A 57,671-nucleotide genomic window follows, 5' to 3' on the forward strand; every position below is an offset into this window, starting at 1 on the left:
CATCCGCTGGGCCGCCATCGACCAGATGAGCCGCCGCATCGCCCGCGGCCGCCCCGCCACCCGCACCGGACCAAGGCCCCTGGAATACACCCGGTAGACCTCAACGATCAGCTCTAAAACACGCACTCAGGGGCTGACACGCCAGAGGTGGAAGCGCCGGGCCGTCGGGGACTTGGCGGTGCCGTAGGCGAAGACCCGGCCCACTCGTGTACTCGGTGGCGCGAGCTCAGATGCGGAGCAGGGCGATGGTGCGGCCGGACGGGCTGGTGGTCTCGGTGAGGGACGGGGGTTCGGATCGCTGGTCGAAGACGACGAGGGTGCCTTGGCTCAGGGCCAGGCGGTCGAGGTAGCCGTCGAGTTGGGTGAGGCCCTGGGCGGTGGGGTCGGGGCGGCCGGGGCGGTGGACTTTGAGTTCGACGGCCTCCCATTGCCAGGTGCGGTCGGGCAGGGGCCAGCGCACCAGGAGGTCGATGCGGCCGCGGCCGAGGGCGTATTCGCGGTCGATGAGGCCTCCGCCGTTGACGACGCGGTGCAGCCAGCCCATGAACACCAGCTGGCAGGCGGCTTCGGAATAGGTCTGCTGGCGGGCGAGGATCTCGCCGTTGAGCCGCCAGAAGCCGAGGAACTCCCTCAGGAGCTTGCGGAAGTCCAGGCGGCCCTGGGCGGTGATGAACGAGCGGGGGTCGACGTCGATGCGGTCCTCGACGTGTTCGGTGAGGACTCTGGCGATGACCTCCTGGTAGATCGGGTTGGCGATCTGCAGCGGGCGGCCCGTCTTGACCAGGCCGAGATCCCGAACATAGGAGGCGTCGTCGTTGTAAGCGACATCAGTGATGTCGTCCGTGCCGGCGAGCATCGGTTCGATGACGCGTTTGACCCGCGGCTCGTGCAGCCGGGCGGCCAGGGAGTCCAGATGCGTCGCGCGCGAGACGATGAGGCGTTCCACCGCCTGGTCCATGTGCTCGTCGCAGATCGGCTCGGACACCGGAACTCGCATCTTCTCGATGACTTCGCGGGCCAGGGCGTTGACGAGCCACGGCTGTCCCTGGCTGGCTTCGAAGGCGCGCTGGACGGATTCGGGGGAGAACTTCTGGCCGGTGGCCTCGGTGTGCTGCTCGTAGAGCTCCGCGACCTGAGCATGGGTGAAGTCGCCCAGGCGAAGAGACTCCACCTTGATGTTGAACGGGCTCGACGTCCCCAGCCGGTTCGGATCGCCGCCCGAGGCGGCCTTGTAGTCGCGGACGTCGCGCATCCCGCACAGCACCACCGAGTGCGGGAACTCCTCCCGTTCACCGCTCTGGTAGCCGTCGCGCAGCTGGCTGAGCACGCTGACCAGGACGTCGTCCTGCAGGGAGTCCATCTCGTCGAAGAACAGCACCAGCGGGAGCGGAGAGTGGATCGCCCAGGCTCGGAGCGCTTCGTACAGCCGGTTGCCGGGCCTGGCGTCCGGCCACGGACGAGGCGGGTGGCACTCCGGCGCGATCTGCCTCTCGGCGGCCCTGGCGATGATCTCCAGAAGCTGGTCTTCCGCGGCCTCGATGGTCTGCGCGGTGCGCACACGCTCGCAGGAGAACCAGACGGCGGCGTACCTGCCCTCGGCGTTGAACGCGCGGGCCAGGGTCTCCAGCACCGTGGTCTTCCCCGACTGCCGCGGCGCGTGAAGAACGAAGTAGAAGCCCCGCTCGATGTACTCCCTCGCCTCGGGCAGCCGGGGTTCCGGGGGAAGCATGTAGTGCAGCTCCTCCCGGCAGCGGCCGGCCGTGTTGAAATGCTTCACGCTCCGTACACTACAGACCGACAGAGCGTGGCGTGTCGCGTCTGTGGAAGAGGCGGCGCGCTCCCTCCCACCCGGTATCACCTCCGACCGGATTGGTGCCGCATTCGCAAGGAAAGGGGCGAGTGCGGCCGGGACCGCCTCCTCATCTTCCAGAAGGAGGGCCGCCAGAGCGGAGAGATCCCCCTCCAGGGACTGGAAGATGTGATCGAGCTCGAATCCTCCGAAGTCCCGGCCGACTTCGACCGGCACGCTTTCCGGTGGCACCTCTACCTGTGGAGCCCCTGGTTCTTCGTCTGGGGGACCCTGCTCGGCCCGGCGGCCCGGCGGCTCGGCGCTACCGGTCCAGCACCACGGCCGGGCGGCCCGCACCCGAGGAGTGATCTTCAGTGACCTGGTCGGCTCTCCTCATCGAGCCGTCTCGACGCGAGTCAGGACCTCGGCCAGGAGGCTGTCCATGTCTTCGTGGACGGTCAGGCGGGGAGCGTTGATACGGCACAGCATCCGCACGTCATCGGCCCGAACGTAGCCTGGGTCGACGCCCACCACCGGGTCGCGGTGCTCCCCCAGCGCCTGACCGAGTTCGAACAGCGCGATGGGCTGGACGACCGCGCCGGAATCGGGGAACCAGAACAGCGTGATGACCCCGGGAAGGCGCAGGTGATGCTGCTCCCAGCAGACCTGTTCCCACCTCGCGTCCGGGTCGTCGAAGGGGAAGTCGGCGCGAGCGGGGTCGAGGACGGCGACGTCGGCGCCGCCGAGGAGTTCGATGGCGTGTTCACGCCACGGCGGGCACCCGCTGATGCCGCCGGCCAGGAACACCGCAGGCGCATCATCGGGCATCGGCCGGTAATAGGCCGGAGCCTGGAAATAACCGCTCGCCATCGTCGGACCTCCTTGCGAAGCGCTCCCCACCCATGACCGCTCACCATCTTCCCCGGCGCGGACGACCGGAACTTCCCGACCCACCTGGCGGCGACCGCCCAGGCGCGCGTCGCTCGAGGCGGGAGCCGTTGATCGTCGGTGGACGTGCCTGTTCCGGCCACGGTTCTCGCATCGCCGCCAAACGTCAGTCGGCGACGGGTTCGAGTACGCCCCAGGCGCGGACCGTCCCCGGGCCGTAGCGGGAATCGAGGTCGTTCCGCAGTTCGTCCGTGACGACGAACACGGTCACGCTCACCCGGTTTTTGATCGTGTCCACGCTGCTGCCCTGAATTCCCGGGATCTCCTTCTGCACCTTCATCTGGATGCCTCGGAGTTCCGCTTCGGTGTGCTTCGCGGGGGAGACGCAGAGCGCGCCGCCCCAGACCTCCCGCACGCGCCGCTCATGACCGTCGAGATCACCGGTGAACCTGACGTTGAGCACGAGCTTCGCGGGGTCGTTGCCCTCGAACTCCCGAATGGGGCCGGGGCCGAGGTAGCTCTGGTCGACCCAGGCCCCCGCGTACTGAGGGGACTTTCGGGCGACGCGCATCGCGGCCTGCAACGACTTCTCGGTCGCCTGAGCCGGATCGACCGGTTTCCAGCCGCCGGCAGGCGTCGGGCACGGTGAGGCGAACGAGTCCTCGTCGTCGGGATCGGGCCGCCGCGGAGCCTTCGGAGGCTCGGTCAGCGTGAGCCGCGCGCCGTCCCACGTCCCGACCACCGTGTACTCGCCCCACTTCACGCCGTCGCGTGACTCGTGCCGTACCGCCTTCCAGTTCCAGCCCACGATGTCGGCACCACCGCACTGCGGCGGCAGAGAGTCGGCCACGGACAGGCAGAACTGGGGCCCGTGGCGCTCGTTCTCGAGCACCGTCCCGGTCCCCGTGTACCGAGGCGCGGACCCGGTCATGGGAGCCGCCTCCGACCCGCAAGCAGTGACCAGAAACAGAAGGAGAGCGACCGCAGTGAATCTCATGCTTCTCAGACGTTCACACCCGGCGTCGGCGTTGCTCCGGCCCAGCAGACTCGGGTAGCCGCCGGTGAGCCGGGCGCGACACCGCACAGCCGCCGCCCGCCCGGGTCAGGTCCGGGCGTCGAACGTCGCCCAGACCCACTTGCCGCCCCGCTCGTCGTGCTGGACCCCGCATGCCGTGGCCAGGGCCCTGATGAGGGGGAGCCCCCAGCCGCCGCCGTGGTCGAAGGTCTCGTCGGTCGCGTCGAGGTCCTCGCCGGTGAGGAAGAGGACGGGCTTGGCGTAGGGGCGGAGCGGCGAGGAGTCCCACACGCCGAGGAAGACGCCCTTCGCGTTGCGGCCGAGGCGAAGGCGGATCTGCTCGCCGGGGGTGGCCTCGGCGGCGTTGGTGAGCAGTTCGCTCGCCACGAGCAGAACGTCGTCGAGGAGCGCGGAGTGGCCCCACTTGCGCAGCCTCTGGCAGAGGAGCGTACGGGCCAGGCCCGCGGCCGCGGGCGAGCCGAGCAGGTCCAGGCGCAGGTCGTCCATCGTCATCACGGACACCGAGTCCTCCCAGGTCAACGGGCTTCTTGATTTCTCCCACGAGAATCGCACCGGAGGATTACTCTCGGTTGTCTCCCTGTCAGATGAATACAGGAGGCCGAAGAGGATGCCCGTTCACGTACGCGACCAGGTCGACCCGAAGCTCTCCCACTGGCATTTCCTCGCCTACGCCATAAGGCTGCTGCGCGAGCGGCACGGGCTCTCGCTCACCCAGGTCGGCAAGCTTCTGGACGTGACGCGTGGGACTGTTTCCAACTTCGAGGCGGGGCGGCGCAAGCTGGGCGACGACTACGCCCGGGTGCTCGACGAGCGTTACGGGACCGGCGAGCTCATCCAGACCATCGTCTTCTACGCGCGCATGGGCCATAACCCTGATTGGGCCAAGACTCTGGCCGAGTACGAAGCCGTTGCGCAGGTGCTGAAGATCTACCACGGCCAGGTGATCCCCGGTCCTTTCCAGACTGAGGACACCATCCGTGCGCAGCTGTCAGCGTCTCGGACGATCACCGACATCGAAGCCGCGGTGAAGGCCCGTCTGCTCAGGCAGGAGGCGATCCTCAACCGTGAACGGCCTCCCTACATCTGGGCGCTTCTCGAAGAGTCCGTGCTCGAGCAACAGGCAGGTGGTCCTGAGGTGCTTCGTGAGCAGCTGATTCATCTCCGCGAACTCAGCGAATGCCCTCATATCGGTGTCCGGGTCATTCCGAAGACTGCGGGTTCGCATCTGGGTACAGATGGCCCCATGCGTTTTCTTGGTCTCGCCGACCGCGATGTCGCGTATGTGGGTGCGTGGCGCGGAGGTCGCATGATCGAGTCTCCGGCAGAAGTCCGCGAAGTGGCCGTAGATTGGGATTTCATCAGTCAGAAGGCCCTGTCCGATGAGGACACGAGGGTTCTGATCGACAGGAAGATGGAGGCCCTCGCATGAGCATTCAGTGGCGTAAGAGCTCCTATAGCACAGGTGTTCAAGATGAGGCGTGCGTCGAGTTGTCCCGCCTCCCGTCGGCCGTCGGCGTCCGGGACTCCAAGAACCCCGAGGCCGGGCACCTCACGTTGACCCCCGCCCAGTTCACGTCGCTGAGCCGTCGGCTCAAAGAACGCGGCTGACACCGGAGGAGCCCGCTCCGCGGTGCGTCGGTCGTGCGTGTCGGCTCCCGTGGTCGCGTGCGATCACCGGCCGCGAGTCTCCGTCTGCGTTGAGCGGACCCAGGCGGTGAAGGCCTCCACGGCGTTGACGACGGTCTCGAAACGCGGGGAGGAGAACAGGTCGAACGCGTGCTGTGCTCCCGGAAGCTCCGCGTAGACCGTCGGGGCGGACGAGGTGAGCGCCAGCCTCTCGGCGAAGCGGCGGACGTCCTCGACGGGGACCAGCGTGTCGCTGTCGCCGTGGGCGATGAAGACCGGCGGGGCGTCCCGGCGGATGCAGGCCTCGGGCGACGACGGCACCTCCTTTCCGTCGTCGAGGGGGCCGTAGTAGGCGTTGAGGCAGATGACGGCGGAGACGGACGTGTCGACGTGCTCGAAGCCGGGCTGGAACCTCGGGTCGCCGGGCGTCAGGCCGGCCATCGCGGCCATGTGCCCGCCGGCCGAGGTGCCCGCCGCGAAGATCTGGGAGGGGTCGGCGCCGTATTCGCGGCCGTGCTCCCGCACCCAGGCGATCACCTTCTTGTAGTCGACGAGGTGGTCGGGAAAGCCGGCCTCGGGGCGCAGGCGGTAGTTCGCGCTGACGCACACCCAGCCCTGGCCGGCCAGCCGGTACAGGAGCGGGAGCGCCTGGTGGTCCTTCCTGCCGCCGGTGAAACCGCCGCCGTGCAGGTGGATCAGGGTGGGGCCGGTCGGGGCGCCGGAGCGCGGGCGGTAGAGATCCAGAAGGTTGCGTTCGCCCGCGGGGCCGTAGGCGATGTCCGCGGTCTTCTCCACGTCGTGTCGCCGGACGGAGAACGGGGCGAGCAGGGCGCGGCCGAGCGGGATCCCGTCGCGCAGCCCGGCCGCCAGGCGGGGGTCGATCGCGTCGCGCCAGCCGGGGCCCAGCCCCCGGTCCAGGGCGCGGTCGACCGCGGCACCCGTCCGGGCGCCGCGCCAGGCGATGACCGCGAGCCCGCAGGCCGTCAGTACGGCCAGGCCGAAGACCGACCAGCCGCCCGCCGTGGCGATGTCGCCCTGCGCGAAGGCCAGGAGGGTCGACGCCAGGAGCCAGACGAAGGCGACGGCCGGTAGTTCGTTGATCGCGAGGCCGAGGCGGAAGCCCGCGACGGCCAGGAGGCGCGGCCTGCGTGGAGGGATCAGCGCGCTGAGCGTGCAGACCGCGATGAGGGTCACGGTCACGAGATAGCCGATGGGCATGCTGCGCTCCAGAAGGGTTTCGTGGGAAGTGTGCTTCGACGGTCACAGCGTCGCCGTACCGGTGCGGCGGCCGCATCGGGCGTCGGACGGGGACAGCCCGCTACCTCGGTGCAGGCGGCCACCTACTTTGGTCGGTGTCGGCGATGCCGGTTCCCCGGTTAGCCTCGGGCCGTGAGCATCCAGGGGTCATGCGGTGCGGAGCCCGCACCGGAGCGCTTTTCCGGCAAGGTCCTCGCAGCGGGCGCGACCACCGGGGTGTGCGCACTCGTCGCCGTCACCGTCTGGGGCGTCCACGCCGCCGACCCGGCGGCCGGGCCGCCGGTCCTGGACCTCCTCGCCGGTCTGCTGGGCTGCGCCCTGCTGCCCGTTCTGATGAGACGGCCGGTTCCCGGGGCGCTGATGCTGACGGTCCTGGCGGCGCTGTCGCCCGCGGCCACCCCGCCGGCCACGCTGGGCGCGCTGCTGGTCGCGCAGCGGCGCCCGTTCCCGGTCGCGGTCGCGGTCGCCGCGGCGGGCGTCGCCGCCCATGCGGCGCAAGGCCTCTGGCGGCCCAGCGGCGGCATCTCCTTCGCCTGGTGGCTGCTCCTGATCGCGGTCGGGTACGGAGCTCTGGTCGGGTGGGGCGCCCTGACCCGGGTGCGGCGCGCGCTCATCGACTCGCTGCGCGAACGCGCCCTGCGCGCCGAGGCCGAACAGGGCAGGCGGGTGGCCGAGGCCCGGATGGCCGAACGCACCCGCATCGCGCGGGAGATGCACGACGTCCTGGCGCACAGGCTGTCGCTCCTGGCCACCTACGCGGGGGCGTTGGAGTACCGCCCCGACGCCCCGCCCGAGCAGCTTTCCCGCGCCGCCGGCGTGGTCCGCGAGAGCGTCCACCAGGCGCTCGATGAACTCCGGGACGTGATCGGGCTGCTGCGGGACGAGGAAGGCGACGCCCAGCGGCCCCAGCCCGTCCTGACCGACCTGCCCCGCCTCCTCGACGAGGCGCGTGACGCCGGAGAGCCGGTCCGGCTGCGCAACGAGGTGGCCGACCCCTCCGCCCTCCCGCCTTCCGCGGGACGGACCGCTTACCGTGTCGTCCAGGAGGGCCTGACCAACGCCCGCAAACACGCCGCCGGGCTGCCGGTCCAGGTGGTGGTGGCCGGAGGGCCCGGCGACAGGCTCGACATCGACATCCGCAACCCGCTCCCGGAGGACGGGGCCGCCGGGCCGTCCGTCCCCGGCACGGGCACCGGGCTGGTCGGCCTGACCGAACGCGTGCGCCTGGCCGGAGGGAGCCTCGACCACCATGCGACAGGCGGCGAGTTCCGGCTGCACGCATGGCTACCATGGCCCGCGTGAGCGATCAGCTGCGCGTGCTCATCGTGGACGACGACGCCCTCGTCCGTGCCGGCCTCACCATGATGCTCGACGGGATCCACGGCATCACGGTCGTCGGCGAGGCGGACGACGGGGACCAGGTGCCGGCCGCCGTCGAGGCGCACGACCCCCACGTCGTCCTGATGGACCTGCGGATGCCGCGGGTCGACGGCATCACCGCCACCCGCGAGCTGCGCCGCCGCCGCGACCCGCCCGAGGTGATCGTGCTGACCACCTTCGACTCCGACGAGGACATCCTGTTCGCCCTGCGCGCGGGCGCCGGCGGCTTCCTGCTCAAGGACACCCCGCCCGCGCGGATCGTCGAGGCCGTCCGCCGGGTCGCCGCCGGAGACCCGATGTTGTCCCCCCGCGTCACCCGCCGCCTCATGGAGCGCTCCGCCGCGCAGGCCGGCGCCTACCAGCGCTCCCGCGCCGCCCTGGCCGCCCTCAGCCCCCGCGAGAACGAGGTGGTCCTGGCCATCGCCCGGGGACGCACCAACGCCGAGATCGCCGAGGACCTCTTCATGACCGTCTCGACGGTCAAGGCCCACGTCTCCCACATCCTCACCAAGCTCGGCCTCGACAACCGCACCCAGATCGCCCTCCTGGCCCACGACGCCGACCTGTCCTGACCCGCCCGTCCTCGCATGCCATGGCGGCTCCCGCAGACCTGGCCACGATCGCCGATCGTGCGGCCGAAGCCATCGGCAGGTTTGCGGAAAGTGTGGCCGGGCTCTCCGCCACTTAGCGCGGTCAGCGACTGGCGTACGGCGGATCAAGACGGGAATGCGTGGCACACGGCGACCGTCGATCCCTGGAACCTGTGACATGGCCATGAGGCCGGGGCTCTTGATTCAGGTTTCTCACCACGAGCGGCCGGTCTTCGATGAAGATTGATGACATGGGTTTCCAGACGCCTCTGTACGAACTGGCCGAGTACCTGAAGTGGACCACCAGCGGCCACATACAGCTTCCCGATTTCCAAAGGGGCTACAAGTGGGACGACGAGCGCATCCGCCAGTTGCTCGTCACGATCCTCCGGGGCCATCCCTTGGGAGTGGTCATGATGCTGAAGACGGGCAACGACCAGATCCGCTTCAAACCGCGTCCCGTCGAAGGGGTCGTCCTCCCCGAGGAGACGGAGCCCGAGCTGCTGCTCCTCGACGGCCAGCAGCGGCTCACCTCGCTCACCCAGGCCCTGACCGGCGACGGCGTCGTCCACACCAAGGACAGCCGGGGCAAGCTCATGGACCGCCGCTACTACGTGCGGATGGACACCGCGCTGCTCGGCGAGGACCGGATCGAGGAATCCGTCATCTCGGTTCCCGGCGACGGCGTCCTGCGCAGCAACTTCGGCAAGGACGTCGAACTCGACCTGTCCACCGCGGATCTCGAGCGCAAGCACGGATACTTCCCGGTACGCCTTCTCTTCGGCGGGGCGGACACCGTCAACTGGCTCTTCGCCTGCGAGGACAAGGAGCAGGCCAGCACTTTCCACGCCAAGGTCATCCAGCCCTGCTCGACCTACAACATCCCCGCCATCGAGCTGGACAAGACGACCAGCAAGGCGGCCGTCGCCACCGTTTTCGAGAAGGTGAACACGGGAGGCCTCCCGCTCAACGTCTTCGAGCTCCTGACCGCGACCTTCGCCGGCGACAAGAAGTACTTCGACACCCACGGCACGGACTTCCGGCTCAACGACGACTGGCAGGCGACCCAGAAGGGCTTCGCCGCGCACCCGGTTCTGTCCGCCGTCGAGAACACCGACTTCCTCCAGGCGGTGAGCCTGCTCGCCTCGTTCAAACGGGCCAAGGAGGACACATCCGGCCGGCCGCCCGCCGTGTCCGCCAGGAAAGAGGATCTGCTCAAGCTGTCCCTGGACGAATACCTGGAATGGGTGAAGCCGCTCCGCGGCGCCTTCGCCTGGTCGGCCACCTTCCTCGCCGACCACCACATCTTCGACGTGAAGTTCCTGCCCTATCCCAAGCAGCTCGTCCCGCTCGCGGCGGTGAAGGTCATCCTGGGGGACGCCGCCGACCTCCACGGGGTGCGCGCGAAGCTCGCGCAGTGGTTCTGGTGCGGCATCCTCGGTGAGCTCTACGGCAGCGCCATCGAGACCCGGTTCGCGCGTGACGTCGAGTCCGTTCCCGACTGGGCGCTGGGGAACGAAAGGGCGATGCCGCGGACCGTCGCGGACTGCACGTTCGCCGCCTCCCGCCTGCTGTCCCTGCGGACCCGGAACGCGGCGGCCTACAAGGGGATCTACGCTCTCATCCTGTCCCAGGGGGCCAAGGACTGGATGTACGACAAGTCGCTGGACAAGGTCCAGTACGCGGAGCTCGCCGTCGACATCCACCACATCTTCCCCAGCAAGTGGTGCCTCGACCAAGGCATCGATCCGATGAAGCGGGAGAGCATCGTCAACAAGACGCCGCTTTCCGCCAAGACGAACCAGGCCATCGGCGGTGCGGCGCCCTCCGCGTACCTGGCGAAGATCGAGAAGAAGGCGGGGATCGGCGTCGCGCAGTTGGAGGCCCTGGTGGGCAGCCACCTGGTGGACGCCTCGAAGTTGAGGTCCGACGACTTCGAGGGGTTCTTCGCGAAGCGTCTGGAGGAACTCGTCCGTTTGATCGAGGTCGCCACCGGCAAACCCGTGCAGAAGGACATCAGCGACGGCGGCGGCGCGGAGGGCCTGCAGATGTTCGACCCGGAGGACGTGGCCGTCATCCCAGACCGGGACGACACGGAGGCCTGACCCCCGGCGACCGCGAGCGTTTCGCACGGGATCTCGTTCCGCGCCCGGCTCCTCTGCTGAACCGGGCACGGGGCTCGGGTGGGGTCAGGGGCGCAGGACCGTGCAGTGGGTCGTGCCGTGGGCGAGGAGCTTGCCGGAGGCGTCGGTGATGTAGGCCTCGGCGGTGGCGGCGGTCCGGCCGCAGTGCAGGACGCGGCCCTCGGCGAAGACCTCACCGGCGCCGATGCGCAGCGGGCGGACGTAGTGGAGGTTCAGCTGCAGCGTGGAGCAGAACGCTCCGGCCGACATCTCGGTGTGCTTCGGGGTGAACCGAAAAACCGGCCCGGCCGAGGCCGGTCAGTGCGGGGGGCGCAGCGGGTTCAGGGCGCTTCCGAGGAAGCAGCCGCCTTCGCCCGGCATGCGCTGGATGCGAGGCGGGGACCACACTGACGTGCTGCCGGGCGCGACGCGGGCCAGAGTGCAGTCGAACGCGTCGCTCAGATAGGGCTTGACCCGCAGCAGGACTCCGACCACGCCGTCCTTCGAACCGATCTCGACGTGGACCGCCGGGTCGAGGCCGAGGGAGGCGACGGCCTCGCGGACCTCCCGCTCGTCGACCTCGCCGCCGCTCGGCATGTGGGGGAGTGCCTTGTCGAGCTTCTCGTCCGGGATCTCGGGGGTCTTCGGCCAGGGCTCGAAGGTGAGGGGCCTGCCGGGCGGGCAGTCCGCGTCCAGCGGCTCCTCGTCCCAGTCGTTCTTCACCGAGAAGCGCAGTTCGAAGCAGCGGACCGCGGTGGCGGGCCACACCCGATGGCCGTGCAGCCGCCGCATGATCTCGCGCGCCTCGTCACGCGCCTTGTCGGCCGCCTGCTCCTCGATCGGCGCGGCGCAACCCCCGAGCAGCAAAAGGGCCACTGGAAACCACAGAAACCGGCGCATACAACCACGATCGCAGCCCGCTGGGAACGTCGGTATCCGCTCTCATGCTCATATCGCGCGGGACAGCCGCCGGACGGGGACGCGCGGACCGGGGACGGTGAGGGCCGGGACGAGCCGCCCCGGAGGAGGGCCGCTCCGGGAGACGAGGTGCCGGAACAGGGTGGCCGTGGCGAGGGTGTCGGCCAGGGCCGCGTGCGCGCCGGACAGGGGGATGCCGAGCTCGTCGCAGCAGTCGGGGAGCTTGAACGACGGACCGCGTAGGCTGCGGCGGGCCAGGCGGAGGGTGCAGACGCCCGACGAGATCTGCGGGGTGGGCAGACCGGAGTCCTCGAGCTGGGCGGTGAGGAAACGCGCGTCGAAGGGCAGGTTGTGCGCCACGACCACGCGGCCGGCCAGGAGGGCGCGGACCTCGTGGGCGACCTCCTCGAACGTCGGGGCCGAGCGCACCATGGCCGCGGTGATGCGGTGCACTCTCGTCCCGGCCATCGGGCCGCGCGGGCGGACCAGGGTGTCCCACGTGCCGGTGACGTTCCCCTTCTCGTCCGTGTGCACGACGGCGATCTCCGCGATCTCGCCGCGGGTGGGGGTGAAGCCGGTCGTTTCCACGTCGACCACGGCGTAACCGCGCAACAGCGTCCCTCTTTCGGCCGGGGGAAGGGTGAGGGTGTGACGAGTCCATAGCAAAGCAGTCCTTGTTAATCAAGTCAACAAGGACAAAACGCCATTAATGGGTTAACCTTCGCGCCAGTCCGGGGAGGTGAGCGCTCCGGCGGCCTGCGGCCCCATGAGGCCGAGGGCGCCGTCGACGAACAGGGAGGCGCCGGTGATGTAGGAGGCGGCAGGGGAGGCCAGGAAGGCGATGGCGGAGGCGACCTCACGCGCGTCACCGGGGCGGTCCAGCGGGTAGCCGGGACGGGTGCCGGGCCGCGGCGGCCGGTCGTGCTGTCCGGTCATGGGAGTGGCGATCTCGCCCGGCGCGACGGTGTTCACCGTGATGCCGTGCGACGACAGTTCCAGGGCCAGGACGCGGGAGAGCAGACGCAGACCGCCCTTCGCCGCGCAGTAGGGGCCCGCGCCGACTCGCGGGTACTCCTCGTGCACGCTCGTCACGTTGACGATCCTGCCGCCCGCGCCGCGCTCCACCATGCGACGGGCCGCACGCTGGGAACACAGGAAAGCGCCGTCCAGGTCGACGGACAGCACGGAGCGCCATTCGGAGAAATCCATCTCCAGCAGAGGAGTGCTGCTGCCGGTGCCCGCGTTGTTCACCAGGATGCCGAGGCCGCCCAGTTCGTCCGCCAGCTCGTCGACGGCCTCCGACGCGGTGACGGGGTCGGTCAGGTCGTGGCGGCGGACGGCGGCGCGGCGGCCGTGCGCCAGGATCTCATGGACCGTCTGCTGGGCGCCGACGTCGTCGCAGTGGAACGTGATGCCGACGTCGAAGCCCTGCTCGGCGAGCGTCACCGCGGTCGCCTTCCCGATCCCCGAATCCGCACCCGTGATGATCGCCACCCGGTCGTAATGGGCTTCGGAGACGGGCGCGCGGCCGGGCTGCATGGGTGGACCTCCTGTTCGGGTACCGGCTGGCCCGGGTCACGGCCAGGACGGCTCGTTGCGCGGGACGATGACCAGCTCGCCGACGACGCTCCCGACAGGGACGGACAATGCGTACATGACGGTGTCTGCGACGATGGCGGGGTCCTGGAGCTTGGAGGTGTCGGCGTCGGGGAAACGCTCGAGGATGAACCGCGTCTCCATGCCTCCGGCGATGATGCCGGTCACGCCGATGCCGATGCAGTCGCGCCGGGCCTCCTGGAAAAGGGTGTGGGTGAACGCGCGCAGCCCCGTCTCACTGGCGGCGTAGGGCCCGGCTTCGGTCCAGGTGCGGTTGGCGGCGGTGGACAGGACGTTGATGATGTGGCCGCCGCCCTGCTTGATCATCCGCCGGTAGTTCTCCAGGCACAGGTGGACCGGCCCGAGCAGGTTCGTGCTGATGACCAGGTCGGCCTCCTCGGCCGACAGATGCTCGATCGGCTTGCTCACGTCCACCGCGGCGTTGTTCACCAGGATGTGCAGGCTCCCGGAGGAGTCCCAGATGTCGGCCACCGCGGAGGCCACCTGACCGCTGTCACGGATGTCGAACACCAGCGGTTGGACCGTCCGGCCGTCCTCGCCCAGCTCCCGCGCCAGCTCCTTGAGCTCCTTCTCCCTGACGTCCGCGGCCCACACCATGGCTCCGGCCTCGGTGAGCCGCCGCACGATGGAGGCCCCCAGCCCCCTGGCCGCGCCGGTCACCAGCGCGCTCCTGCCGCGAAGATCGACCTGTATCCCCGGCCCCCTGTCTCCGTCTGGTCCGCAAGAGACATCCCCGAACGCGACTCTACGAAACCGGTCGGGCACCCTGTGTGGCATCGTGGGGACGCATGGACGTGAATGAGGTGCTCCTGCCGGGGGTGGGGCTGCGGTATGAGTTCACCAACCGGGACGGGGACCGGATCGGGGTGATCGCTCTGCGGTCGGGGGACTTCGAGGTGGTCCTCTACGACGAGAACGACCCCGACGAGTCACGGCCGGTGTTCCGGCTGACCGACGAGGAGGCCGAGACCCTGGCGCAGATCCTGGGGGCGCCGCGGATCGCCGAGCGGTTCGCCGACCTGACCCGCGAGGTGCCGGGGCTGAACGCGGGCCAGGTGGAGGTACTGGCGGGCAGCCCCTACGCGGGGCGGCCTCTGGGCACCAGCCGGGCCCGGACCCTGACGGGCGCGTCGATCGTGGCGATCGTGCGAGGCGAGGAGGTGATCGCCTCCCCGGGACCGGACGAGACACTGCGCACGGGCGACGTCCTGGTGGTCATCGGCACCGCCGAGGGCATCCTCGGGGTGGAACGGCTCTTCGGGGGCTGAGCGGCTTGGACGTCTCGGCCGCGTTTCTCCTGGAGTTCGGCCTGATCCTGATCGTGCTCAGCCTGGTGGGGGCGCTGGCGCGGCGCTGGACGCTGTCGCCGGTCCCGCTCTACCTCCTCACCGGCCTGGCCCTGGGGGAGGACGGGATCGTGCGGGTCCCCGAGGCCGGGGAGTTCGTGGGGATCGGCGCCGCGATCGGGGTGGTCCTCCTGCTGCTGGCGCTGGGGCTGGAGTTCTCCATCGCGGAGTTCACCACCAGCATGCGCCGGCACGTCCCGTCGGCGGTCGCCGACGTCGCGCTGAACGCGGTGCCGGGGGCCCTGGCCGGGTGGCTGCTGGGCCTGAACGGGGTCGGGATCCTGGCGTTGGCGGGCGCCACCTACATCTCCTCGTCGGGGATCATCGCCCGGCTGCTGGGCGACCTGCGCAGGCTGGGCAACCGGGAGACCCCGGCGGTGCTGGCGGTGCTGGTGCTGGAGGACTTCGCGATGGCCGCCTACCTGCCGCTGCTGTCCGTGGTGGCCGTCGGAGGAGCCTGGTGGCAGGCGGTGTTGTGGACGGCCATCGCCGTCGGCGCACTGGTCGCCGCGTTCGCGGGCTCCTACAGGTGGGGCCACCACGTCGGACGGGTGGTGGCGCACCCCGAGGCCGAGCAGTTGATGCTCCGGCTGCTGGGAGTCACGCTGGTGGTGGCGGCGCTGGCGGAATCCGTGCACGCCTCGGCGGCGGTCGGGGCGTTCCTGGTCGGCCTCACCCTCACCGGAGAGGCCGCCGACCGCGCCCGAGCCGTGATGGAACCGCTGCGGGACCTGTTCGCCGCAGTGTTCTTCGTGGCGATCGGCCTGTCCGTCAGCCTCTCCGCCATGGCCCCTCTGCTCCCCGCCGCCATGGCCCTGGCCGCCCTCACCGCCGTCACGAAGGTGGCGACCGGCTGGTACGCGGCCTCCCGAGACGGCGTGGCCGTGCGAGGCCGCGTCCGAGCCGGAACCGCCCTGATCGCCCGCGGCGAGTTCTCGATCATCATCGTCGGCCTGATCGGCCCCCGGGAGGAACGCCTCATCCCCCTCGTCTCGGCCTACGTCCTCATCCTGGCCGTGGTAGGCCCCCTCCTCACCCGCTTCACCGCGCTCCCCGTCGCCCGCAAGCGCGCCCCCCGAGACGACCGGCCCTCGTCCTCCTGACCGGCAGCGGCTCTGGCACGGGTTCTTGTCGGGTGGGAGGTCTGAGGCTTAGCGTCGGGATGGTGAAGATTCGGATCGGGTATGCGCCGGGGGTTCGGGAGCCGCAGAGGGAGGACTTCGCCGCGCTGGTGACGGGGTTGGAGCGGCTCGGGTTCGACTCGTTGTGGGTGACGGAGAGGGCCACCGGGGTCGGCGGGGATCCGGTGGCGTTGCTGGCGTACGCGGGGGCGTTGACGTCGCGGATCAAGATGGGGACGGCGGTGATGACGCTGCCGGGGCGGCAGCCCGCGCTGCTGGCGCAGCAGCTCGCCACGGTCGACCGGCTGACGGGCGGGAGGCTGCTGCCGGCGTTCGGGCTCGGGCAGCGGCGGGAGGAGGAGCACCAGGCGTTCGGGGTGCGGCGCAACGAGCGGGTGGCGCTGTTCGAGGAGCTTCTGCCGTTGTTGCGGAGGTTCTGGGCGGAGGACGCCGTCACGCATCACGGGGCGCGGTTCCACTTCGAGGGAGTGAGCGTGTTGCCCAAGCCGGTCAGAGGAGGATTCGACGTCTGGATGGGCGGGAGTTCGCAGGCCGAGCTGAAACGGACGGGCCGACTGGCCGACGGGTGGCTCGCCGCTTTCGTGACCCCGGCCGAGGCGGCCGCGGGGCGGGAGACCATCGTCCGGGCGGCCGCCGAGGCGGGACGGGAGATCGACCCCGAGCATTTCGGTGCGACGATCCCCTACCGGAAGGGGGCGGACGTTCCCGAAGAACGCCTCGCCCGAGCCCGTGCCGTCCACGGTCCCGCGCCGCTGGACGAGCTCGTCCCCTCGCTGGACGGGTTGGAGGCTCACCTGCGGCGGTTCGTCGATGCCGGTATCTCCAAGTTCGTCCTGGCGCCCGTGCACAGCCCCGCCGACTGGGAGGCCGAGCTCAGCGAGGTCCGCGACGCGGCGCTCAGCCTCCAGACGTGAGGCGCCTCTGGGCGCGGTAGTGGTCGAGGACGTCCTGGCGGAGCAGATGGCCGAATCCGGCGGATTCGATGCGGCCGACGAGGGCGGGCATGCTCAGGTCGAGGGCCGCCGCGGTGTCGGCGAGGTTCCAGTCCGAGGCGGCCAGGCTGCTCAGGAGATGGCCCCGGCGGACCTGGTTCTCCGACAGGCGGAAGGTCTTCAGGTAGGCGAGGGTGCCGGAGGCGTCGGTGATGGTCTCGGCCAGGTGGTTCTCCCGGCGGCGCTCGAAGGACGGGAGGAGGCGGGACAGGCGGTAGGGGCCGAGGTCGCGGACGGCCTGACCGGTGTAGCGGCCGGAGAGGAGGGCGCCGGCCATGAGGTCGTCGTGGAAGCGGGCCCAGGCGTCCTGCTGGACGCGGACCTGGGCGCGGAGGTCGGCGAAGGAACGGATCCGGGTGTCGTCGAGTGAGGGACGGAAGTCCTGGACGGGGCCGCTGAGAATCGCGTAGTGGTAGATGAGCTCGCCGTACAGGTCGTGGACGAGGGTGGTGTGCAGGGCGCGGTAGTCGGCGGGATGAGGGACGACGAACGCGGCGGCCAGGGCGTCCGCCACATAGACGAGGATGCCGCACTGGCCGTGGTGGATCTCGAAGACGCGCAGGGCGTCCTCCAGGCCGGTGACGGCGGCGCCCGTGTACGCCTCTTCCACGCGCGGGGAGAGGCCTCGGGTCACGGCGCGGCGTGACCATTCCTCCCACATGATCTCTGGGCCGCCGAAGTGCAGCGCCAGGTAGCCCTCGAGGGAGAGGTGGAGCGGAAGGAAACGCAGGCGGTTGCGGTCCGTGCGGCGGGCCATGCGGCGGTGGAAGTGCAGCGGCATGCAGGCCGGCGGATGCTCGGGCCCGTCAGGGGCTCGTAGCTGGGTGCCGTACGCGGCGGCGGGAGTGCCGTCGGACGTCCAGGAGGCGACGAACCCGTGCGGGATGTAGGAGAAGTACGAGGTGCGGTCGTCGAGTTCCACGAGGCCGTACCCGCCGTGAACGCGGGCGTCCAGACGGAGGTCCGTGATGGGCTCGTCACGGACCAGCGGGACGAGCCGGACGCCACCCCACGCCTGCGCGGGAAGGGTGGAAAGGCCCTTCAACGAGAGGCCGGTCATGTCCTGTCCTCCAGGAAGTCCGAGACGCGGCGGGCCAGGTGGGCGCGCAGTTCGGGCAGCCCCGTGCGTCCTTCGGCGAAACCCGCCAGCTCCACCAGCGCGACGAGGTTCTCGGCGTCGCGGATCCCCGCCGTCGGGATGGAGGGGGACAGGCGGCGCACGTCGAAGTCGGCCGCGTCGTACACCGGGTTGAGATGGACGACGGCGCAGGCACGGGCCGGATCGAGCCGTGTGCGCCACACCCGCAGTACTTCTCCGGCGAGTCCGGGCGGCGAGTTGTCCCATCCGTCGGAGACGATGACGAGTCGCTCGGGGCCGGTCTCCAGCGCATCGAGGATGCGTTCGCCCAGCGGTGTGGCCCCGTACGGGCGGACCATGAGCGGGTCCCGCCGTCCCGACAGCCACAGCGGCGTGTACCGCGAGGCGAGCGCTTCCAGCAGGTAGTGGCAGGCCAGCGCCACCGCCAGCGGGCGGCGTCGCTTCTGCGCCGAACCGGAGGAGGAGAAACTGTCGTCCAGGACCGCGGTGACCGCTCCCCAGCTCCCCGTGAGCCCGCCCGCGCATCTGCGGGCGGCCGCGCGCAGCGCTCCGGTCAGCTCGTCGTGGCGGCGGGCCCGCTCGGCCGGCCCGAGGGCCAGCGCGTAGGACGCGAGCCGGGTCAGCGGCATCATCGAGAGATCGGCTTTCACCGCCTCCACCTTCGCTTCACGGCCCGACTCCTGCAACCGCAGCCGCTCCAGCCGGGTGAGCCTCGGTGCGATTCCCTCGAGAAAGGTGCTTCTCTTCACGCCGTGTTTCGCCGCGAAACCTTCCGCCACCGTGTAAGGCAATTGATAAATCGCGGTCTGCTCATAGTGCGCGCGCAGCCAGGAGTTCAGAATCGGTGTGGAGTAGGGGCCGCCGCGATACGGGTCGAAGAGGAAGGCTCCCAGTTCGCCCTGGGGGCGGAGATGGATGTGGCGCACGGCGCCCTTGAACCCGCTGCGGTACTTCACCGCCTCGAAGGCGGGGTCGGGCCGCCCCGCCAGCCAGTCGCGCATGATGGCCCTCGTCCGCCGGTTGTTCACCTTCGCCCGCCGCAGCTCCCGGAACAGCCGGTAGACACGCTGGGGCGGCAGCGTCTCCAGCTTCCGCGCGATGAGGCGGCCCTCGGCCCGAAGGTCCTTCGCCTCGCGCGCGGTGAGGAGGAGGTTGTGAATGATCAGTGCGGCGTTGTGGTCGTTGACGTCCAGGGCGAGAGCCGCGGCGTACAGGTCGCGGTAGTTGCCCAGGAGGTAGCGGTGCAGGAAGTCCAGTGAGAGCCCCTGCTCACCAACGCCGGAGTGGAATTCACGCTGTCCCGTCGAGGTGATGGCGGCGTTGACGAACAGCAGCACGTCCTCGGCCGCGACGAGGTCGGCCTCGTCCTCCATGGAGCCCTCCCGATGGCATGGGGCCGGCCGGGGAATGGGGGCGCGAACTGCGAAGCATCGCTTTACAGGCGGGTTCCGGGAGTCGCGCCGGAGTCCCGCGGCCGGCCGCTGAACGCTAGCACTCCAGCCGCCTTCGCTTCACCCGGATTACGCGCGGGGTTGCCAGGAATGGCGATCACCAAACGCCTCGTCCTGTCAAGTGATATAGATCTCTTTCTTATAAATTTCGCATCAACTCCTGGTGTTCGGGGCAAATGGAGGAATGTCAGCATCAAAACTTGAGTTCGCGTTCGGAGAGGCATAATGACCGTCACTGGAATCATCACCGCCATCATCATCGGCGCGATCGTCGGTATGCTCGGCCGCCTGGTCCTGCCCGGCCGCCAGTCCATCGGCGTGCTGCTGACCGTGGGCGTCGGCATCGTCGCAGCCCTGGTCGGCACCGTCCTCGCCCAGCAGGTCGGCGTCGCGACCACCGACGGCGTCGACTGGATCGAGCTCGCCTTCCAGGTGATCCTGGCCGCCGTGGGTGTCGGCATCGCCGCCTCCCTGACGGGCCGCGGCCACCGCACCCACCGCGGTCGCTACTGACGGTCCGTGCGACGCGCAGACCCCCAGGCGTCGGCGCATGAACCCGGCCGCTGACGCTGTACGGCGAGGCCCCGCGAACTCCGGAGCAGTCCGGAGAGCGGGGCCTCGCCGTTTCAGAGGTAGCAGCCCGTTGTGGGGAGGTCGGGGGCGGGCGGAGCCGTGGCGATCTGCTGCTCGGCCGCGGCCAGCGCGGTGAGATCGGCGAGGGTCGACCCCTCGGGCGCGATCCGGGCGCCGGGCGGGAGTGCGGCCCCGGAACGCTCGAGCCAGGCGGACGCCTCGTCCAGGGGGAGACGCCCGATCTCCAGCTGGGCCATGCACCGGCCGGGACGGATGACGGCCGGGTGGAGGCGAGAGAGATCCTCGTTCGTGGTGATGGCGATGAGGACATCGCGTCCCTGGCCGAGCATCCCGTCCGTCAGGTTGAGCAGCCGCGACAGGCCCTGCCCGGTGTTCTGCTTCGCCTCGACGCGGATAAGTTCGTCGCAGTCCTCCAGGAGGAGCATCCGCCAGCGGGGGGCGTCGTCGCCCCCGTCCGCGCCGACCGCGACGCTCATGAGGTAGCCGGGGTCGGCGAACAGCCGCTCGGGGTCGAGCAGGCAGTCGACCTGGCACCAGCCGGACCACTCCCGGGCCAGCGCCCGCAGCAGGGTGGTCTTGCCGGTTCCGGGCGGGCCGTGCAGCAGCAGGAGCCGCCCGGTCAGGTCCTGCGAGGTGAGCCGCATGAGCCGGTCCAGGGCCGGTACCGCCACGGACGGGTAGTTGCCGCGGATGTCCGGCCACGAGGGCGCGGAGATCGACCGTTCCCTGCGGACGGGGGAGCCGTTCATCCCGGCGTGCCAGAATCCCATCTCCACGCGGTTCTCGTCCTCGGGGGCGGGCTCGGCGGCGTCGCGTACCGCCTCCTCCAGCACGGAGGCCGCCAGTTCCCGGCTCGTCGCGGTGACCTCGACCTGCGCGGAGCCTCCCGGCCACCGGACCGCCCGCAGCGTGTACCCCTCCCCGACGGCCAGGACGGATCCGCCCCCGTCCTCTTCGGAGCTCCGCAACACGGTGGAGTCGGCGGGGCGGAGCGGCGCGTCGGCCCGCACCCGCTCCACCCGGGTGGATTTGGCGTACGGGTGCTCCCCGCGGATGAACCGCTGGAGCGCCAGCGCGTCGATGACGTCACGGGGGGAGTCGGCGTCGTCGACGTTCATCACCCAGGAGAGCTCCCGCTCGCCCTGGGGGAACTGGGCATCAAGAAGCCGGAGATTCCCCTGTGAACTGGACATGCTCCCGATGATCGCCCGCATGCGGCGGCCCGTCCAGCGGTTTTCCCGGCCCGCCCGCTCTGACGGGTTACACGGCGAAGCGTTCGTCGACCTCCTCGGGGGTGAGGCCGAAGTCCTCCAGCGAGTAGGTGTGGGAAGGACGGCCCGCCCCCGAGCCTGCTCCGGTGTGGAGGGCGGTCATCGCGGCGCGGGCCTCGGCGGTGAAGGGCAGGCCGAAGTGCGCGTAGACGCCTTCCACGGTGCCGAGGGGGTCGCGGACGAACGCGTCGTAGTCGACGTCATGGAAGCGGGACGGGTCGTGCCGGGCGCGTTCGGCCCGGAAGCTGTCCAGGCCACGGGCCCACAGGTCGAGCTGGGAGCGGCCGATGACCGGGCCTTCGAAAGCCGTGGACCAGCCGGACGTGCTGTGCGCGGCGAGGCTGCACATCGAGGCCATCGACGTGCGGGGGGAGCGGTGGGTCTGGACGATCATGGCGTCGGGGTAGACCTCCAGCAGGGCGTCCAGGGCGAAGAGGTGGCTGGGGTTCTTCAGCACCCAGCGCTTGCCGGCGTCGGGCATGCCGATGAGCTGGAGGTTGCGGCGGTGCCTGCGGTAGGCGGGGGTCCAGTCCTGGTCGGCGAGCCAGGCGGAGTAGGTCGGCAGGTGCGCCAGGCATTCGAAGGAGACGGAGCGGAACGACTGGCGTAGCAGCTGCCAGCATTCCTCCACCATGTCCGCTGACATGTAGTGCACGCCCATGAACTCGGGGTGCTTCACGTGGTGCCGTTCGTATCCGGCCTGGATGGCCTGGAAGAACGGGTTGTCCGGCCAGGTGTCGCGGGGCGGGCGGGGCTGGGGCATTTCGGCGAGCCACACCTCCAGGCCCTGGTGCGCGGGGTCGGCGGTGAGGAGCCGGTGCAGCGCGGTCGTGCCGGTGCGGGGCAGGCCGGTGACGAAGACGGGGCGTTCGACGGGGACGTCCGCGTACTCGGGGTGCTGCTTCCAGGCCTGCTCGGCCAGGAGGCGGGCGCCCAGCGAGCCGCGCAGCATGGCACGGGTCGCCTTGACCCCGAGCGGGGTGAGGGCTGCCTCCTTCTCATAGGAGTCCAGGAGGACGGCCAGGCCGTCACGGTAGTCGTCGTCCCCGAAGTCGGACAGGCCGGTGATCTTGGTGGCCGAGGCGTGGAGGTCCTCAGCGGTGCCTACGGTGCTCATCGGTGGGCCTCCAGGGGTCAGTGGTGGAATTCGCCGCAGTTGACGTCGAGGCACTGCCCGGTGATGGCGCGGGCGAGCGGGGAGAGCATGAACACCACGGTGTCGGCGATCTCGTCGGGTTCGGGGAGACGCCGCAGGTCGAGGTCCGCGGCGGTCTCCTCGTAGACCTGCCGGGTGGTGACGCCGCGTTCCCGGGCCAGATGCCGGAAGTAGAACTTCAGGTTGTCGGCCCAGATGTAGCCGGGCGCGACCGTGTTGACGCGGACGCCCCGCGGCCCGAGTTCGGTGGCGAGGCTCTGCGCGAGGGAGAGCAGCGCGGTCTTCGACATCTTGTACGTGCCGAATGTGCGCCGGGAGTGCCGCAGCACCGCCGAGTTGACCATGACGACGGAGCCGTCGCCGTGCTCGGCGAGCGCGGGTGCGAACAGCCGGGTCAACCGCAGCGCGGCGAGCACGTTCGTCTCGACGGAGGCGCGGATCGCGTCGAAGTCGACATCGCACAGATCGGTCAGCGGGGGGATCGCGAAGGCGTTGTTGACCAGGCCGTCCACCCGTCCGCACGACTCCAGCGCGGTGTCGAGCAGATTCCGGCAGGACTCCTCGTCCGTGATGTCCGTCTGGACGGTCACCGCGCGGCGGCCCAGCGCGGTGACCTCCTCGGCGACCTCGTCCAGCCGCTTCTGCGTGCGCGCCGCGAGCACGACGTCGGCTCCGGCGGCGGCGCACCGCACGGCCAGGCTCCGCCCCAGGCCCGGCCCGACGCCGGAGATGACGATGACCTTGTCCTTCAGGGGCATCAGCCGAGCATCCTTCGTGCGACGGAGGTCTGGCGTGCGGCGATCCGCGCGGCCCACTCGGCGGAGTCCACCCGCTGCTGCTCGTAGTAGGGCAGTTTCGGTAGCTCGTCGAACGGGACGATCTCGACCGTCGGGCCGTCCTCGGGGGTGAGCGCCCGGGTGAGCCGCTGCCAGCGGAACTGCAGGAAGCCGCGCCGGTGGCCGGTGCGCTCGATCCAGTTGGCCAGGCCGGGGTCGCGCTCGCTGACGACGTAGCGGATCATCCCGTCGGGGTCGATTCGCGCCTGGTCGGCGGTGAGGCTCGTCTGGTGGTTGATGTAGTCGAGCGAGACGTACCAGAGGCTGCCGAGCTGGAAGCCGAAGTAGGGCGCGAGGTCCTTGGCGGGGGCGGGCACCGTGATGACCAGCACCTGGTCGTCGTCCAGGTCGTAGTGCCCGACGGAGGAGTACTGCGTGGTGAGGCCGCCGGGCGTGGAGCGCGGCTCGGTCAGAGTGTTGACCGGAAGGTCCAGGTAATGCCATTCCCGGAAGGCGAGGAACGTCTTGATCCGGGAGACCAGGATCCGGCCCGCGACGGTGAAGCGTTTGGCGCTCAGCTCCTCCTTGGCGGGCGGGGGAGCGGAGCCGAGGGTGTCGGCGCGGTGGATGCGGATCTCGCCGCGGTCCTCGTTCGCCCAGTCGCTGTAGACCTCGCGGGCGATGAGCATCGACGAGCCGGGGCCGAGCGTGAAGTAGTTCGGCCCGGCGTCGGGCTTCTCCGGCCCGAACCGCACCTCGAACGTGCCGTCCGGCGCGATCTCGAGCTCGCGGTCGTCGAACGCGGTGAGGCTGTCGGGGGAGCTGGTGGGGCCGTAGTCGCCGTTCATCACCTGGAAGCTCAGGTCGGCGGTGGTGCCGCGGCGTCCCGTGACGACGTACTCGGCGTCGTCGCGGATGTAGGAGTGGAAGTAGAGCGTGTCGGGGTTGTCGAGCCCGAGCTTGCTGTACGGGCCGGTGGAGGCCACGAAGAACGGGAAGTCGCGTTCGTAGGCCCACGCCAGGTGCAGGGAGGCCTTGATGCTGCCGGCGAGGTAGTCGAGCCCCTCGGCCAGGTCCTGCTCGTTCTGGATGTGCGGGGCCGAGCGGATGATCCGCTCGGCTTCGGCGATCGCCTGGGCGAAGGACTCCGTTGCCACCCGATGCTCCCTCGATGTGCGGTACAAATATGTACCGCATCGGTAGATTTCTGGTGCTGTGAGAGTAGAACGTGTTCCAGGGAGGGTCAATGGCCACCGAACGGCGCTCGCCGCCCACCGCGCGGGTCGTGGCCGTGCTCGACCGGTTCACCTCGGCCGGCGGCCGCCGCTTCGGCCTGTCCGAACTCGCCCGGGACCTGGGCCTCAGCAAGCCCACCTGCCTGGGCATCCTCACCGAGCTGACCGCCGCGGGCTACCTGGTCCGCGACCCCCGCACCCTCTCCTACGGCCTCGGTCCCGCGCTCATCGCGGCGGGACGCGTCGCCCAGCGCGGCTTCGCCGCCGCCGACACCGCCCGCCGCCTCCTCGAACCGCTGGTGGAGCGCTACCGGACGGCCGCCACGGTCTCCGCGGTCGTCGACGACGAGATCATGGTCCTCGAGGCCCTCGCCGTCCCGGGGCTCACTCCGGCCCGTGTGGGGGAGCGCTACCCGTTCGCCCCGCCCAGCGGTCTGATGTACGTCCTGTGGGGCCGCGACGAGGAGTTCGAACGCTGGCTGGCCAAAGAGCCGACCCTCCCGGTGACCCTGGACCGCGAACGCCTGCGCGCCATCGTCACCGGCTGCCGCGCCGCGGGCTACCTCGTCGAGAGCCTCACCCCGGCGGGCATGCGCCTGTACTCCCTCCTGAACGACGCCGCCGCCCGCGACCTCCCCCCACAGGCCCGCGCTCTGATGGGCGAACTCCTGTCCGGCCTCGGTGAACGCGTCTACCTCGACGCCGAGCTGAACCCCGAGGTGAGCCACCCCGTCCACTTGATCGCCGCACCCGCCTACGACGCCGAAGGAGCCCAGGAGTTCGTCCTGGCCCTCCAGGTCGGCGCCTCCCTCACCGGCGCCGAGATCGCCCGCCGGGGGGCGGCGCTGGCCGAGGCCGCCGACGCCGTCACCACCGCTCTGGGCGGCCGCCTCCCCGCTCGTCCCGGCCGCCCGCCCGAAGAGTGATCCCGGCGTTCCGAGCGATGCGGTCCCACGGGTCCGCCGATTTTCGGATCTCCTAGGAAGACACTACTGTCTTTCAGTAGTTTGTCGGCGAACCTCGCCAGGTTCGTGAGCATTCATTGCAGCGAGGACAAGACGGACTCCTGCGCTCCTCGGCATCCCGGAACCGCGTCGCCCTCGGTCGCGCACTCTCCGGGCCGCGGACTTCTGGAGGTGGATCCTGTGGGTTGGCTGGCGGCGGGCGAGGGATACGAGATCGCCCTCGTGGACGGGAAGGTAGCGGCGCGAGCCATGTCGGGCCGGTCGTCGGGGCGGCGGCTGAAGACGCTGCCCAAGGCGCTGCGCGACCACCCGGAAGTGGAGAGGCTGCAGCGGTTCGCCGACTGGCTGGACCGGCACGCCGCCGCCTGCGCCGCCCAGGTCGACGCGTGGATGGTCTCCTCTCTGCCGGTACCGGTCAGGTTGCTGGGCAGGGTGTGGGCCGACGAGGCCTGGCGGGTGGCGCTGCGCGACCTTGTTGTCGTCGGCGCAGTCGGCGACGACCCCGACGAGCCCGGCTTCCTGCGGGACGTCGCCAGAACGGGCGAACTGCGCGTGGTGAACCTGGACGGCGAGACCGTGCGGATGTCCGCCGAGACGGTGACGTTCCCGCACCCCGTGCATCTGCCCGATCTGGAGGAGCTGCGCGAGTTCGCCGCCGAACTCGGAGTGACCCAGAAGGTCGAACAGGTCTACCGCGCCACCTGGCGCAAGCCCGCCGAGGCGGTGCCGACGGCCACCGCCGTCCACGAGTTCTCCGGCGGCAGGTATCCCTCCCGCTTCCGGATCACCGCCCGCGTCCAGTCCCTCGGCTACCGCGTCTCCGGCTGCTACGCCGTCTGCCGCGTACGGGACGGCGACCGGATGCTCGACGCCTCGTTGTGGATCGGAGATCCGTACTGGGACGACGAGAGCGAGACCGGCGAGCTGACCTGGCAGGACGCCGAAGGGCGGGCGGTGCGGCTCAGCACGGTCGGCCCCGTCGCCTGGTCGGAGGGAATGCGCATGGCCGCGGCACTGTACGCGGGCCGGACCCTCGGGGAAGGAGAGGCCGCGTGAGCGACGCGCAGAGGCTGCTGGCCGCCGGCGCCGTACTGCCGCCCGGCACCGAGGGCGCGGGCGAGAATGCCGTGCCGCTGACCGCCCGGACGTACCGGCATCCCGGTCTCGACGACCGCGTGGTGGTGCGCCTCGCGCCCGCCGAACTCGGCGAGGCCGAAGACCTGGCCGCGAACTTCCTCGGCCTGGAGATCGCGGAGGAACCGGAGGTCATCGGCGTCGGACGGCGTATCTCGATGGGCTTCCCCGAATGGGTTCTGGCGCACCATCCCGACGACGGACACCACGCCCTCGCCGTCGTCCCCGAGTTGGAGCGCATCGCCGAACGCGCGAAGAGCAAGCCGGCAGCCGCAGCCGCGGCGTTCGTGGAGCTGGCCGGACGCCTGGCGTCCTCGGTCCCGCACCTGCTGCCGACCTTCTACGAGCGCGTGGCCCGCGAGTTCCTCGCGGCCGAGAGCACCACCTACGCCGCGCAGATGTTCACCCGCGCCCGCGACGCCGAGGCCGAACACGGCCTGCCGATCGACGAGGAGCGGCACGACGCAGTCTTCCTGGAGTTCGCGCTCGCCGGAGTCCTCCAGGTCAAAACGCTTTCCGCCTATGCCGGAGGGATGTCCGCCCGCGTGCCCGCAGCCGAGGCGCTGCGCCGCTTCAGCCGCATGTGTGTGCGGCGCACCGCGGGCGGAGTGGTGCCGTCGGTGCGGACGACCACCGACCTGCGCCGACTCGCCAAGGCCGCAGGTGAGAACGTGCAGGCCGTCGAGCAGGAGTACCTCGCCGAGGTGCTGATCTTCCCCGCGACCGCCCGCGCCGCCGCGAACTGGTGGAAGACGCACCGTACGGCTCTGATCGCCCTGGCCAGGACGCGTCCGGAGATCCGCGGGCGGCTGCTGAACCTGATTCCGCAGGCCCGCGACGACTCGTCGCTGCCCGCCCTGTGGCTGGAGATCCTCGAGAAGTCCGGCGCGGCCACCGGGCTCTGCGACCCCGAGAGCGTGCCCGTGGAGGCCCGTCCGGAGGACGGGACCCTGGGCTGGCTGAAGCGTTTCCAGGAATTCTGGGCGATACGGCGGCATCTCGTTCCCACACCCGCCCTGTATCCGCTGGTCGAGCGCCTGGCGGACCGCTTGAAGACCGAGCTCGAGACTCTCGGCGAGGGCTATCCCGCTCCCGGGCAGATCGACTTGCTGGACCTGCTGCTCGCCCGGGGCGTGCCGGTGGCCGACCCGGACGACCGTCACTCGATGTCCCTGGAAATCTGGATCCGGGGAGAGGAACCCCGGGACCTGCTGGCACTCGCCGCCGACCCCCGCTTCCGCGCCTCCTTCCACCGCAACGCCGACGTACTGGCCCGCGGCGGGTACGCGCCGAGCTGCTTCCAGCGGCTGATCGACTCGCCCGGAGGCCGTTCGATGCTCGCCGACTGGGTGGCCACGATCGCCCGCAAGGCGATCGTCCCGGGTCTGCTCGCACAACCCGGCGGGCTGGAGCGGCTGGAGCGGATCCCCGGTCCCGTGCTCGCGCTGGCCGAGGACGAGGTCCGAGCGGCCACCGGCGCCGACCTCGCCCCGATCCTCGCACGGGCCCTGCGGGCGGGGATCTTCGCCGAGCTGGGCTGGCCCGCCTGGGAGGAGGCGCTGGCCGAACTGGGCGTCGAGCACCGGTACGGGACGACCATCGCCGACGCCTGGCCCTACCTGATCGTCGGGAACAGCACCCAGATCAGGGTGATCGGCGTCGAGGGCACCGTCCTCGTCCACGACCTGCTCATCCCGCTCGGGGACAAGGACCCCGGCTCCCCGGCCCTCGTCCGGTACGCGGACGGCGAGCTGCTCGTCTGCTGGCGGTCGTCGCGGCGGAACGACTGGCGCGGTTATCGGCACGGCTCCGCCGACCGCGTGCTCCCGATGGCGGATCAGATGAGCGGGCTCGCCCCTCTGCGCTGGTTCCGGATCGACACGGGCCGCACCGCGGCGCCGCCCGGAGGCGGACACGCCACCGGCGCCGGGCTGCCGGGCCCGGGGGCCGCCGTCCTGCCCGAATCCCGGCGGATCTTCAGTGATGGGACGTCGTACTGGGCGTGGCTCATCGGGGCCGACGGGCAAACGGACTGGTACGAGTACGACCCGAAGAACAGAGAGATCGGACGCCGCGGGGGCCCGGCCTTCTTCACAGACGCGACCCGCGATCTCCCCGAGGGAAGCACGCTCGTCGACGGCGTCCTGAGGCCCGCTCCCACCGAAGGCCCCAGCCCGGCGGGCGTCCCGGTGGACGGCCTGGAGGGCTGGCGGGTCGTACGCCTGCCCGACGGCTCCCACCGCGGCGAGGACCTCGCCGGGAACACCATCACCACCCCACCGGGCGTCTTTCCGTCCTTCGCCCTGTTCATGCCTGGTGATGACCGGCTTCGCGCGTTCCATGTGACCTTCTCCGCGGACTTCGGCGAGGTCGAGCTGATCGACCCCGACGGCGTCGTCACCGCCCGCGCGAGGACGGACCGTATGCGCAAGGAGTCCTCGCGGGAGGCGATCATGCCTCCGGTGCTGTACCGGCATGCCCTGCGTCCCCGCGACCCGCGCGGCTCGCGGGCGCTGCGCCGTATCGACCGGGACGCGGCCGCCGCCCTGATCAAGGCCGCACAGGCCTGCCGGACCTCCGATGATCTGGCCGAGGCCGTCCGCGCCATCGTCCCCGACCTCACGCACGAGGACGTGATCGTGGGCGTCGCCGAGACGGCACGGCTCGCGGCCCGGCGGCAGGGCGCCCTGAACGGGATCGTGCGGAAGCTGGAGGGCGCCCTCGCCCCGGAACCCGAACCCGAACGGGAGGTCTTCCCGGGGCCGTCCGACGCCGCGATCCGCCGCGTGCTCAGCGGTAACTACCAGGGCGTGTACTTCGACGAGAAAGTGAAGACGTTCTCCACCCTGCTCGAACTCATGCGCCGCGCCAAGGAGGGGTGGTTCCCGGCGCAGCCCTCCGACCTGCACATCTCGGGGATCGTGCTGCCCTATGTCCCTTTCGCGCCGCACGACCTGCTCGCCGCCCGGGCCTCCCTCGCCTACAGGGCGGTGTCGGCGCTCACCCTCTCCGAGGGGAGGGAGACGCTGAGCGCGCTGCTGAGGACGTTCGGTGAACTGGGCATGACCGGGGACGGGGAGGTGCGGGCCCGGTGGAGGCGACTCCGGCTGCGCCTCCCTGCGACGATCGTCGACGAGCTGCAGGGTCGGCCCGCGTGGCGGACGCTGCTCCCGCTGGAAGGCGGAGCCTTCCTGGCCTTCCTGAACCACGTCAAGGCCGCCGCGGACCTCGAGTTCTCCGTGCTCCTCCACGATCCGGCGGGCCGGTTCGAGGTGCCCTCCCGCTACGAGGTGGTCTCGTCCGAGCCGCTGACCGCTCCGGAGGACTCCTTCTCCCCGGCAGGGCTGCTGGCGGAGGCGGCCGAACGCGGCCCGGCGCCGTGGTTCCCCGAGGCGGCGGAGGAGCTCGCCCGGCTCGCCGGCGTCACCGTCACCATGGCGAAGCTGATCCTCGCCGCCCTGCCGAAGATCGGCAGCAGGGAGCGGGACCTCCTGCCACCGGAGGCGAAGGTCGCGCTCGGCTTGAAGGTCGCCGAGGCCGTCATCGCCAAGGAACGGCTCCGCTCGTTGGACGGGGGCTTCGCACACGCTCTCGTCGGCGCGCTCGTGCCCGCCGAGCCGTCCCGGTTGTGGACGGACGGCCCCGACGTGGCCGCGGCGGCCGAGGTGTGGATCGCCGAATTCGGCCGGCGTATGGCGGTGCCGGAGGCTCTGGAGGCAGAGGCGGCCAAGTCGGTGAACACCCGTTGGGGCGCGGCGAAGGCGCTGCCCGCACTGCTCGACCCCGCGTTCGACCCTCGGCTGAGCCGGGACCTGAAGTGGGTCGTGAGCGGCAACCGGATTCTTCCCGAGGATGAGAAAGAGCGAGGTCTCACCGCGGACGTCCTCGTCGGGTCCGTCGCGACGGCCGCCTGGCTCGCCCATCGGCTCCCCGCAGGGGATCCGATGCGAGAGCGCCTCCCCGCGGCTCTGGAAGCGGTCCGCGAACGGCTCGCCAACCCCGACCTGATGCTCCATCTCCCCTGGTACGTCGACCCCTCGGATTTCCGCAGGCTCGCGGGCCCTCCCAGCGAGGTGACGCCGGAGTACGAGCGCTTCGGGGCGGTCATCGTGCCGACCGGTGGTCACCGCACGCTCCCCGCCGTCAAGGCCTCGCTGCTCGACGAGGCGGGCGAGGACCCGTTCCTGTCCGTGCTGCGAGGCGGCTCCGCCGCACCCACCGGCCTCGAGACGGCGCTGCGCCTGACCAGGGACGAGCGGTTCGCGGCGCTGCTCTCGGATCCGGGCGGTCCGGTCGCGGGGGAGCGGAACGCCGACGGCACGTGGTGGCCGCAGGACCCGACCCGCTCCGTGCCCGATCTCGTCTGCGAAGTCGCGGACCGGTACGGCCTGAGCCCGGACGCGGCGGTCGTGTATCTGATGCTGCTGGCGATGCCGGATCCCACCGACCGCAACACCGCGGGGTGGACGGGCTGGAAGCCTGCTCGCCTCAAGGCGGCCCGAGCCGAACTGGCGGAGACGGACCTCGTCGTCGAGGCACGCCGTGCCAGGGCGAGCCGCTCCCTGTTCCTTCCGGGCGGCTGGGCCGTGCCGGGCACTCCGCATCCTCCGCAGGAGGAGTGGAAGCTCCCGCTGTACGACCTGTTCGGCGGTGCCGAACACAAGGCGCTGATCGGCGTCCTCGTGCCGGCCGAACCCGTCGCCGACCTGTACCGCAGGGCCTGGCGCCGGGTTCTCGAAGGTGATGTGCCGCGTTTCGTGGATCTGGAGGTCCGCCGGGGCCGCCGCCGCTGATCACTCCAGTTGATTCCGGTTTTTCAGCTGATTTGTCGGAGCATCCCGCTAAGTTCGTGATCACTGTCGCAGTGAGGGCGGGTCGGCCTCCTGCGTTCTTCGTCATCCCCTGGATCACGTCGTCCTCCGGCGTGCCTTCCCGGGGTCGTGGATTTGTGGAGGTGCGGCCCGATGGGCTGGTCAGCGGCGGGTGAGGGATACGAGATCTCCCTGGTGGACGGCAAGGTGGTGGCGCGCTCCGCGTCGGGACGCTCGGCGGGAAGGCAGCTGAAGACGCTGCCGAAGGCGCTGCGGGACCACCCCGAGGTGGAGCGGCTGCGGAGGTTCGCCGAATGGCTGGACCAGCACGCCGCCGCGTGCGTCGCGCAGGTCGACACGTGGATGGTCTCGTCGCTGCCGGTGCCCACCGGGCTGCTGGGCCGGGTCTGGCCCGACGAGGCCTGGCAGGTCGCGCTGCGCGACCTTGTCGTCGTCGGCGCAGTCGGCGACGACCCGGACGAGCCGGGCTTCCTGCGGGACGTCTCGGAGTCCGGGGAGTTGCGGGTGGTGAACCTGGACGGCGAGACGGTGCGGATCTCCGCCGAGACCGTGACGCTGCCGCACCCCGTCCTCCTGCCCGACCTGGACGACCTGCGCGAGTTCGCCGCCGAACTCGGGGTGACCCAGAAGGTCGAGCAGATCTACCGCGCCACCTGGAGCAGACCGGCCGAGGCGGACCTGGCGCCGAAGGCCACCGCGGTGAACGAGTTCTCCGGCGCGAGGTTCGCCTCGAGGTTCGCGCTGACGGCCCGCGCCGAGTCCCACGGCTACCGCGTGTCCGGCGGCTACGCCACCTGCGGGGTGCGCGACGGCGGCCAGAGGTTCGAGGCGTCCCTGTGGATCGGCGAACCGTACTGGGACGGCGGCGGCGAGACCGGCTCCCTGACCTGGAACGACAAGGACGGCAGGGCCCTGACGCTGCGGGAGGTCGGACCCGTGGCCTGGTCGGAGGGCATGCGGATGGGCGCGGCGCTGTACGCCGGCCGGATCGTGGAGAGGACCGAGGACAAATGAGCGACGCTTCCGAACTGCTGGCGGCCGGCGCCGTCCTCCCGCCCGGCACCGGGGACGCGGTGGAAGGGGCGGTCCTGCTGACCGCCCGCACCTACCGGCACCCGGCCCTGGACGACCGCGTGGTGGTGCGGCTGACGGCCGCCGACCTCGGACCGGGCGAGGACCAGGCCTCCAACTTCCTCGGGCTCGAGCGGATCACCGAGCCCGTGGAGGTCGGTTTCGGCCGGCGCACCGCGCTGGGCTTCCCCGAATGGGTACTGGTCCACCACCCCGATGACGGACACCACGCACTGGCCGTCATGCCCGAGATGAAGAAGATCGAACAGCGCGCGAAGAACAAGCCGAAGGCCGCGCTGGACGCCTTCCACGCCCTCGCCGGACGGCTCGCCTCGTCGGTGCCGCACCTGCTGCCGACCTACTACGAGCGTGCCGCCCGCGCCTTCCTCGCCATCGAGAACGCCGTCTACGCGACGCAGATGTTCACCCATGCCCGCAAGGCCGAGGCCGAACACGGGCTGCCGATCGACGACGAGCGGCATGACGCCGTCTTCCTGGAGTTCGCCCTCGCCGGGGCCCTGCCGGTGAAGGCCCTCTCCGGGTATGCCAAGGAACTGGCCGCCCGGGTCTCCGCCGAGGAGGCGCTGCGCCGTTTCACGCGGCTGTGCGTGCGGCGTACCGCGAGCGGGCTGCCGCCGTCGGCGCAGATGGCCGTGGAGTTGCGCCGCCTGGCCAGGGCCGCGGGTGAGAGCGCGGAGGCCGTCGAACACGCATACCTCACCGAACTGCTCGCCCTCCCGGCGACCAGACGCGCCGCAGCGGGCTGGTGGAAGTCGCACCGTGCGGCCCTGACGGACCTGGCCGGGCAGCGGCCGGAGGTGCGCGGAAGGCTGCTGAACACGATGCCGACCTCCGAAGACCGCGACTTCCCGGCCCTGTGGCTGGAGATCCTCGAGGAGTCCGGGGCCGTCGCGGAGCTCTGCGCGCCCGACGGGGCGCCCGAGGAAGCACGGTCGGAGGACGGTGGCGCGGGCTGGCTGAAGCGCTTCCTGGACTTCTGCGGTTCGGGATGGCGCCGGGCCCGTCCGCCCGCGCTCCTCCCGCTGGTGGAGCGCATGGCGGACCGGCTGCGGACCGAGCTCACCGCGAGCGGCGAAGGGTTCGTGATCCCCCGGCACCTCGACCTGCTGGACTTGCTGCTCGCCCTGGACGTCCCGGTGGCCGACCCCGACGAGTCCCACCGGCTGGACCTGGAGGAGTGGGCGAAGAACGAGGAACGGCGGGACCTGCGCGCCCTGGAGGCCGACGGCCGGTTCCGCCAGGCCTTCCACCGGGGCGCCGACTCCTTCTCCAACGACGAGGACGCCCGGCACGCGCTGCACGCCCTGGCCGAATCGCCGGGCGGTCGGCCCCTGCTGGTGGAGTGGGTCGGCGAGGTCGCCCGCCGGTCGACGGCCGCGGGACTGCCGGGCCTGCCCGACGCGATGCACAAGCTCGGCTGGCTGCCCGGCGAGGTGCTGGCGCTGAACGAGGAGTCCGTCCGCGCCGCGGTCACCCTGAGCCTGGCGCCGGTCCTGACCCGGTCCCTGCGGGCAGGGCTCTTCGACGAGCTGCACTGGCCCGCCTGGGAGGAGGCCGTCGCCGAGCTCGTCGCGGGCAAGAGCGTCACCGACATACTCGTCGCCGACGCCTGGCCGTACCTCATCGTCGCCGGTCCCACGCAAGCCCGGGTGCTCGGTCCCGAGGGCGCGGTGCTCACCCACGACCTGCGCATCCCCGCCGGCGACGGCGGCTCGGTCGGCTTCCGCTACGTGGACGGGGAGCTGCTCGTCTATTGGAACTCCTCGCAGCAGGGGAGGACCGTCGGCTACTGGCACACCGAAGCCGGTCAGCCGCGGCCCATGGAGGGCCACCTGCCCGCGGCGAAGAGCATGTACTGGTACACGAACCACCAGGAGATCACCCTTCCGTCGCCCGGTGGCGGCCACACGACCGGCGCCGGAGTGGTGCACCGCGGCGACACCGTGCTGCCCCCGCACCGTTCGGTCGCCACCGACGGGACGTCGTATTGGGTGTGGACCTCCAAGGAGGACGGCACCGGTCCGGGCTGGCACGAATACGACCCGGTGAGCGGCGAGCACGGCCGCGAGGGCATGCCGGGCTTCTTCACCGACGGCGTCCGGAAGGCGCCGGACTCCTCCTTCGCCTCCGGCTGGCTGCTGCCCGCTCCCGCGGAGGGGGTCACCCCCTCGGGCACCCCCGTGGACGGTCTGCTCGGCTGGCGGGTCGTGCGACTGCCCGACGGCACCCTGCGCTCAGAAGACCTCGCGGGGAACGGCATCACGACGCCGCGGGGCCTCGTCCCGTTCAGTGGCCTGTTCGTGCCCGGAGACGACCGGCCCCGGGCGGTGATCACCGGCTCCTACCGGCTCGAGCTGGCCGACGAGGACGGAGTCGTCACCGCCTTCGCCAAGACGGACGCCGTTCCGGGGGATTTCGCGGAGGGTACCGCGCTTCTGCCTCCCGTCCGGTACTGGCACTGGCTGAGGCCCCGTGACCCCCGCGGTTCGGAGGCGCTGCGCCGTATCGACCACGAGACCGCCTCGTCGCTGATCAAGGCGGTCGTGGCCGCGGGCGACGACGACCCGGCCGAGGCGATCCGCGCCCTGCTGCCGGAGGTCACGAACGAAGCGCTGATCGCCGGAGTGGCGGGAGTCGCGAAGTACGCCGCCGAACAGCAGAAGCTGCTGGACAGGGCGGCGGAACGCCTCGAAGCGGCGCTCACCCTTGACGTCGTCTCCGCGCAGGAGCCGACCGGCCCCTCCGACGGCCTGATCAAGGCGGCGTTGGAGAGCCTGTGCTACCGGCGGCACTCCCGGGCAGGGTTCTCCAGCCTTTTCGCCATGCTCCAGGTCATGGCGCGGGCCATGGCGGACGACACCGCCGCCGATCAGAGGGAGCTGCCCCGCCTCCACCTGGACGGGATCGAGCTCCCCCAGTCCTCCCTGGACCTCTGCGCTCTGCTCGACCTCCACGCGGCCGCTCTCTACCGGGCGGTGACGCCTTTCAACGACCCCGGGCAGCGGGAGACGCTGCGGGAGCTGCTGACGGCCTTCGCCGAGCTGGGCCTGGCCGCGAACGGGCGGCGGCCCGCCCGCTGGCGCTCGTTCGTGCTGAAACTGGACAAGGGGCTGCTCAGCACACCCGACGGCTCATGGCGGGACGGCCGCTGGATCGGGCTGCTTCCGCTGGGAGGCGGCGCCTTCCTAGCGGTCCTGGAGTACTCCCGATCGGACGACGGCGGGACGTTCACCACGCTGTTCCACGACCCGGCGGGCCTGTTCGAAGTCCCCGAGCCCTACACGGTGCTCTCCTCCGGCCCGGTCGCCATCGCGGAGTCCGCGGTTCCGCAGGACGTGTTCCTGACCGAGGCGGCCGAACGCGGCCCGGCGCCGTGGTTCCCCGAGGCGGCCGAGGAGTTCGCGCGGCTCACCGGCGTCACCTCGACCCTGGCCAGGCTGGTGGTCGCGGGCATGCCGTCGATCAACAAGTGGCAGCGCAACTTCCTGGAGCCCGGAGTGCGGGCGATGCTCGACGTCAAGGTCGCCGATGCCGCCTTCGCCAAGGACCGGCTCCACGGGCTGGACATCCGGTTCCGGTGCGAGCTGCTCGGCGCGCTGCTGCCCGCCGAACCGGCCCGCCTGTGGACCGACGGTCCCGACGCCGCGGCGGCGGCCGAGGTGTGGAACGCCGAGTTCGGCAGGCGGGTGGCCGTGCCCGATGTCCTGCTGGCCGAGGCCGCCAAGGCGGTGCGCACGGGCTGGGACGCCGCCGAAGCGCTGCCCGCCCTGCTCGATCCGGCTTCCGAACCGCAGCTGAGCCTGGACTCCAGGTGGGTCGTGCGCGGGGACAAGGCCGTCCCCGAGGACGACAAGGCCCGAGGCTTCACCGCGGTGACCCTCCGCGCCTCCGTCGCGATGACCGCCTGGCTCGCCCACCGCCTCCCCGCCGGGGATCCGCTGCGCGACCGCCTTCCCGCGGCCCTCGCCGCGGTCCGGGCCAGGCTCGCCAACCCCGACCTGATGCTCGTCGCCGACCGGTACGTCAACCTTCCCGGTTTCCGCAAGCTGGCCGGCGCTCCGACCGAGGTCGGGCAGGGTTTCGAGCGGTACGGCGCGGTCGTCATGGCCACCCACGACGACCTGCCCTACCCGGCGGTCCGGACGGCCCTGCTGGACGAGGACGGCTCCGACCCCTACCTGGCCGTGCTGCGCGGCGACCTCCCCGAACTCGCGTCCCTGGAACTCCCCTGGCAGACCGCCCTGAACGCCACTTTCGCGGCGCTCTTGGCGGACCCGGGCGACCCGGCGGCGGGGGAGCGGGCCGCCGACGGCACGTGGTGGCCGCAGGACCCGTCCCGGTCGGTGCCGGATCTCGTCGCCGAGGCCGGGGAGCGGTACGGGCTCGGCGCGGACGCCGCCACCGTCTACCTGATGCTGCTGGCCATGCCGGATCCCACCGACAAGAACACCGCGAGGTGGACGGGCTGGAAGCCGGCCAGGATCAAGGCGGCCCGCGCCGAACTGGCCGCGACGGACCTGGTCGTCGAGGCCCACCGCTCCCGGGCGGGCCGCTCCCTGTTCCTCCCGGGCGGCTGGAGCGAGCTGAAGACGCCCCACCTGCCGATGGAGGAGTGGAAGCTCCCGCTCTACGGCCTGGCGGCTGCGACGACGCGTCCCCCGCTTGGCGTCGTCGTCCCCTTCGAGCCCGTCGCGGATCTGTACCGCAGGGCGTGGCGGCGGATCGTCGAAGACGACATGCCCCGCTTCGCATCCTTGGAGGTCCGTCGCCGGCGCTGATCCACCGAGACGGCCGAGGCGGGCTCCCGCTCGCCTCGGCCGTGCTCTGCGATTCCAGATCAGGAACGCGAGGCGTTCCGGTGGTACGGCGCCTGTCCTCTGCGCTTTCGGCGAGACGGTGACCGAAGGCCCTGGACATGGGCTGGAAAAAGACGGGAGAACTCATGGACGACGTACGTGAGCTGCTGGCGGCGGGAGCCGTGCTCTCGCCGGGTACCGAGGGCGCGGGTGAGGAGGCGGTGCCGCTGACCGCCCGTACGTACCGGCACCCCGCCCTGGACGGCCGCGCGGTGGTGCGCCTCTCGCCCGCCGAGCTGGGCGACGCCGAGGACCTGGCCGCCGTCTTCCTCGGCCTGGAGCCCGCGGCCGAGCCGGAGGTCGTCGGTGTCGGGCGGCGCGCCTCGCTGGGCTTCCCCGAGTGGGTGCTGGCGCACCACCCCGAGGACGGCCACCACGCCCTGGACGTCGTTCCCGAGCTGGAGCGCATCGTCCAGCGCGCGAAGGTCAAACCGAAGGCCGCACTGGACGCCTTCCAGGCACTGGCCGGGCGCTTGTCATCCTCGGTGCCGCACTTCCTGCCGACCTTCTACGAGCAGGCGGGGCGGGAGTTCATCGCCGTCGGACACCGCGCCTACGCCGCGCGGATGTTCGGCTACGCCCGCAAGGCCGAAACCGAACACGCTCTGCCGATCGACGAGGAGCGGCTCGACGCGGTGCTCCTGGAGTTCGAGCTCGCCGGAGTGCTGCCGGTGAAATCCCTCCCCGGATACGCCAAGGGGCTGTCCGCCCGCGTGCCGGCCGATGAGGCGCTGCGCCGCTTCACCCGGCTGTGCGTCCGGCGTACGGCGGGCGGGGCGGCTCCGTCGGCGCAGGCGGCGGCCGACCTGCGGCGCCTGGCCGAAGCGGCGGACGAGAACGCGGAAGAGGTCGAGATCGCCTATCTCGCGGAGATCCTCGCCCTTCCGGGGGCCGAACGAGCCGCCGGGGACTGGTGGACGGCGCACCGCTCGGCTCTGGCCGTCCTGACCGAGCGCCGCCCGGATCTCAGGGGGGTGCTGCTGAACTTGCTGCCGACGTCCGAGGAGGCGGATTTCCCGGCTCTGTGGCTCGACATCCTGGAGGAGTGCGGCGCCACCGCTGCGCTCTGCGACCCCGGGAACGCGCCCGAGGAGGCGCGGCCCGCGGACGGTGGTCTCGGCTGGCTGCGCCGCTTCCTCGGCCTGTGGTATCGGAACTGGCACCCGGCCCCTCCGCCCGGCCTGTACCCGCTGATCGAACGCATGGCGGACCGGCTGCGGGCCGAACTCACCGCCCCAGGCCAGGGGCTCGAGCCGCCGAGTCATCCCGACCTGCTGGACCTGCTGCTCGCCCTGGGCGTACCGGTGGCCGATCCCGGGCCGCAGGACGAACCGGACCTGGAGCACTGGGCCGCGCACGAAGACCGGCGCGACCTGACGGCGCTGGCGGCGGACCGGCGCTTCCTCCCAGGTTTCCGGCGGCGTGCCGACCGGTTGAACGACGGTTCGGACGGCCGGAACGTCCTGCGCGCGCTGGCGGCCGTTCCCGGCGGGCGCACGATGCTGGCCGAATGGGTGGGAGGGATCGCCCGGCGGTCGGCCGTCGAGGGCCTGCCGGGCCTGCACGACGTGTTGTCCCGGCTCGGCCGGCTGCCCGACGAGGTACTGGCGCAGGCCGAGGGCGCGGTACGGGAGGTCGCCGCCACGGACGTCGCGGCCCTCCTCGCGCGGACGTTGCGGGCCGGGCTCTTCGACGAGCTGGGCTGGCCCGCCTGGGAGGAGGCGGTCGCCGAACTGGCCGACTGCCACGGCTCCGACGGCCTCACCGTCGCCGACGCCTGGCCGCACCTGATCGTCGCCGACCACTCCCATGCCAGGGTGATCGGTGCCGAGGGCACCGTCCTCACCCATGATCTGCGCGTCTCCCTGGGCGGGGACCAGAAGCGGGGCTTCCACTACGTGGACGGCGAACTCCTCTTCTGCTGGAAACCCTGGTGGCAGACCGGGCCGATCGTCGGCTACTGGCACACCGACCCCGACCGGCACCTGCCCCTGGAAGGAGCCTTCTCGGGGAGGGTCATGTACGAGCCCCAGGATCCGTGGCCGGTCAGCCTGCCGCTGGAAGGGGGCGGGCGCACCACCGGCGCCGGAACGCTGCGCGGCGGAGACGCCGTACTGCCCGGAATCCGGCGGGCGGCCACCGACGGGACCTCGTACTGGACCGTCTGGAAGGACGGCGAGGACGCGGAGGACTGGTACGAGTACGACCCGGTGAGCGGGGAACGCGGCGACAAGGACAAACCGGGCTTCTTCGCCGACGCCGCCCGTGGTCTGCCCGACGGGAGTGCTTTCGTCACCGGCTGGCTGCTGCCCCTGCCGTCAAAGGAGGACACTCCGGTCGGCGCTCCGGTGGACGGGTCGCTCGGCTGGCGGATCGTGCGCCTGCCCGACGGCTCCCTGCGCGGGGAGGATCTCGCGGGGAACACCGTCACGACGCCAGAGGGCATGGTCCCGTTCAGCGCGCTTTTCCTGCCCGGGGACGAACGGCCTCGCGCGGTGGTGTGCGACCCCCGGGAACTCGCACTGGTCGACCCCGACGGGGTCGTCACGTCCCTGGTGCGGACGGACGGGGAACCGGGACCGTTCGCGGAGGGCAGCGTGATCATGCCCCCGGTGCGGTACTGGCACTGCCTGAGGCCCCGGGATCCCCGGGGTTCGGCGGCCCTGCGCGGGATCGGCCACGAGACCGCGTCCGCCCTTCTCGAGACGGCCGGGGCCGGAGGCGACCTGCCCGAAGCCGTCCGCGCGCTGCTGCCGGACGTCGCCCACGAAGCCCTGGTGGCGGCGGTGGCCGGAGTGGCACGGCACGCGGCCGAACAGCAGAAGGCACTGAACGCGCTGACGGCCGGGCTGGAGCGGTACGCGCCCGCCCGACGGGAGGCCCCGGACGCGGCGGCGGAACAGCCGGAGGAGATGGAGAAGGCCGTCATCCCGGAACCCGTGCGGGAGGAAACGCCCGCCGACCCGTCCGACCGGCTGGTCAAGGAGGCGCTCAACGGACTGGGCTACGCGTCGTACGTCTCGTTCGCGGATGAGACACCAAGGCTTCTCCCAGAGCTGCGGATCATGGTGCGGGCCGCGGCGGGCGCCGTCACGGTCACGGCCCCCGAAGGGCGGCCCGTCCTCCACATAGACGGGCCCGACCTGCGCGAATTCGGGCTGGAGACGGAGCCTCTGCCCGAGATCCGGGCCGCCATGGCCTACCGGGCGGTGTCGGAGCTCACCGCTCCCGAACACCGGGAGACGCTGCGGGCGCTGCTGAGGCTGCTCGACGACCTGGACCTGACCCCCGACGGGATGTCCCGCTGGCGCCTGTTCGACCTGCACCTCGACGAACCGGTGATGCGCTCGGTCGCCGAGACGGGGTGGCCGAGGAGCTGGAACCATCTGCTCCCCTTGGACGGCGGGGCGTTCATGAACTTCCGGTTCACCAGCGTCGGCAGCCACTCGGGCGATTTCCGCGCGCTGTTCCACGACCCGTCGGGCCGGTTCGACGTCCCCGCCCCCTACACGGTGGTCTCGTCGCAACCGCTCGTCCCGCCGGCGAACACCGTCCCGCCGGACGGATTCCTGGCCGAAGCCGCCGGACGCGGCCCGGTGCCGTGGTCGTCCGAGGCAGCTGCGGAGTTCGCCCGGCTCACCGGGGTGACCGGGGCCACGGCCAGGCTGGTGGTCGCGGGTCTGCCCTGGGTCGACAAGCCGGAACGGAACTTCCTGCCGCCCGAGACGCGGGCCGCGCTCGGGCTGAAGGCCGTCGACGCCGCCGTCGCCCGGGACGAACTGAGTGCGCTGACCCCCCGGATCCGGCGGGCCCTGGTCGGCGCGCTGCTGCCCGCGGACCCGGCCCGGTTGTGGACCGACGGCCCCGATGCGGCCGCGGCGGCGGAGGTGTGGAACACCGAGGTCGGCAGGCGCGTTCCGGTGCCCGAGGAACTCATGAACGAGGCGCACCAGGTGCTGCAGACCGGCGGGGAGACCGCCCGCCGCGTGTCCGCCGTGCTCGACCCGGCCTCCGAGCCCCGGCTGAGCAGGGACGTGAAGTGGATCGCGCGGAACCGTCGCGTCGCCCCCGAGGACGAAAACGTCGTCGGTTTCACCGTGGACACGCTCCCGGCCGCCGTCACGACGGCGGCCTGGCTCGCCCATCGGCTCCCGGCCGGGGATCCGCTGCGCGAACGGCTCCCCGCGTCCCTCGAAGCGGTCCACGCCCGGCTCGCCAACCCCGACCTGATGCTCGGGTTCGACGACTATGTCGAGCTCGCCGAGTTCCGTAGGACGGCGGGCCCGCCCACCGCGGTCGGCGACGGATACGAGCAGTACGGCGCGCTCGTGATGGCCACGGCCACCGGCTACCCCTACCCCGGCATCCGGCCGGCGCTGCTGGATGAGCCCGGGAACGACACCTACCTGGCCGCGCTGCGTATCCGGCTCCCCGAGCTCACCGCCTTCCGGCCGGCGATGCGCACGGCCCGGGACGAGCGTTTCGCGGCTCTGCTCGCCGACCCGGGTGACCCGGTCGCGGGGGAGCGGGACGCGGACGGCACGTGGTGGCCGCAGGACCCGTCCCGTTCCGTGCCCGATCTCGTCGCCGAGGCGTCGGATCGGTACGGGCTGGGCCCGGATGCGGCGGCCGTGTACCTGATGCTGCTGGCGATGCCCGATCCCACAGACCAGAACACCGCCCGGTGGACGGGTTGGAAGCCGGCCCGTCTCAAAACGGCCCGCGCCGAGCTGGCGGCCACCGATCTGGTGGTCGAGGCCGGTCGTGCCCGCGCCGGGCGTTCCCTGTTCCTTCCCTGCGGCTGGGCGGACCTTCGAAAGCCGATCCTGCCGGTGGAGGAGTGGAAGCTCCCGCTGTACGTCCTGTCCGGCGACGAGAAGAAACCGGTTCCGCTCGGCGTCCTCGTCCCGACCGAGCCTGTCGCGGACCTGTACCGCAGGGCCTGGCGCCGGATCGCGGAGAACGACGTGCCGCGTCTCGCGGACTTGGAGATCCGCCGCCGACCTCGAGGAGGCCGCTGACCCAGGGGGAGGACGAGGTCCTCCCCCGCCGTTTCGATCAATTTGTCAGTAGCGCTGGTTAGGCTCTTGATCACCTGCTTCGCCGTCTCCGGAGGCACCAAGACGATCTCCGGTGCAGGTCCTTGGAGGTGGAACCGGGCGGGTCGGCCGGCAGCGGGTGAGGGATACGAGATCTCCCTGCGCGATGTCGGCCCCGTCGCCTGGTCGGAGGGCACGCGCATGGCCGCGGCGCTGTACGCGGGTCGGATCGTCGAGGAGGGAGAAGGCGCGTGAGTGCCGCGAGGGAGCTGCTGGAGGCGGGTGCCGTACTGCCGGCCGGCACCGAGGACGCGGGCGAGGACGCCGTCCCGCTGACCGCCCGGACGTACCGGCACCCCGCTCTGGACGGCCGCGTGGTGGTGCGGCTGGTGGCCGCCGAGCTCGGGCAGGGCGAGGACCAGGCCGCCGGTTTCCTCGGCCTGGAGCCCGCGGCCGACCCCCGGATCGTCGGTGTCGGGCAGCGGACCGTGCTGGGCTTCCCCGAGTGGGTGCTGGTCCACCATCCCGAGGACGGCCACCACGCGCTGGCCGTCGTCCCGGAGATGGAGCGCATCGCCAAGCGCGCGAAGACCAAGCCGAAGGCCGCGCTGGACGCCTTCCACGAGCTCGCCGGGCGGCTGGCGTCCTCGGTCCCGCACCTGCTGCCGACCTTCTACGAGCGTGTGGCGCGCGAATACCTCGCCGCCGAGAACCTCGCCTGCGCCACGCAGATGTTCACCCGCGCCCGCAACGCCGAGGCCGAGCACGGCCTGGAGATCGACGAGGAACGGCACGACGCCGTCTTTCTGGAGTTCGCGCTCGCCGGGGCCCTGCAGGTCAAGACGCTTTCGGGATACGCCAGGGAGCTCTCCGCCCGCGTGCCCGCCGCCGAGGCGCTGCGCCGCTTCACCCGCCTGTGCGTGCGGCGCACCGCAGGTGGGGTGCCGCCGTCGGCGCAGATGGCCACCGACCTGCGGCGGCTCGCCAAGGAATCGGGCGAGGAGGCCGCGGCCGTCGAGGAGGCCTACCTCGCCGAGGTACTCGCCCTCCCCGCGACGGCCCGCGCCGGAACCGGCTGGTGGAAGGCGCACCACAAGGCCCTCGTCGCCCTGGCCCGGGAACGACCGGACGTCAAAGGGCTGCTGCTGGACATCACCCCCGCGGACTCCGACGAAAACCTGCCCGCCCTGTGGTTGGAGCTGCTGGAGGAGTCCGGCGCGACCGCCGCGCTCTGCGACCCCGAGAGCGAGCCCGAGGAGGCACGGCCGGAAGACGGCAGCGCCGGCTGGCTGAAACGCGTCCTGGGGTTCTGGGAGCAGACCTGGCGGGGTTCCCCGGAGCCCCCTCTCCACTCGCTGGTCGAACGCATGGCCGACCGGTTGAAGGCCGAACTCGCCGAGAAGGGGTTCGAACCCGTCCCGCACGTCGACCTGCTGGATCTGCTGCTGTCCCTCGGCGTCCCGGTCGCCGACCCGAAACCCGCTCACGAACTGCGCCTGGACGCCTGGGCCGTCGGGGAGGACAGGCGCGACCTGCTGGCGCTGGCGGCCGACCCGCGCTTCCACGACGCCTTCCACCGCGCTGTCGGGCAGGTGGGCGTCCACCAGCGCGACCTGAACGTCTTCCGCGCGCTGATCGACTCTCCCGGCGGGCGTCCGCTGCTCTCCGACTGGGTGGAGGCGGTCGCCCGGCAGACCGCCACGTCGGGCCTGCCCGCCATGCCCGACGCGCTGGGACGGTTGGAGCGGCTGCCCGGTGACGTGCTGGCGCTGGCCGAGGACGCGGTCCGCGAGGTCGCCGACGTGGACCTGGCGCCCCTCCTCGCCCGGACCCTGCGGGCCGGGATCTTCGACGAGCTCGGCTGGCCCGCCTGGGAGAAGGCCGTCTCCGAGCTGGAGAAGTACCCGGCCGACGTGGTCGTCGCCGACTCCTGGCCGTACCTGGTCGTCGCCGGACGCACCCAGGCCAGAGTGATCGACGCCGAAGGCACCGTGCTCACCCACGACCTGCGCATCCCCAGGGGGGACATGCGCGGCCTGCCCGGCTTCCACTATGTGGACGGCGAACTGTTCGTCCGCTGGCGGACGAACGGCCGCAACAGCCGGGCCCTCGGATACTGGCACACCGCGCCCGACCGGCAGGAACCCGTCTCCGGCTCGTTCGCCGCGGCCGAACACCTCCGCTGGTACCGCCAGTGGGACCACAGCCTGCCGCTGCCCGGAGGGGGACGCACCACCGGAGGCGGAGTGCTGCACCGCGGAGACACCAGGCTGCCCGCGGCCCGGAACGTCATCGGCGACGGGACGTCGTACTGGGTGTGGCTCACCCGGGAGCGCGAAGAGGGCCCCGGCTGGTACGAGTACGACCCGGCGAGCGGGAAGTGCGGGCAGCGCCGCCCGCCGGCCTTCTTCGCCGACGCCGCCCGCGGCCTGCCCGACGGCAGCGCCTTCGCCTCCGGCCGGCTGCTGCCGGTGCCCTCCGAGGAGGCCACCCCCGTCGGAACCCCGGTGGACGGGGTGCTCGGCTGGCGGGTCGTGCGGCTCCCCGACGGCTCCCTGCGCGGTGAGGACCTCTCCGGGAACTCCATCGTCACCCCGGAGGGCCACTTCCCGTCCTTTCCGCTGTTCCTGCCCGGAGACGACAGGCCCCGCGCGCTGGTGCACGGGTACCACCGGATCGAGCTGGTCGACCCGGACGGCGTCGTCACCGCCGGCACGCAGTCGGCCTGGGATCCCGGAGCGTTCTCCCCGGCCACCCCGTGCCTGCCGCCGCTGAACTACTGGCACTGCATGCGGCCCCGTGACGAGCGCGGCTCGCGGGCGCTGCGCCGGATCGGCGGGGAGACCGCCGCGGCCCTGATCGAGGAGGCCCGGGGCGACGGCGACATCCTCGAAGCCGTCCGAGGGCTGATCCCGGAGGTGACCGACGAGAGGCTGTTGAAAGGCATCGGAGGGGTCGCCCGGTACGCCGCGGCGCAGCAGTCGGCGCTGAAGGCGACGGCGGCGAGGCTGGAGAAGACCCTCGCCCGGCGCGTCGCGGAGAAGGGCAAAGGCCCGTCCGACGAGCTGCTCCTGGAAGGGCTTCAGGGCCTGGGCCATAGCGGGTCCGCGGCGTTCAAGGCGAAGGAGCCCTCTTTCTTCACCGGGCTGCGGATCATGGCCCGCGCCATGGCCGCCGACGGCCGGGGCGGGCAGGAGCCGCCCGGGTTCCACTGGGACGGCGTCAAGCTGCCCTCCTCCGGCCTGCCGGTGGAGGCCATGGGGTCAGGCCACGCGGCCATCGCCTACCGCGCGGTGTCGGCGTTCACCGTGCCCGAGCAACGCGAGGCGCTGGGGGAGCTGCTGAAGGCCCTCGGCGAGCTGGGCCTGACCGAAAGCGGGGAGCAGCGGGCCCGGTGGCGCCGGATGGAGCTGCGCCTCGACCAGGCGGTGATCACCGCTTCCCACAGGAGCCCGCGCAGGGACACCTGGAGGGCGCTGCTGCCTCTGGAAGAGGGCGCCTTCCTGGCCTTCCTGGACTACTCCTACGACAACGGCGATGTGAACTTTCCCGTGCTGTTCCATGACCCGTCGGGCCGGTTCGACGTCCCCGCCCCCTACGAGGTGCTCTCGTCCGGGCCCCTCACCCTGGAGGAGACCGCGCTGCCGTCCGGGCTGCTGGAGGAGGCCGCCGCACGCGGCCCCGCCCCGTGGTTCCCCGAGGCCGCCGAGGAGTTCGCCCGGCTCACCGGGGTCACCGCGACCACGGCCAAGCTGGTGGTCGCCGGACTGCCGAGGGTCGACACCTGGGAGCGGAGCTTCCTGCCCGCGGAGGTGCGCAGGGCGCTCGGAGTGAAGGTCGCCGAGGCCGATCTGGCCAAGGACGAGCTCCGCAAGCTGCCCGCCGAGGTCCGTCAGGCCGTCGTCGGCGCGCTGGTGCCCGCCGAACCGTCCCGACTGTGGACGGACGGGCCCGACGCGGCCGCCGCGGCCGAGGTGTGGAACGCCCGGGTCGGCAGGAGCGCGGCGGTGCCCGAGGCGCTCCTGGCCGAGATGCGGAAGGCGCTGCGGACCGGCCGGTCCGCCGACACGCTGCGGTCCCTGCTCGACCCCCGGTCCTCGCTCGACCTGACTCGGGACGTGCAGTGGACCGTGCGGAACCACAGGATCGTCCCCGCGGGCGGGAAGGCGGCGGGCTTCACCTCGTCCGTGCTCGTCTCGTCGGTCGCGGCGGCGGCCTGGCTCGCCCACCGGCTTCCGGCCGGGGACCCGCTGCGCGCGGGGCTTCCCGCGGCCCTCGCGCTCATCCGCGAACGCCTCGCGGCCCCCGAGCTGATGCTGGTCCTCAGCCGGTACGTCGACCGCCACGCCTTCCGCAGGGCGGCGGGTGCCCCCACCGAGACGGGGGAGGGGTACGAAAGGTACGGCGCGGTCGTCCTGCCCACCACCGACCATCCGTACCCGGCCATCAAGATGGCCTTGCTGGACGAGGCGGGGGAGGACCCGTACCTGCCCGTGCTGCGCGGAGGCTCCGCACCGACCGGTGTCGAGACGGCGCTGCGCCTCGTGCGGGACCGGCGGTTCGAGGCGTTGCTCGCCGACCCGGGCGATCCCGTTGCGGGGGAGCGGAACGCGGATGGCACGTGGTGGCCGCAGGACCCGTCCCGTTCCGTGCCCGACCTCGTCGTCGAGGCGTCGGAGTTGTACGGACTGAGCTCGGATGCGGCGATCGTGTACCTGATGCTGCTGGCAATGCCGGATCCGACCGACAAGCACACCGCGCGGTGGACGGGCTGGAAACCGGCGCGGCTCAAGGCGGCCTGCGTCGAGTTGGCCGCCACGGACCTGGTCGTCGAGGCCCGCCGCTCGCGCGCGGGCCGCTCGCTGTTCCTTCCGGGAGGCTGGAACGCGGTCAGGGCCCCGCACCCGCCGCAGGAGGAGTGGAAGCTCCCGCTCTACGGCCTGGAGGCCGGGGCGTCGCAGCCCCCGCTGGGCGTCCTCGTCCCGGCCGAACCCGTCGCGGACCTGTACCGCAGGGCGTGGTGGCGGGTCACCGAAGGCGACGTGCCGCGTTTCACGGACCTCGAGGTCCCCCGAGTCCGGCGCCGCTGATCTGGAGGGCGGCGGCCGTCCCCGACGAGGCGGCCGCCGCGTTCGTCTCCGCCGAAACGAAGTGCGATTTCGGTATTCCAACTGATTTGTCAGTGCCTCCCGCTACATTCATGATCACCGCTGCGGCGAGGGCGAATCCGCTCTCCGCGTCCGGCCGTCAGGGCCGCGACCGGCGCCGCCGGTCCTGCTCCCGTCCAGGCGGGCGGTCTTCTCTTCCGGACCGTCCGTCCTCCTACGAACCCCCCAGAGAGGGAAGACCCGATGCCTTCCACCGCCCAGGTGACGGAAGCCCCCGCACGGCAGGTGCTGCCGGCCGAAGAGCGGTACGCCGACGAGTTGGCGTTCCTCGCGGCATACGACTCAGGCCCCCGCCCTCCCGGCTGGGCGCTGACCCCGAAGGCCGTCGTCACGTTCGTCTGCGGCGGCGGGGACGAGCCGCTGCGCCTTCCCGAGCCGGTGAAGGGCGTGCCCGACCGCCTCGTGGTGACGCCCAAGTTCGTCGGCGAGCGCGCCCTCGTGGAGCGGTGCGTGGTGACCCTCGCCGGTGAGCGCGGCCTGCTGCTCGTCGGTGAGCCGGGCACCGCCAAGTCGATGCTCTCCGAACTGCTGGCCGCCGCCGTCTGCGGCACCAGCGCCCTGACCGTCCAGGGCACCGCCGGGACCACCGAGGACGCCTTCCGCTACGGCTGGAACTACGCGCTGCTCCTCGCCCAGGGCCCCACCCCGCAGGCGCTCGTCGCCTCGCCCGTCCTCACCGCGATGCGCACCGGCCGCGTCGCCCGGATCGAGGAGGTCACCCGCTGCCTGCCCGAGGTGCAGGACGCCCTGGTGTCGATCCTGTCCGACCGGCGGGTGAGCGTCCCCGAGCTCGCCGGCACCGATGACGCCGTCATCTCGGCGGCCTCGGGCTTCACCGTCATCGCCACCGCCAACCTCCGGGACCGGGGCGTGTCGGAGATGTCGGCGGCCCTCAAGCGCCGCTTCAACTTCGAGGCCGTCGACCCCATCGCCGACGCCGCCGCCGAGACCGCCCTGATCCGCCGCCAGGCCACCACCGCCGTCGAGCGCGCCGGAGCGCCCTTCTCCGTCGACGACTCCGTCCTCGACGCGCTGGTGACGGTCTTCCGCGACCTGCGCTCGGGGCGTTCCGGCGAAGGCTGGGACGTGGAGAAGCCCAGCACGGTGATGTCCACGGCCGAAGCCGTCCAGGTGGCGGTCTCCCTGTCCCTCGCCGACGCCTACCTGTCCGCAGGGGACCCCCTGGACCTGATCCCCGGCCACCTCCTGGGCGTGGTCCGCAAGGACGACCCGTCCGACCACGCCCGCCTCCTCGGCTACTGGGACGGGCCCGTCCGCCGCCGGGCCGAGGACGGCGCCGCGATGTGGCGCCGTCTCTGGGACCTGCGGGAGACCCTCCGCTGAAGGCGTCACGCCTGTCCGGTCGTCGGTAACTACGGGAGAAGCCAAGTTGACCAGTACTGTCCACGAACGGGAAGCCGTGGAACCGCGCGAGGCGGTGGAGCGGCTCGCCGCGAGCGGGCGTCCGTTCCTGCTCGGAGTCCGCCATCACAGTCCGGCGCTGGCGGCCGTCGTCCCCGCCCTGCTGGAGGCGGCGGGAGCCGAGGTGGTGTGCGTCGAGCTCCCCGCCGACTTCCAGCGCTGGATCCCGCATCTGGCGAACCCGTCGACGACCGCGCCGGTGGCGCTCGCGGGCATGCGGGAGGGCGGGAACCTCGGGTTCTACCCGTTCGCGGACTTCTCCCCGGAGCTGGCGGCGATCCGCTGGGCGCACGCGCACGAGGTGCCCGTGGTCTGCTGCGACCTGCCTCTGGAGGACAAGGGCTGGTTCGAGGGAGACGGCCTCGACGCCGCCCCCTCCACCGTCTTCGCGGAAGCGCTGACGGCCTCCGGGACCGGACGCGACGGGGACGACCTGTGGGACCGGGCCGTCGAGGTGCTGGCACCCGGATGCAGCCCGGAGTCCGTCCGCCGCGCGGCACTGGGAGTGGGCTGGGCGCTGCGGGAGGACGCCCGTGCCGGGGCAGGGGTGTCCGGCGTGGACCTGGCCCGCGAGGCACACATGCGTGACGTCCTGCGCCGGTCCGCTTCCGGAGGGCGTCGGGTCGTCGCCGTCGTCGGTGCCTTCCACGCGCCCGCCCTGCTGCTCCCGGCCGAGGACGAAAGGGAATTCCCGTCCGCCGGGGAAGAGCCCGCGGGGGAGGGCACCACCTCGCTGGTGCCCTACGCGTTCGACCTGCTCGACTCGCGGTCGGGATACCCGGCGGGCATCAGGGACCCGCGGTGGCAGCAGGAGGTGTTCCAGGCGGGCGGCGACCCCGAGGCGCTCCGCGAGGCCGCGGCCCGGGCCGTCACCGACATCTGCCGGGCCCTGCGGGCGGCTGGGCACACGGCGGGCACCGGGGAAGCCGCCGAGACGCTGCGGATCGCCTGCGACCTGGCCATGCTGCGGGGCCTGCCCGCGCCCGGACGGGGCGAACTGGTGGAGGCGGTCAGTACCGTGCTCGGCCAGGGTGAACCCCTCGGCCGGGGCAGGGCCGTCGCCAGGGCACTGGAACAGGTGCTGGTCGGGACGAAGCGCGGCCGGCTCGCGTCCGGCACGCCCCGCTCCGGCCTCGGACCGTCCGTGGAGGGGGAACTGGCGGAACTGCGCCTGCCCCACCCCGGCGACCCGGACGCCAAGGAGATGCGGCTCGACCCGCTGCGGTCCGCCCTGGACCGCCGCCGCGAGATCCTCCTGCAGCGGCTCCTGGTGTGCGGCGTCGGGTACGGCGAGCAGGTGGCCGTCGCCGGCACCGGCGACGGCACCGCCCTCACCACCCGCTGGCGCCTGAAGTGGACCCCCGGAGTACCGGCCCGGCTCGACCTGGTCGGGGTCAGGGGCGTCACCGCCGCCCAGGCCGCCGCCGGCACCCTCGGCGAGGAGTTCCGCCGCGAGACCGCCGAGAACGGGGCCACCTGCGCCCTGCTCCTCGCCCACCTGCGCTCCGCCGCCCGCTGCGACCTGCCGGACCTCGTCGCGGCCCGCCTCACCGACGTCGCCGAGACGCTCCCCGCGTCCGGCACCCTCACCGAGCTGGTCGAGGGCCTGGACCTGCTGGAGGCGCTGCGCCGCGAGCACATCCCCGGAACCACCCCCGCCGTGCGCGACCGCGCCGCCGGCCTCTCCGGCGTCCTCCTGGAAGCGGCGATCGGCGCCCTGCCCGGCCTCGCGGGAAGCGACCGCCCCGAAGACGCCGCCGCCCTGGTGGACCTGACCGCCCGCGCGGGCGAACAGCGCCTGGGCCTGCGCCTGGACGACGCCCTCGGCAGCCTGGTCCGCGACGGCTCCCCGATGATGCGCGGCGTGGCCCTGGCCGTCCGCGTCCTCCTCGACCTCGACGACACCGCCTCCCTCGGCTCGCGCATCGTCGGCTGGATCGACACCGCCACCACCCTCGAGGCCCGCACCCGCCTGTACCGCCACCTCACCGGCCTCCTCAGCGCGGCAGGCCCCCTCCTGGAGAACGCGCCCCAGGCTCTCACCCCCCTGATCACCCGGGTGGAGACCCTCTCCGACCGGGCCTTCCTCTCCCGCCTGCCCGCGCTTCGGGGCGGCTTCGACACCCTCGCCCCCGCCGCCCGCTCCCGCCTCCTGGAGACGGTCACCGCCAGGCTCGGAGACCGCCCGGACCTCACCCTGGACATCTCCCCGGACCTCCTCGCCCTCTGGACCACCGCCGACACCGAGGCGTTCCAGGTCCTCCGGACGCTTGACCTGCCGTTCTCCCCGCAGGTCTGCGGACCGGGAAAGGCGGACGGCACGGAACCGGGAGAGACGGAGCGGGAACCGTCCGGCGCCGAGCCGTCGGTGACCGCTGAGAAGCCCGTACCGGGGCAGAGCACGCTCGACCCGGAAGCGGGCGAGGCGCGGCTGACGCCGTCCGACAGGTGGCGGCTGCTGCTCGGCAGGGAGAGCGAGAAGCTCTCGGCCGGGGCCGGCCGCTACGGGAAGGCCCTCGACGAGCTGTACGGGGCGGGCAGGGGCGAGGGAGCCGACGACTTCGGACCCGGTGAATCCGGGGGCCAGGGCGGAGGCCGGGAGGAGCCGTTCCCCACGGCCCGGGAATGGGCCGAGGAACTCGAGGCGCTGTTCGGCGACGAGGTGCGTGAGGAGGTCCTGGCCCGCGCCGCCGAGAACGGGCGGACGGACGTGCTCGCCGAGCTGAGCCCCGACGCCGTACGGCCGTCCGTCGAACTGCTGACGACGGTCCTGTCCCTGGCGGGCGGCATGCCGGAACAGCAGCTGGCCAAGCTGCGCCCGCTCGTGAAACGCCTGGTGGAGGAGCTGGCGAAGGAGCTCGCCTCCAAGATGCGGCCCGCGCTCACCGGCCTCGCCACACCCCGTCCGAGCCGCCGCCCCGGCGGGAAGCTCGACCTGCCGCGCACCCTGCGGGCGAACCTCGCGCACACCCGCGAACTGGACGACGGTCGGCTCGTGGTCATCCCCGAACGCCCCGTCTTCACGACCCGTTCCCAACTGGCGTCGGACTGGCGGCTGATCCTCGTGGTCGACGTGTCAGGCTCGATGCAGGCGTCCGTGATCTGGTCGGCGCTCACCGCCGCGGTGCTGGGCGGCGTCCCCACCCTGTCCACGCACTTCCTGGCGTTCTCCACCAGCGTCATCGACCTGACGGACCGCGTCGACGACCCGCTGTCCCTGCTCCTGGAGGTGCAGGTCGGCGGCGGCACCCACATCGCGGCGGGCCTCGCCCACGCCCGATCCCTGGTGACGGTCCCCAGCCGCACCCTCGTCGTGGTCGTCAGCGACTTCGAGGAGGGCTACCCCGTGGGCGGCCTCCTCAACGAGGTCCGTGCCCTCGCCTCCTCCGGCGTGCACCTCCTGGGCTGCGCCGCCCTCGACGACAACGGCGTTCCCCGCTACTCCAAGCCGATAGCCGGCCAGCTAGTGGCCGCCGGCATGCCGGTCGCCGCCCTCAGCCCCACCGCCCTGGCCCGCTGGGTCGGCGCCCGCCTCCGCGGAGAGACCTCATGACCTCGACCCTCCAGCTCCCCCCGGTCGCCCCCGACGTGACGGCCGCCGCCGTGGAGAACCTCACCTCCCGGCTCCGTAAGAAACTGGACGCCGCGGTGGAGCAGTACGCGGCGGCTCCGGCCACCGCCGGAGACGACGGCTCCGTCACGGTCGTCTGCGGCGAGGAGACCTCCGTCGTCCTGACCCCCGGCCCCTCCGGCACGATCACCTCTCCGGAACAGGCGGTGTGCAGCTGCCTGCTCGCACCCCGCTGCCTGCACCGCGCCGCCGTCCTCACCGCCTGCCCCATCGCGGACCCCGCCGAGTCCGGCGAGCCGGATTCCATCGACGAGGCTTCCGTCGACGCGGTGTCCGTCCAAGACGACGGCTCGTCCGAAGCGGGGACGGACAAGGCCGCGTCGGCGGAAGCCGGGAAGAGCTCCGCGGCCGCCGGTCCCGTTTCCGCGGCGAACACGGGCATCGCCGCGCCGGAGAGCGAGGAGAAGCTCAAACCCGCGCAGATCCGCGCGGCGGAGGGTCTGCGGCAGGCCGCCGCCGCGGTGCTGGCCGTGGGCGCGCACGCCGTGGGCGCCGTGCCGCAGGCGGAACTGCTCCGCGCCGCCCACACCGCCAGGCTGGCCGGGCTGCACCGCGCCGAGGCCGCCGCGCTGCGGGTCGTACGGGGAGTGAGGTCCGCCAGAGCACGGCACGACGGGCACCGCCTGGCCGACCTCACCGGCGCGATGCGCGAACTCCTGCTGGCCACGAGCCTGCTGGCGTCGGGCCGGGGCGGAGCGGCCCTGGTCGGGACGGCGCGCCGCGACTACCGGCAGGGAACCTCCCTGCGCGTCCAGGGCGTCTTCCGGGAACCGGTGATCAGCGCGACGGGGTACGGGGGAGTGGTCACCCACCTCGTCGCGGAGGACGGCAGCTGGTTCTCGGTGGCCGACGTCAAACCGGGCGGCCCCTCCCGGGCGAGAGCCGCCGCCACCGCCCCTGTGGCGATGGGCGGCACCGTCCTGGACCATGCCGAACTGTCCCGCTCCGGGCTGCTCATCGCCGGCGTGACGATCTCCCCGGACGGCCGTCTCGGCGCGGGCAAGGGCGTGCGCGCCCTGCCGTCCCCCGGCCTGGACTGGCAGGAGACCCCCGCCGTCCTGTTCGGCCGCCCCCTGGCCGAGGTCGTCGCCGACCGCCTCACCCTCGTCCCCGGAGCCGACCCCGTCGAGGCCGAAGCCCATCTCCGCCGCCCCTTCGGCTGCGACCTGGTGATCATCGGCCCTTCGGGCGACCACGTCCTGGCCTACGAGCCGACCCCCGACGACGAGCCCACCGGCCCGCCGATCCGCCTCACCCCGGCCCAGCGCCACCCCGACCTGGCCCACGTGGCCAACCTCCGTCAGCTGGCCGCCCGTCCGGGCCTCCGCGTCCGGGTGGTGGCCCGCGTCGACCCCGACCGCGCCACCACCCTCATCCCCCTGGCAGCGGCCCCCGTCCCGGGCGCCGCCCTCACCCTCCGCCTCCCCGCAGAGTGGAAGGGCCACGCCGACCTCGGCTACGACAGCCTCCAGGGCGCGCACTTCCCGCCCGCGGCGGAGTTCCCGCCCCCGCACCCCCTCGGCCCGTCCTCCGACCCCCTGGTGGACTCCCCGCTGTGGCGGGTCCGCCGCCTGGTCGAGCTGGCCGTCTCCGGAGGCCGCCGCGCGATAGCCGAATCCGCCCGCGACAACGGTTCCGCCCCCGCCCTCCTCCGCCGCGCGGGTTTCCGCAACGCGGCGGACCTGACCACGGCCCTCACCGCCGAGGCCGACCGCCGCACCCGCGACGTCTTCGGCCGCCTCACCGACACCGACTCCCGCGATTTCGCCGCGGCCTGGCTGGCCTCATCACTCCACCTGACCGCCACCGAACGAGCCCTGATCCGCGCCACCTGGCAGCCTCCGGCCTCGGACTGACACCTCGGCGGAGATCCGATGCGGAAGGCCCTCGGCCCGGCAGCGCCGGACCGAGGGCCTTCGTTCGGGACACCGGCCGGTGGAGTCCTCCTCCGGCCGGTGTCAGCGGGAGGCGCGTTCGGCGTGCCAGCGGTCGAGGAGGGCCGGGATCTCGCGGAGCATGAAGGTGTAGAAGTCGCGCATCTCGGTGAGGCGGTGGGCGGGTCGTGAACCGGGCTCGACGGTCTCGATGCCCTGCTCGGCGGCTTCGAGCATGGCCAGGAGCATGCCGTTCTTGGCCGACATGAGGGTCGCCCAGGCGCCTTCGCGCAGCCGGTAGTGCTCGCGGCGGCTGCCGGGCACCGGAACCCGCTCGATCAGCCCGACCGTCGAGAGCATCTTGATCGCCCCGGAGACCGAGCCGGAGCTGATGCCGAGCGACTCGGCCAGCTCGCTCGCGGTGACGCTCTCGGTCTCGGCGAACAGGAACGCCGCCATCACCCGGGCGGTCGCCTTCTGCAGCCCGTTCTCGCTGAGCATCAGCGCCAGCCGTTCGGCCGCCTCGGCGGCTGCGGTCTCACCCACTCTTCCTCCCCGTTCATGCTCGATCGGGATTCTATCAGTTCAGAGTCTTCAAAAATCTTTGAAGACTCTGATATTAATGAGGGTATGGATGCCGCGATCGAGCTCACGGAGCTCACCAAGACCTACGGGGCCCGCCGCGGGCTGGCCGGGCTGACCCTCCGGGTGCGTCCCGGCGAGGTGTTCGGCTTCCTCGGCCCCAACGGGGCGGGGAAATCGACGACGATCAGACTGCTGCTCGACCTGATCCGCCCGACCTCGGGTTCGGTGCGGGTGCTGGGACTCGACCCCGGACGCGACGCCGTCCGCCTGCACCGCCGCGTCGGCTACCTGGCCGGGGACTTCGTGGTCGACGGCCGGCAGCGGGTGGGGGAGTGCCTGGACTTCCTGGGACGACTGCGCGGCGGCGTGGCCCCGGCGACGGTCGTCTCCCTGGCCGAACGCCTCGACCTGGACCTGACCGCCCGCATCAAGAGCCTGTCGAAGGGCAACCGGCAGAAGGTCGGCCTGGTCCAGGCGTTCATGCACCGCCCCGAACTGCTCATCCTGGACGAGCCGACCTCGGGCCTGGACCCGCTGGTGCAGCAGACCTTCCTCGAACTGGTCGCCGAAGCCGCCCGCGACGGCGCGACGGTCTTCATGTCCAGCCACATCATGAGCGAGGTGGAGGCGGTCGCCGACCGCGTCGCCATCATCCGGGAAGGCCGCCTGGTCGCCCTCGACACCGTCGCCGACCTGCGCGCCCGCTCCTTCCTGCGGGTCGAGCTCACCTTCGCCGAGCCGGTCCCGGCCGCCGAGTTCACCGGACTCCCGCACGTCACCGAGGCGACGGCCGACGGCACCACCGTGACCTGTCGGGTGGACGGCCCGCCCGACGCGCTGGTCAAGGCCGCGGCCCGGCACACCGTCACCGGCCTGCGCGCCGACTCCCAGGACCTCGAAGAACTCTTCCACACCTACTACGGAGGCGACGCCCGATGAACGCCGTCCACCACCTGCCGGGCACCTCGGCCGCCGCCCGCGCCTTCTCCGGCTCGATGTTCGGCAAGACGCTCTGGGACAACCGCCGCGTCTTCACGGTCTGGGCGGCGGCCACGGGCCTGCTGACCGCCCTGTACGCCTCCATGTACCCGCAGGTCTCCTCCCGGCCGGCCGCCGAGATGCCCGAGGCGATGGAGGGCTTCGGCCTGAACGACACCGTGACGGCCGCCGGCTACCTCCAGGGCGCCGTGTTCGGCCTGCTCGTGCCGTTGATGGTCGTCTTCTACGGTTCGGCCACCGGCGCCCGCATGATCTCCGCCGACGAGGAGTCCGGCTACCTGGACCTCCTGCTGGCCCATCCCATCAGCCGCACCCGTCTGCTCCTGCACCGCTTCGCCGCCCTGGCCGCAGGTGCCGCGGCGATCTGCCTGACGGTGCTGCTCGTCCTCCTGGCCCTGCGCTCCAGTGCCGATCTCGGTTCCGTCACCGTCACGGCCTTCCTGGCCCAGGCGACCGGCTTGTTCCTGCTCTCCGTCTTGTTCGGCGCCCTGGCCCTGGCCGTCTCCGCCGCCACCGCCTGGGGCCGCGCCGCAGTCTTCGGCACCACCGCCGCCCTAGGCGTCCTCGCCTACGCCGTGCGGGGCTTCGCGCCCTCCCTGGACGCCGACTGGCTGAAGTACGCGACCCCGTTCCACTACTACATCGGTGGCGAACCCCTCAGGAACAGCTTCCAGTACCCCGACCTGGCGGTCCTCGCCGCCGCCACGGCCCTCCTCCTGGCCCTGGCGGTCCGCCTGCTGAACCGCCGCGACCTGGGCCGCTGACCCGCCGCCTCCTCGCTCAGGGAGAAGTACCGGCTCACGGCGGCTCCTCGGGTCTGGACACGCCTGTACCCGAACACTTATTTTGGGTACAGGTGTAGCCAGAATATTCTCCGAGGGAGCCTCGCATGCCGCCCACGCTCGACCTGGTCCCGAACATCCTCGCCCAGAAGTTCGACGAGGGATTCGACGCGAACGTCCGGTCCAAGTTCTTCCGGGGCCTGGACTTCGCCGGCCCGGAGGGCGACCCCGGCTGGTTCGGCCCCGACAGCGCCGTCTGGTACGTGCACTCGCACTTCCCGACGATCATGCTCGGCCTGCTCGCCGCCTCCTACATCGAGGGCCTGGACCCGAGCATCAGCTGGATGGGCTACGACCACTCCCGCCTGGCCGAACGGGGCGAGGACGGCATCCCGACGGGCAACATCGACCCGGCGGGAGCCCAGGTCCGCCTGGGCCACTCGCTGTCGTTCTTCATCGGCACCGCCTACGGGTCCACCCAGACCGCGGAGAGGCTGGCCCGCACCGTCCGGGCCATGCACCACACCATCAAGGGCGTCCGCCCCGACGGCGTCCGCTACGACGCCGACGACCCCGAATGGCTCCGCTGGAACTACGCCACCGTCGTCTGGGGCCTGGCCACCGCCCACGAGCGCTACCACCGCAAGCCCCTGCGCGACATCGACCGCTACTACGGCGAGTTCGTCCGCGTGGGCGAGGCCCTGGGCGGCACCGACCTGCCCAAGACCAAGGCCGAAGTGGCCGACTGCCTGCACTCCTATCTGCCCCGCCTGGCCGTCACCCCCATCAAGGCGTTCAGCACCGGCCCCAACCTCCGCGACAGCAAGCTCAAGCCCTGGGAGCCCGGCAGCCCCTTCTTCGACTGGGCCGCCCGCGACCTCCTCCCCGACTGGGCCCAGAAACTGGCGCTCTACGACCCGCCGAACCCGCTCGTCCTGCACGCCCGCCGAGCCTCTCTCTGGCTGACCCTCAACACCCTCCACGAGACCGTCGGCCCCCTCCGCGA

General features: G+C 71.9%; 41 protein-coding genes (1 of these 41 running past the window's edge). 24 read left to right on the top strand and 17 right to left on the bottom strand.

What is annotated here, in order from left to right; translation table 11 throughout:
* Positions 1-226 precede the first annotated feature (226 nt).
* The gene (locus ABGB12_RS33125) at positions 227-1,777 is read right to left on the bottom strand and encodes an AAA family ATPase (protein ID WP_347684161.1); all 1,551 of its coding nucleotides are present in this window, start codon (positions 1,775-1,777) and stop codon (positions 227-229) included.
* A 201-nt stretch (positions 1,778-1,978) separates the two neighbouring features.
* Here ABGB12_RS33125 and ABGB12_RS33130 point away from each other — a divergent pair, with 201 nt between their 5' ends.
* A complete protein-coding gene (locus ABGB12_RS33130) occupies positions 1,979-2,167 on the top strand; it encodes a hypothetical protein (protein WP_347684163.1) in 189 nt (62 codons plus the stop codon).
* A 15-nt stretch (positions 2,168-2,182) separates the two neighbouring features.
* On the opposite strand, the gene ABGB12_RS33135 is transcribed toward ABGB12_RS33130, so the two are convergent.
* From ABGB12_RS33135 to ABGB12_RS33145, 3 genes are all read right to left on the bottom strand, one after another.
* Positions 2,183-2,659, bottom strand: a complete 477-nt coding sequence (locus tag ABGB12_RS33135) for a nucleoside 2-deoxyribosyltransferase domain-containing protein (protein WP_347684165.1) — start codon at positions 2,657-2,659, stop codon at positions 2,183-2,185.
* Between the two features lie 184 nt (positions 2,660-2,843).
* Positions 2,844-3,569 (bottom strand): hypothetical protein, encoded by a 726-nt coding sequence (locus tag ABGB12_RS33140; protein ID WP_347684167.1) that lies wholly within the window; start codon positions 3,567-3,569, stop codon positions 2,844-2,846.
* 210 nt (positions 3,570-3,779) lie between these two features.
* A complete protein-coding gene (locus ABGB12_RS33145; protein ID WP_347684350.1) occupies positions 3,780-4,205 on the bottom strand; it encodes an ATP-binding protein in 426 nt (141 codons plus the stop codon).
* A 115-nt stretch (positions 4,206-4,320) separates the two neighbouring features.
* On the opposite strand from ABGB12_RS33145, the gene ABGB12_RS33150 reads away from it, so the two are divergent.
* Positions 4,321-5,142: a helix-turn-helix transcriptional regulator gene (locus ABGB12_RS33150; protein WP_347684169.1), complete on the top strand. Its 822-nt coding sequence runs from the start codon at positions 4,321-4,323 to the stop codon at positions 5,140-5,142.
* Positions 5,139-5,321 carry a DUF397 domain-containing protein gene (locus ABGB12_RS33155; protein ID WP_347684171.1) on the top strand — a complete coding sequence of 61 codons (183 nt, stop codon included), beginning with the start codon at positions 5,139-5,141 and terminating at the stop codon, positions 5,319-5,321. The genes ABGB12_RS33150 and ABGB12_RS33155 overlap by 4 nt, the downstream gene beginning before the upstream one ends.
* A 63-nt stretch (positions 5,322-5,384) precedes the next feature.
* On the opposite strand, the gene ABGB12_RS33160 is transcribed toward ABGB12_RS33155, so the two are convergent.
* Positions 5,385-6,557 (bottom strand): alpha/beta hydrolase, encoded by a 1,173-nt coding sequence (locus tag ABGB12_RS33160; protein WP_347684173.1) that lies wholly within the window; start codon positions 6,555-6,557, stop codon positions 5,385-5,387.
* 171 nt (positions 6,558-6,728) lie between these two features.
* Here ABGB12_RS33160 and ABGB12_RS33165 point away from each other — a divergent pair, with 171 nt between their 5' ends.
* The 3 genes from ABGB12_RS33165 (at position 6,729) to ABGB12_RS33175 (ending at position 10,671) form a co-directional block, all read left to right on the top strand.
* Positions 6,729-7,898 carry a histidine kinase gene (locus tag ABGB12_RS33165; RefSeq protein ID WP_347684175.1) on the top strand — a complete coding sequence of 390 codons (1,170 nt, stop codon included), beginning with the start codon at positions 6,729-6,731 and terminating at the stop codon, positions 7,896-7,898.
* Positions 7,886-8,548 carry a response regulator transcription factor gene (locus ABGB12_RS33170; protein WP_347684177.1) on the top strand — a complete coding sequence of 221 codons (663 nt, stop codon included), beginning with the start codon at positions 7,886-7,888 and terminating at the stop codon, positions 8,546-8,548. Before ABGB12_RS33165 ends, ABGB12_RS33170 begins: the two co-directional genes overlap by 13 nt.
* 269 nt (positions 8,549-8,817) lie before the next feature.
* Positions 8,818-10,671 carry a DUF262 domain-containing protein gene (locus ABGB12_RS33175; protein WP_347684179.1) on the top strand — a complete coding sequence of 618 codons (1,854 nt, stop codon included), beginning with the start codon at positions 8,818-8,820 and terminating at the stop codon, positions 10,669-10,671.
* A gap of 84 nt (positions 10,672-10,755) precedes the next feature.
* Here ABGB12_RS33175 and ABGB12_RS33180 read toward each other — a convergent pair whose 3' ends face one another.
* From ABGB12_RS33180 to ABGB12_RS33200, 5 genes are all read right to left on the bottom strand, one after another.
* Positions 10,756-10,959: a PaaI family thioesterase gene (locus tag ABGB12_RS33180; protein WP_347684181.1), complete on the bottom strand. Its 204-nt coding sequence runs from the start codon at positions 10,957-10,959 to the stop codon at positions 10,756-10,758.
* Positions 10,960-11,007: 48 nt separating this feature from the next.
* A complete protein-coding gene (locus ABGB12_RS33185) occupies positions 11,008-11,556 on the bottom strand; it encodes a hypothetical protein (RefSeq protein ID WP_347684183.1) in 549 nt (182 codons plus the stop codon).
* Between the two features lie 81 nt (positions 11,557-11,637).
* A complete protein-coding gene (locus ABGB12_RS33190; protein ID WP_347684184.1) occupies positions 11,638-12,219 on the bottom strand; it encodes a 3'-5' exonuclease in 582 nt (193 codons plus the stop codon).
* A gap of 102 nt (positions 12,220-12,321) precedes the next feature.
* The gene (locus tag ABGB12_RS33195) at positions 12,322-13,146 is read right to left on the bottom strand and encodes an SDR family oxidoreductase (RefSeq protein WP_347684185.1); all 825 of its coding nucleotides are present in this window, start codon (positions 13,144-13,146) and stop codon (positions 12,322-12,324) included.
* A 36-nt stretch (positions 13,147-13,182) separates the two neighbouring features.
* Entirely contained in the window at positions 13,183-13,884 is a 702-nt protein-coding gene (locus ABGB12_RS33200; RefSeq protein WP_347684186.1) for an SDR family oxidoreductase, read from the bottom strand.
* Positions 13,885-14,012: 128 nt separating this feature from the next.
* Here ABGB12_RS33200 and ABGB12_RS33205 point away from each other — a divergent pair, with 128 nt between their 5' ends.
* The 3 genes from ABGB12_RS33205 (at position 14,013) to ABGB12_RS33215 (ending at position 16,626) form a co-directional block, all read left to right on the top strand.
* Complete coding sequence (locus ABGB12_RS33205; protein WP_347684188.1) at positions 14,013-14,492, top strand: cation:proton antiporter regulatory subunit; 480 nt, start codon at positions 14,013-14,015, stop codon at positions 14,490-14,492.
* Positions 14,493-14,497: 5 nt separating this feature from the next.
* Positions 14,498-15,673, top strand: a complete 1,176-nt coding sequence (locus ABGB12_RS33210) for a cation:proton antiporter (protein ID WP_347684190.1) — start codon at positions 14,498-14,500, stop codon at positions 15,671-15,673.
* 62 nt (positions 15,674-15,735) lie between these two features.
* On the top strand, positions 15,736-16,626 hold the full coding sequence (locus ABGB12_RS33215; protein ID WP_347684192.1) for an LLM class flavin-dependent oxidoreductase: 891 nt from the start codon (positions 15,736-15,738) through the stop codon (positions 16,624-16,626).
* On the opposite strand, the gene ABGB12_RS33220 is transcribed toward ABGB12_RS33215, so the two are convergent.
* Both ABGB12_RS33220 and ABGB12_RS33225 read right to left on the bottom strand, forming a co-directional pair.
* Complete coding sequence (locus tag ABGB12_RS33220; RefSeq protein ID WP_347684194.1) at positions 16,610-17,764, bottom strand: hypothetical protein; 1,155 nt, start codon at positions 17,762-17,764, stop codon at positions 16,610-16,612. The genes ABGB12_RS33215 and ABGB12_RS33220 overlap by 17 nt on opposite strands.
* Positions 17,761-19,176 carry a hypothetical protein gene (locus tag ABGB12_RS33225; RefSeq protein ID WP_347684196.1) on the bottom strand — a complete coding sequence of 472 codons (1,416 nt, stop codon included), beginning with the start codon at positions 19,174-19,176 and terminating at the stop codon, positions 17,761-17,763. The genes ABGB12_RS33220 and ABGB12_RS33225 overlap by 4 nt, the downstream gene beginning before the upstream one ends.
* A gap of 303 nt (positions 19,177-19,479) precedes the next feature.
* Between ABGB12_RS33225 and ABGB12_RS33230 the strand changes: the two genes are divergently transcribed.
* The gene (locus tag ABGB12_RS33230; protein WP_347684198.1) at positions 19,480-19,767 is read left to right on the top strand and encodes a GlsB/YeaQ/YmgE family stress response membrane protein; all 288 of its coding nucleotides are present in this window, start codon (positions 19,480-19,482) and stop codon (positions 19,765-19,767) included.
* A 113-nt stretch (positions 19,768-19,880) separates the two neighbouring features.
* Here the strand turns inward: ABGB12_RS33230 and ABGB12_RS33235 are convergent, their stop codons facing one another.
* From ABGB12_RS33235 to ABGB12_RS33250, 4 genes are all read right to left on the bottom strand, one after another.
* Positions 19,881-21,041: a DUF5925 domain-containing protein gene (locus tag ABGB12_RS33235; protein WP_347684200.1), complete on the bottom strand. Its 1,161-nt coding sequence runs from the start codon at positions 21,039-21,041 to the stop codon at positions 19,881-19,883.
* Positions 21,042-21,108: 67 nt separating this feature from the next.
* Positions 21,109-22,236: a sulfotransferase gene (locus tag ABGB12_RS33240; RefSeq protein WP_347684202.1), complete on the bottom strand. Its 1,128-nt coding sequence runs from the start codon at positions 22,234-22,236 to the stop codon at positions 21,109-21,111.
* 17 nt (positions 22,237-22,253) lie between these two features.
* The gene (locus ABGB12_RS33245) at positions 22,254-23,033 is read right to left on the bottom strand and encodes an SDR family oxidoreductase (protein WP_347684203.1); all 780 of its coding nucleotides are present in this window, start codon (positions 23,031-23,033) and stop codon (positions 22,254-22,256) included.
* Positions 23,033-24,208 carry a hypothetical protein gene (locus ABGB12_RS33250; RefSeq protein ID WP_347684205.1) on the bottom strand — a complete coding sequence of 392 codons (1,176 nt, stop codon included), beginning with the start codon at positions 24,206-24,208 and terminating at the stop codon, positions 23,033-23,035. The genes ABGB12_RS33245 and ABGB12_RS33250 overlap by 1 nt, the downstream gene beginning before the upstream one ends.
* Before the next feature lie 89 nt (positions 24,209-24,297).
* Between ABGB12_RS33250 and ABGB12_RS33255 the strand changes: the two genes are divergently transcribed.
* The 11 genes from ABGB12_RS33255 to ABGB12_RS33305 all read left to right on the top strand — a co-directional run bounded on the left by ABGB12_RS33255 (position 24,298) and on the right by ABGB12_RS33305 (position 54,281).
* Positions 24,298-25,212: a helix-turn-helix domain-containing protein gene (locus ABGB12_RS33255; protein WP_347684207.1), complete on the top strand. Its 915-nt coding sequence runs from the start codon at positions 24,298-24,300 to the stop codon at positions 25,210-25,212.
* Between the two features lie 219 nt (positions 25,213-25,431).
* Positions 25,432-26,307, top strand: a complete 876-nt coding sequence (locus ABGB12_RS33260; protein WP_347684209.1) for a DUF4132 domain-containing protein — start codon at positions 25,432-25,434, stop codon at positions 26,305-26,307.
* On the top strand, positions 26,304-31,178 hold the full coding sequence (locus ABGB12_RS33265; RefSeq protein WP_347684211.1) for a DNA-binding protein: 4,875 nt from the start codon (positions 26,304-26,306) through the stop codon (positions 31,176-31,178). The genes ABGB12_RS33260 and ABGB12_RS33265 overlap by 4 nt, the downstream gene beginning before the upstream one ends.
* A gap of 171 nt (positions 31,179-31,349) precedes the next feature.
* On the top strand, positions 31,350-32,231 hold the full coding sequence (locus tag ABGB12_RS33270; protein WP_347684212.1) for a DUF4132 domain-containing protein: 882 nt from the start codon (positions 31,350-31,352) through the stop codon (positions 32,229-32,231).
* Complete coding sequence (locus tag ABGB12_RS33275) at positions 32,228-37,087, top strand: DNA-binding protein (RefSeq protein ID WP_347684214.1); 4,860 nt, start codon at positions 32,228-32,230, stop codon at positions 37,085-37,087. Before ABGB12_RS33270 ends, ABGB12_RS33275 begins: the two co-directional genes overlap by 4 nt.
* A 164-nt stretch (positions 37,088-37,251) precedes the next feature.
* Positions 37,252-42,186 (top strand): DNA-binding protein, encoded by a 4,935-nt coding sequence (locus ABGB12_RS33280; protein ID WP_347684216.1) that lies wholly within the window; start codon positions 37,252-37,254, stop codon positions 42,184-42,186.
* A 66-nt stretch (positions 42,187-42,252) separates the two neighbouring features.
* Positions 42,253-42,459: a hypothetical protein gene (locus tag ABGB12_RS33285; RefSeq protein WP_347684218.1), complete on the top strand. Its 207-nt coding sequence runs from the start codon at positions 42,253-42,255 to the stop codon at positions 42,457-42,459.
* Positions 42,456-47,294, top strand: a complete 4,839-nt coding sequence (locus ABGB12_RS33290) for a DNA-binding protein (protein ID WP_347684220.1) — start codon at positions 42,456-42,458, stop codon at positions 47,292-47,294. Before ABGB12_RS33285 ends, ABGB12_RS33290 begins: the two co-directional genes overlap by 4 nt.
* A gap of 261 nt (positions 47,295-47,555) precedes the next feature.
* Entirely contained in the window at positions 47,556-48,716 is a 1,161-nt protein-coding gene (locus ABGB12_RS33295; protein ID WP_347684222.1) for an AAA family ATPase, read from the top strand.
* A 46-nt stretch (positions 48,717-48,762) separates the two neighbouring features.
* Positions 48,763-52,347 (top strand): DUF5682 family protein, encoded by a 3,585-nt coding sequence (locus ABGB12_RS33300; protein ID WP_347684224.1) that lies wholly within the window; start codon positions 48,763-48,765, stop codon positions 52,345-52,347.
* Positions 52,344-54,281, top strand: a complete 1,938-nt coding sequence (locus ABGB12_RS33305; protein WP_347684226.1) for a hypothetical protein — start codon at positions 52,344-52,346, stop codon at positions 54,279-54,281. Before ABGB12_RS33300 ends, ABGB12_RS33305 begins: the two co-directional genes overlap by 4 nt.
* 102 nt (positions 54,282-54,383) lie before the next feature.
* Here the strand turns inward: ABGB12_RS33305 and ABGB12_RS33310 are convergent, their stop codons facing one another.
* A complete protein-coding gene (locus tag ABGB12_RS33310) occupies positions 54,384-54,845 on the bottom strand; it encodes a MarR family transcriptional regulator (RefSeq protein ID WP_347684228.1) in 462 nt (153 codons plus the stop codon).
* 84 nt (positions 54,846-54,929) lie between these two features.
* On the opposite strand from ABGB12_RS33310, the gene ABGB12_RS33315 reads away from it, so the two are divergent.
* The 3 genes from ABGB12_RS33315 to ABGB12_RS33325 all read left to right on the top strand — a co-directional run.
* Positions 54,930-55,823: an ABC transporter ATP-binding protein gene (locus tag ABGB12_RS33315; protein WP_347684230.1), complete on the top strand. Its 894-nt coding sequence runs from the start codon at positions 54,930-54,932 to the stop codon at positions 55,821-55,823.
* Entirely contained in the window at positions 55,820-56,647 is an 828-nt protein-coding gene (locus tag ABGB12_RS33320) for an ABC transporter permease subunit (RefSeq protein WP_347684232.1), read from the top strand. Before ABGB12_RS33315 ends, ABGB12_RS33320 begins: the two co-directional genes overlap by 4 nt.
* Positions 56,648-56,772: 125 nt before the next feature.
* Positions 56,773-57,671, top strand: partial view of an oxygenase MpaB family protein gene (locus tag ABGB12_RS33325; protein ID WP_347684234.1) — the 5' portion only. It continues 115 nt past the right edge of the window; the window shows 899 of its 1,014 coding nt (coding positions 1-899); it begins with the start codon at positions 56,773-56,775; its stop codon lies off the right edge, out of view.

Origin of the sequence: Actinocorallia sp. B10E7 (assembly GCF_039871655.1) — a bacterium.
In the GTDB taxonomy this organism is placed as follows: Bacteria; Actinomycetota; Actinomycetes; order Streptosporangiales; family Streptosporangiaceae; genus Actinocorallia.

Coding starts and splice junctions, on each gene's coding strand:
- ABGB12_RS33295 (WP_347684222.1), top strand. CDS start 47,556: ATGCCTTCCACCGCCCAGGTGACGGAAGCCCCCGCACGGCAGGTGCTG.
- ABGB12_RS33155 (WP_347684171.1), top strand. CDS start 5,139: ATGAGCATTCAGTGGCGTAAGAGCTCCTATAGCACAGGTGTTCAAGAT.
- ABGB12_RS33320 (WP_347684232.1), top strand. CDS start 55,820: ATGAACGCCGTCCACCACCTGCCGGGCACCTCGGCCGCCGCCCGCGCC.
- ABGB12_RS33180 (WP_347684181.1), bottom strand. CDS start 10,959: ATGTCGGCCGGAGCGTTCTGCTCCACGCTGCAGCTGAACCTCCACTAC.
- ABGB12_RS33315 (WP_347684230.1), top strand. CDS start 54,930: ATGGATGCCGCGATCGAGCTCACGGAGCTCACCAAGACCTACGGGGCC.
- ABGB12_RS33135 (WP_347684165.1), bottom strand. CDS start 2,659: ATGGCGAGCGGTTATTTCCAGGCTCCGGCCTATTACCGGCCGATGCCC.
- ABGB12_RS33240 (WP_347684202.1), bottom strand. CDS start 22,236: ATGAGCACCGTAGGCACCGCTGAGGACCTCCACGCCTCGGCCACCAAG.
- ABGB12_RS33220 (WP_347684194.1), bottom strand. CDS start 17,764: ATGACCGGCCTCTCGTTGAAGGGCCTTTCCACCCTTCCCGCGCAGGCG.
- ABGB12_RS33175 (WP_347684179.1), top strand. CDS start 8,818: ATGGGTTTCCAGACGCCTCTGTACGAACTGGCCGAGTACCTGAAGTGG.
- ABGB12_RS33305 (WP_347684226.1), top strand. CDS start 52,344: ATGACCTCGACCCTCCAGCTCCCCCCGGTCGCCCCCGACGTGACGGCC.
- ABGB12_RS33205 (WP_347684188.1), top strand. CDS start 14,013: ATGGACGTGAATGAGGTGCTCCTGCCGGGGGTGGGGCTGCGGTATGAG.
- ABGB12_RS33270 (WP_347684212.1), top strand. CDS start 31,350: ATGGGCTGGTCAGCGGCGGGTGAGGGATACGAGATCTCCCTGGTGGAC.
- ABGB12_RS33160 (WP_347684173.1), bottom strand. CDS start 6,557: ATGCCCATCGGCTATCTCGTGACCGTGACCCTCATCGCGGTCTGCACG.
- ABGB12_RS33225 (WP_347684196.1), bottom strand. CDS start 19,176: ATGGAGGACGAGGCCGACCTCGTCGCGGCCGAGGACGTGCTGCTGTTC.
- ABGB12_RS33195 (WP_347684185.1), bottom strand. CDS start 13,146: ATGCAGCCCGGCCGCGCGCCCGTCTCCGAAGCCCATTACGACCGGGTG.
- ABGB12_RS33170 (WP_347684177.1), top strand. CDS start 7,886: ATGGCCCGCGTGAGCGATCAGCTGCGCGTGCTCATCGTGGACGACGAC.
- ABGB12_RS33150 (WP_347684169.1), top strand. CDS start 4,321: ATGCCCGTTCACGTACGCGACCAGGTCGACCCGAAGCTCTCCCACTGG.
- ABGB12_RS33280 (WP_347684216.1), top strand. CDS start 37,252: ATGGACGACGTACGTGAGCTGCTGGCGGCGGGAGCCGTGCTCTCGCCG.
- ABGB12_RS33235 (WP_347684200.1), bottom strand. CDS start 21,041: ATGTCCAGTTCACAGGGGAATCTCCGGCTTCTTGATGCCCAGTTCCCC.
- ABGB12_RS33255 (WP_347684207.1), top strand. CDS start 24,298: ATGGCCACCGAACGGCGCTCGCCGCCCACCGCGCGGGTCGTGGCCGTG.
- ABGB12_RS33275 (WP_347684214.1), top strand. CDS start 32,228: ATGAGCGACGCTTCCGAACTGCTGGCGGCCGGCGCCGTCCTCCCGCCC.
- ABGB12_RS33245 (WP_347684203.1), bottom strand. CDS start 23,033: ATGCCCCTGAAGGACAAGGTCATCGTCATCTCCGGCGTCGGGCCGGGC.
- ABGB12_RS33230 (WP_347684198.1), top strand. CDS start 19,480: ATGACCGTCACTGGAATCATCACCGCCATCATCATCGGCGCGATCGTC.
- ABGB12_RS33145 (WP_347684350.1), bottom strand. CDS start 4,205: ATGACGATGGACGACCTGCGCCTGGACCTGCTCGGCTCGCCCGCGGCC.